The organism is Pseudomonas sp. 2848 (assembly GCF_003253945.1).
Lineage (GTDB): Bacteria > Pseudomonadota > Gammaproteobacteria > Pseudomonadales > Pseudomonadaceae > Aquipseudomonas.
This window is the reverse complement of the sequence record NZ_QKZD01000003.1, coordinates 113,348-170,451: the sequence shown is the minus strand read 5'-3', so window position 1 is coordinate 170,451 and position 57,104 is coordinate 113,348. Positions and strand designations below refer to the sequence as shown.

General features: G+C 63.4%; 54 protein-coding genes (2 of these 54 running past the window's edge). 20 read left to right on the top strand and 34 right to left on the bottom strand.

The window, feature by feature from the left end; translation table 11 throughout:
• From DFS21_RS07950 to DFS21_RS07895, 12 genes are all read left to right on the top strand, one after another.
• A protein-coding gene (locus DFS21_RS07950; protein ID WP_111532101.1) for an ABC transporter substrate-binding protein crosses the window boundary here: on the top strand, window positions 1-675 show its 3' portion. It extends 918 nt beyond the left edge of the window; only the last 675 of its 1,593 coding nucleotides appear in the window; its start codon lies off the left edge, out of view; the stop codon is at window positions 673-675.
• A 157-nt stretch (window positions 676-832) separates the two neighbouring features.
• The gene (locus tag DFS21_RS07945) at window positions 833-2,215 is read left to right on the top strand and encodes an OprD family porin (protein ID WP_371918096.1); all 1,383 of its coding nucleotides are present in this window, start codon (window positions 833-835) and stop codon (window positions 2,213-2,215) included.
• Between the two features lie 72 nt (window positions 2,216-2,287).
• Window positions 2,288-3,883 carry an ABC transporter substrate-binding protein gene (locus tag DFS21_RS07940; protein WP_110699908.1) on the top strand — a complete coding sequence of 532 codons (1,596 nt, stop codon included), beginning with the start codon at window positions 2,288-2,290 and terminating at the stop codon, window positions 3,881-3,883.
• A 76-nt stretch (window positions 3,884-3,959) separates the two neighbouring features.
• Entirely contained in the window at window positions 3,960-4,970 is a 1,011-nt protein-coding gene (locus tag DFS21_RS07935; protein WP_028689623.1) for an ABC transporter permease subunit, read from the top strand.
• Between the two features lie 10 nt (window positions 4,971-4,980).
• Window positions 4,981-5,907: an ABC transporter permease subunit gene (locus DFS21_RS07930; RefSeq protein ID WP_046854276.1), complete on the top strand. Its 927-nt coding sequence runs from the start codon at window positions 4,981-4,983 to the stop codon at window positions 5,905-5,907.
• A gap of 10 nt (window positions 5,908-5,917) precedes the next feature.
• Complete coding sequence (locus tag DFS21_RS07925) at window positions 5,918-6,886, top strand: ABC transporter ATP-binding protein (RefSeq protein ID WP_110699910.1); 969 nt, start codon at window positions 5,918-5,920, stop codon at window positions 6,884-6,886.
• Window positions 6,886-7,854: a peptide ABC transporter ATP-binding protein gene (locus tag DFS21_RS07920; RefSeq protein ID WP_046854274.1), complete on the top strand. Its 969-nt coding sequence runs from the start codon at window positions 6,886-6,888 to the stop codon at window positions 7,852-7,854. The genes DFS21_RS07925 and DFS21_RS07920 overlap by 1 nt, the downstream gene beginning before the upstream one ends.
• 149 nt (window positions 7,855-8,003) lie before the next feature.
• A complete protein-coding gene (locus DFS21_RS07915) occupies window positions 8,004-9,614 on the top strand; it encodes a metallophosphoesterase (RefSeq protein WP_110699912.1) in 1,611 nt (536 codons plus the stop codon).
• Between the two features lie 328 nt (window positions 9,615-9,942).
• A complete protein-coding gene (locus DFS21_RS07910; RefSeq protein WP_110700085.1) occupies window positions 9,943-10,752 on the top strand; it encodes an AraC family transcriptional regulator in 810 nt (269 codons plus the stop codon).
• A 64-nt stretch (window positions 10,753-10,816) separates the two neighbouring features.
• The gene (locus tag DFS21_RS07905; RefSeq protein ID WP_110699914.1) at window positions 10,817-12,223 is read left to right on the top strand and encodes an FAD-binding oxidoreductase; all 1,407 of its coding nucleotides are present in this window, start codon (window positions 10,817-10,819) and stop codon (window positions 12,221-12,223) included.
• A 33-nt stretch (window positions 12,224-12,256) separates the two neighbouring features.
• Entirely contained in the window at window positions 12,257-12,598 is a 342-nt protein-coding gene (locus tag DFS21_RS07900) for a cupin domain-containing protein (protein WP_102684919.1), read from the top strand.
• Window positions 12,599-12,650: 52 nt separating this feature from the next.
• The gene (locus tag DFS21_RS07895) at window positions 12,651-13,730 is read left to right on the top strand and encodes a polyamine ABC transporter substrate-binding protein (RefSeq protein WP_111532100.1); all 1,080 of its coding nucleotides are present in this window, start codon (window positions 12,651-12,653) and stop codon (window positions 13,728-13,730) included.
• A 96-nt stretch (window positions 13,731-13,826) separates the two neighbouring features.
• Here DFS21_RS07895 and DFS21_RS07890 read toward each other — a convergent pair whose 3' ends face one another.
• The 3 genes from DFS21_RS07890 to DFS21_RS07880 form a co-directional block, all read right to left on the bottom strand.
• Window positions 13,827-15,410 (bottom strand): peptide chain release factor 3, encoded by a 1,584-nt coding sequence (locus DFS21_RS07890; protein ID WP_023629783.1) that lies wholly within the window; start codon window positions 15,408-15,410, stop codon window positions 13,827-13,829.
• 110 nt (window positions 15,411-15,520) lie between these two features.
• Complete coding sequence (locus tag DFS21_RS07885) at window positions 15,521-15,850, bottom strand: XRE family transcriptional regulator (RefSeq protein ID WP_102684922.1); 330 nt, start codon at window positions 15,848-15,850, stop codon at window positions 15,521-15,523.
• A gap of 3 nt (window positions 15,851-15,853) precedes the next feature.
• Window positions 15,854-16,309: a type II toxin-antitoxin system RelE/ParE family toxin gene (locus DFS21_RS07880; protein ID WP_256591271.1), complete on the bottom strand. Its 456-nt coding sequence runs from the start codon at window positions 16,307-16,309 to the stop codon at window positions 15,854-15,856.
• Between the two features lie 282 nt (window positions 16,310-16,591).
• On the opposite strand from DFS21_RS07880, the gene DFS21_RS07875 reads away from it, so the two are divergent.
• From DFS21_RS07875 to DFS21_RS07860, 4 genes are read left to right on the top strand one after another with little or no spacing between them, the layout of a single operon-like run.
• Window positions 16,592-17,305 (top strand): ABC transporter permease, encoded by a 714-nt coding sequence (locus DFS21_RS07875; protein WP_111532099.1) that lies wholly within the window; start codon window positions 16,592-16,594, stop codon window positions 17,303-17,305.
• Window positions 17,306-17,318: 13 nt separating this feature from the next.
• A complete protein-coding gene (locus DFS21_RS07870) occupies window positions 17,319-18,230 on the top strand; it encodes a glycine betaine ABC transporter substrate-binding protein (RefSeq protein ID WP_111532098.1) in 912 nt (303 codons plus the stop codon).
• Window positions 18,227-18,880 carry an ABC transporter permease gene (locus DFS21_RS07865; RefSeq protein ID WP_111532097.1) on the top strand — a complete coding sequence of 218 codons (654 nt, stop codon included), beginning with the start codon at window positions 18,227-18,229 and terminating at the stop codon, window positions 18,878-18,880. Before DFS21_RS07870 ends, DFS21_RS07865 begins: the two co-directional genes overlap by 4 nt.
• Complete coding sequence (locus DFS21_RS07860) at window positions 18,877-20,034, top strand: betaine/proline/choline family ABC transporter ATP-binding protein (RefSeq protein WP_111532096.1); 1,158 nt, start codon at window positions 18,877-18,879, stop codon at window positions 20,032-20,034. Before DFS21_RS07865 ends, DFS21_RS07860 begins: the two co-directional genes overlap by 4 nt.
• 72 nt (window positions 20,035-20,106) lie before the next feature.
• Here the strand turns inward: DFS21_RS07860 and DFS21_RS07855 are convergent, their stop codons facing one another.
• The 3 genes from DFS21_RS07855 to DFS21_RS07845 all read right to left on the bottom strand — a co-directional run bounded on the left by DFS21_RS07855 (window position 20,107) and on the right by DFS21_RS07845 (window position 24,101).
• Entirely contained in the window at window positions 20,107-22,524 is a 2,418-nt protein-coding gene (locus tag DFS21_RS07855; protein ID WP_110699929.1) for a TonB-dependent siderophore receptor, read from the bottom strand.
• A gap of 108 nt (window positions 22,525-22,632) precedes the next feature.
• Window positions 22,633-23,595, bottom strand: a complete 963-nt coding sequence (locus tag DFS21_RS07850; protein ID WP_111532095.1) for a FecR family protein — start codon at window positions 23,593-23,595, stop codon at window positions 22,633-22,635.
• A 17-nt stretch (window positions 23,596-23,612) separates the two neighbouring features.
• Entirely contained in the window at window positions 23,613-24,101 is a 489-nt protein-coding gene (locus tag DFS21_RS07845; protein WP_110699933.1) for a sigma-70 family RNA polymerase sigma factor, read from the bottom strand.
• 654 nt (window positions 24,102-24,755) lie between these two features.
• Between DFS21_RS07845 and DFS21_RS07840 the strand changes: the two genes are divergently transcribed.
• Window positions 24,756-25,919, top strand: coding sequence for a type III PLP-dependent enzyme (locus DFS21_RS07840; protein ID WP_102684931.1), 1,164 nt, complete (start codon window positions 24,756-24,758; stop codon window positions 25,917-25,919).
• A 120-nt stretch (window positions 25,920-26,039) separates the two neighbouring features.
• Here DFS21_RS07840 and DFS21_RS07835 read toward each other — a convergent pair whose 3' ends face one another.
• Window positions 26,040-26,789, bottom strand: coding sequence for a tetratricopeptide repeat protein (locus DFS21_RS07835; RefSeq protein WP_110699934.1), 750 nt, complete (start codon window positions 26,787-26,789; stop codon window positions 26,040-26,042).
• 3 nt (window positions 26,790-26,792) lie between these two features.
• Complete coding sequence (locus DFS21_RS07830; protein WP_110699936.1) at window positions 26,793-27,473, bottom strand: Fe2+-dependent dioxygenase; 681 nt, start codon at window positions 27,471-27,473, stop codon at window positions 26,793-26,795.
• 220 nt (window positions 27,474-27,693) lie between these two features.
• Here DFS21_RS07830 and DFS21_RS07825 point away from each other — a divergent pair, with 220 nt between their 5' ends.
• Window positions 27,694-29,973 (top strand): TonB-dependent siderophore receptor, encoded by a 2,280-nt coding sequence (locus DFS21_RS07825; protein ID WP_111532094.1) that lies wholly within the window; start codon window positions 27,694-27,696, stop codon window positions 29,971-29,973.
• A 102-nt stretch (window positions 29,974-30,075) separates the two neighbouring features.
• Window positions 30,076-32,631, top strand: a complete 2,556-nt coding sequence (locus DFS21_RS07820) for a sulfite reductase flavoprotein subunit alpha (protein WP_111532168.1) — start codon at window positions 30,076-30,078, stop codon at window positions 32,629-32,631.
• 143 nt (window positions 32,632-32,774) lie between these two features.
• Here the strand turns inward: DFS21_RS07820 and DFS21_RS07815 are convergent, their stop codons facing one another.
• The 21 genes from DFS21_RS07815 to trmJ all read right to left on the bottom strand — a co-directional run bounded on the left by DFS21_RS07815 (window position 32,775) and on the right by trmJ (window position 51,483).
• The gene (locus tag DFS21_RS07815) at window positions 32,775-33,566 is read right to left on the bottom strand and encodes an amidohydrolase (protein WP_046854260.1); all 792 of its coding nucleotides are present in this window, start codon (window positions 33,564-33,566) and stop codon (window positions 32,775-32,777) included.
• A complete protein-coding gene (locus DFS21_RS07810) occupies window positions 33,554-34,702 on the bottom strand; it encodes a pyridoxal phosphate-dependent aminotransferase (protein ID WP_110699943.1) in 1,149 nt (382 codons plus the stop codon). The genes DFS21_RS07815 and DFS21_RS07810 overlap by 13 nt, the downstream gene beginning before the upstream one ends.
• A gap of 200 nt (window positions 34,703-34,902) precedes the next feature.
• A complete protein-coding gene (gene der, locus DFS21_RS07805) occupies window positions 34,903-36,366 on the bottom strand; it encodes a ribosome biogenesis GTPase Der (RefSeq protein WP_102682071.1) in 1,464 nt (487 codons plus the stop codon).
• Window positions 36,367-36,483: 117 nt separating this feature from the next.
• Window positions 36,484-37,653: an outer membrane protein assembly factor BamB gene (bamB, locus tag DFS21_RS07800; RefSeq protein WP_094011722.1), complete on the bottom strand. Its 1,170-nt coding sequence runs from the start codon at window positions 37,651-37,653 to the stop codon at window positions 36,484-36,486.
• The gene (locus DFS21_RS07795; RefSeq protein WP_111532093.1) at window positions 37,628-38,269 is read right to left on the bottom strand and encodes a tetratricopeptide repeat protein; all 642 of its coding nucleotides are present in this window, start codon (window positions 38,267-38,269) and stop codon (window positions 37,628-37,630) included. Before DFS21_RS07795 ends, bamB begins: the two co-directional genes overlap by 26 nt.
• 38 nt (window positions 38,270-38,307) lie before the next feature.
• Window positions 38,308-39,597 carry a histidine--tRNA ligase gene (gene hisS, locus DFS21_RS07790; protein ID WP_111532092.1) on the bottom strand — a complete coding sequence of 430 codons (1,290 nt, stop codon included), beginning with the start codon at window positions 39,595-39,597 and terminating at the stop codon, window positions 38,308-38,310.
• A gap of 24 nt (window positions 39,598-39,621) precedes the next feature.
• Window positions 39,622-40,731 (bottom strand): flavodoxin-dependent (E)-4-hydroxy-3-methylbut-2-enyl-diphosphate synthase, encoded by a 1,110-nt coding sequence (ispG, locus tag DFS21_RS07785; protein WP_011532347.1) that lies wholly within the window; start codon window positions 40,729-40,731, stop codon window positions 39,622-39,624.
• Between the two features lie 3 nt (window positions 40,732-40,734).
• On the bottom strand, window positions 40,735-41,784 hold the full coding sequence (locus DFS21_RS07780; RefSeq protein WP_111532091.1) for a RodZ family helix-turn-helix domain-containing protein: 1,050 nt from the start codon (window positions 41,782-41,784) through the stop codon (window positions 40,735-40,737).
• Window positions 41,781-42,542, bottom strand: coding sequence for a type IV pilus biogenesis/stability protein PilW (pilW, locus tag DFS21_RS07775; protein WP_110699947.1), 762 nt, complete (start codon window positions 42,540-42,542; stop codon window positions 41,781-41,783). The genes DFS21_RS07780 and pilW overlap by 4 nt, the downstream gene beginning before the upstream one ends.
• Window positions 42,543-42,556: 14 nt before the next feature.
• Window positions 42,557-43,699, bottom strand: coding sequence for a 23S rRNA (adenine(2503)-C(2))-methyltransferase RlmN (gene rlmN / locus DFS21_RS07770; RefSeq protein WP_102682075.1), 1,143 nt, complete (start codon window positions 43,697-43,699; stop codon window positions 42,557-42,559).
• 28 nt (window positions 43,700-43,727) lie between these two features.
• Window positions 43,728-44,153 carry a nucleoside-diphosphate kinase gene (gene ndk / locus DFS21_RS07765; RefSeq protein ID WP_023630072.1) on the bottom strand — a complete coding sequence of 142 codons (426 nt, stop codon included), beginning with the start codon at window positions 44,151-44,153 and terminating at the stop codon, window positions 43,728-43,730.
• Between the two features lie 89 nt (window positions 44,154-44,242).
• On the bottom strand, window positions 44,243-44,443 hold the full coding sequence (gene iscX / locus DFS21_RS07760) for a Fe-S cluster assembly protein IscX (RefSeq protein ID WP_102682076.1): 201 nt from the start codon (window positions 44,441-44,443) through the stop codon (window positions 44,243-44,245).
• 10 nt (window positions 44,444-44,453) lie between these two features.
• Window positions 44,454-44,795, bottom strand: a complete 342-nt coding sequence (gene fdx, locus DFS21_RS07755) for an ISC system 2Fe-2S type ferredoxin (RefSeq protein WP_046854253.1) — start codon at window positions 44,793-44,795, stop codon at window positions 44,454-44,456.
• 3 nt (window positions 44,796-44,798) lie between these two features.
• Entirely contained in the window at window positions 44,799-46,661 is a 1,863-nt protein-coding gene (gene hscA, locus DFS21_RS07750) for a Fe-S protein assembly chaperone HscA (RefSeq protein ID WP_111532090.1), read from the bottom strand.
• A gap of 43 nt (window positions 46,662-46,704) precedes the next feature.
• Window positions 46,705-47,226: a co-chaperone HscB gene (hscB, locus tag DFS21_RS07745; RefSeq protein ID WP_102682078.1), complete on the bottom strand. Its 522-nt coding sequence runs from the start codon at window positions 47,224-47,226 to the stop codon at window positions 46,705-46,707.
• 8 nt (window positions 47,227-47,234) lie between these two features.
• Window positions 47,235-47,558: an iron-sulfur cluster assembly protein IscA gene (iscA, locus tag DFS21_RS07740; RefSeq protein ID WP_023630636.1), complete on the bottom strand. Its 324-nt coding sequence runs from the start codon at window positions 47,556-47,558 to the stop codon at window positions 47,235-47,237.
• A gap of 25 nt (window positions 47,559-47,583) precedes the next feature.
• A complete protein-coding gene (gene iscU, locus DFS21_RS07735; protein ID WP_023630637.1) occupies window positions 47,584-47,970 on the bottom strand; it encodes a Fe-S cluster assembly scaffold IscU in 387 nt (128 codons plus the stop codon).
• A 46-nt stretch (window positions 47,971-48,016) separates the two neighbouring features.
• Window positions 48,017-49,231 carry an IscS subfamily cysteine desulfurase gene (locus DFS21_RS07730; protein WP_023630638.1) on the bottom strand — a complete coding sequence of 405 codons (1,215 nt, stop codon included), beginning with the start codon at window positions 49,229-49,231 and terminating at the stop codon, window positions 48,017-48,019.
• Between the two features lie 44 nt (window positions 49,232-49,275).
• Window positions 49,276-49,767 (bottom strand): Fe-S cluster assembly transcriptional regulator IscR, encoded by a 492-nt coding sequence (gene iscR, locus DFS21_RS07725; RefSeq protein WP_023630639.1) that lies wholly within the window; start codon window positions 49,765-49,767, stop codon window positions 49,276-49,278.
• A 168-nt stretch (window positions 49,768-49,935) separates the two neighbouring features.
• Window positions 49,936-50,724, bottom strand: coding sequence for a serine O-acetyltransferase (cysE, locus tag DFS21_RS07720; protein WP_023630640.1), 789 nt, complete (start codon window positions 50,722-50,724; stop codon window positions 49,936-49,938).
• Window positions 50,725-50,727: 3 nt separating this feature from the next.
• Window positions 50,728-51,483, bottom strand: a complete 756-nt coding sequence (gene trmJ, locus DFS21_RS07715; RefSeq protein WP_111532089.1) for a tRNA (cytosine(32)/uridine(32)-2'-O)-methyltransferase TrmJ — start codon at window positions 51,481-51,483, stop codon at window positions 50,728-50,730.
• Between the two features lie 151 nt (window positions 51,484-51,634).
• On the opposite strand from trmJ, the gene suhB reads away from it, so the two are divergent.
• Window positions 51,635-52,453 (top strand): inositol-phosphate phosphatase, encoded by an 819-nt coding sequence (gene suhB / locus DFS21_RS07710; RefSeq protein WP_046854248.1) that lies wholly within the window; start codon window positions 51,635-51,637, stop codon window positions 52,451-52,453.
• Window positions 52,454-52,663: 210 nt separating this feature from the next.
• Here the strand turns inward: suhB and DFS21_RS07705 are convergent, their stop codons facing one another.
• The 5 genes from DFS21_RS07705 to tgt form a co-directional block, all read right to left on the bottom strand.
• Window positions 52,664-53,212, bottom strand: coding sequence for a glycine zipper 2TM domain-containing protein (locus tag DFS21_RS07705; protein ID WP_102682081.1), 549 nt, complete (start codon window positions 53,210-53,212; stop codon window positions 52,664-52,666).
• Between the two features lie 121 nt (window positions 53,213-53,333).
• A complete protein-coding gene (gene secF / locus DFS21_RS07700; RefSeq protein ID WP_102682082.1) occupies window positions 53,334-54,242 on the bottom strand; it encodes a protein translocase subunit SecF in 909 nt (302 codons plus the stop codon).
• 10 nt (window positions 54,243-54,252) lie between these two features.
• Entirely contained in the window at window positions 54,253-56,115 is a 1,863-nt protein-coding gene (gene secD / locus DFS21_RS07695) for a protein translocase subunit SecD (protein ID WP_110699954.1), read from the bottom strand.
• 64 nt (window positions 56,116-56,179) lie between these two features.
• The gene (gene yajC / locus DFS21_RS07690) at window positions 56,180-56,515 is read right to left on the bottom strand and encodes a preprotein translocase subunit YajC (protein WP_023629280.1); all 336 of its coding nucleotides are present in this window, start codon (window positions 56,513-56,515) and stop codon (window positions 56,180-56,182) included.
• A 42-nt stretch (window positions 56,516-56,557) separates the two neighbouring features.
• On the bottom strand, window positions 56,558-57,104 hold the final stretch of the coding sequence (tgt, locus tag DFS21_RS07685; protein ID WP_023629281.1) for a tRNA guanosine(34) transglycosylase Tgt. The gene runs 569 nt beyond the window's last position; 547 of the gene's 1,116 nt are visible here — the last part of the coding sequence; its start codon lies beyond the right edge, outside the window; its stop codon occupies window positions 56,558-56,560.

Below are 57,104 nucleotides of genomic sequence, written 5' to 3'. Positions count from 1 at the left end.
CAGGCCATGGACATGGCGGTGAACAAGCAGGCGATCATCCAGGCGGTCTACCAGGATGCCGGTCAGACCGCCGTCAACGCCATGCCGCCAACCCAGTGGTCCTACGACAAATCGATCAAGGACGCCCCCTTCGACCCGGAAAAAGCCAAGCAGCTGCTCAAGCAGGCCGGGGTCAAGGATGGCACCGAGATCACCCTGTGGGCCATGCCGGTACAGCGCCCCTACAACCCCAACGCCAAGTTGATGGCCGAAATGCTCCAGTCCGACTGGAGCAAGCTCGGTTTCAAGGTGCGCATCGTCAGCTACGAATGGGGTGAATACCTCAAGCGCATGAAGAACGGCGAGCATGACATCGCCCTGATCGGCTGGACCGGCGACAACGGTGACCCGGACAACTGGCTCGGCACCCTGTTCAGCTGCGACGCCATCGGCAGCAACAACTACTCCTTGTGGTGCGATTCGCAATACGACGCGCTGGTGAAAAAAGCCAAGCAGGTCACCGACCGCGACCAGCGCACCAGCCTCTACGAACAAGCCCAGCAACGTCTCAAGCAACAGGTGCCGATCACCCCGGTCGCGCACTCCACGGTCAACCAGCCGCTGAGCATCAGCGTGAAAGACTTCAAGGTCAGCCCCTTCGGACGCAACGTTTTCTCCGGCGTCAGCATCGATTGACCCTGCAACGCCCGGACGGGAGTGCGACCCACTCCCGCGCCAGCGTGCAGCCCGGATTTGCCTGGCAACCCCCAGGCAGACACTGCAGTACCGCGTCACCGTGACAAGCCCGGCTCACAAGGCCGGGTGATAACTAGAAAAATATCAGGGAGCTTTCATGTTGATTCGTACCACAACCACCGCACTGGCCTTGTCCGTCGGCGCCTTCTGCGCCCTCGCCCAGGCCGAACCCGCAAGCCAGGACTTCGTGCCGTTCGCGCTCAAGTCCAGCAGCGAACAGGCCGAAGCCAAAGGCTTCATCGATGGCCAGAGCCTGTCCGGCAGCACCCGCAACTGGTATGCCCGCGAACGCGCCACCCGCGCGCCGCTGTGGAAATACACCAAGGGCGACGGCACCCGCCACGACACCCACAGCCGTGACAACTGGGTGCAGGGCACCATCCTCAACTACAGCTCGGGCTTCACCGAAGGCACCGTCGGCTTTGCGGTGGAGGCCGCCGCCTACAATGCCATCGCCCTCGAGCAGGGCCGCGCCGCCGTGGCCGGCCCGAACAACCGTACCCTGACCCACAGCGACGGCGACCCGATCGGCCAGTGGAGCAAGATGGGCCTGGGCAACGTCAAGGCGCGCATCTCCAACACCACGCTGACCGTCGGTCGCCAGTCGGTCGACACGCCGATGATCGCCTACATCGGTAACCGGGCCTTGCCATCGAGCTTCCAGGGCGCGTTCCTGCACAGCGCCGAGTTCGAGAACCTGTCGTTCGACGTGGGTACCTTCGACCGCGTCTCGCCACGTACCGAGCAGAGCCTGAGCAAGTTCCGCAGCGAATACGGCGCCGCCGGGGTCGAGACCGACCGAGCCAGCACCGTCGGCATCAACTACCAGCCGCTCAAGAGCCTGACCACCAGCCTCTACGCGACCAAGGTCGACGACTTCTGGAACCAGTACTACTTCGGCGCCAACCACGTGCTGGGCGACAGCGCGGTGCTGAGCCTGACCACCGGTCTGAACTACTACAAGACCGTGGACGAAGGCAGCAAGAAGATGGGCGAGATCGACAACGACACCTACAGCCTGTCGTTCGGACTGACCCACCAGGCCCACACCCTCACCGCCTCCTGGCAGCAGGTCAACGGCAACGAGTACTTCGACTACCTGCATGAGACCAACGGCATCTACCTGGCCAACTCCCTGCTGTCGGACTTCAACGGCCCGAACGAGAAATCGCTGCAGATCAGCTATGTGCTGAACATGGCGCCCTATGGCGTGCCAGGCCTGAAGTTCAACGTCTACAACGCCCGCGGCTGGGATATCGACGGTACCCACTACAAGGGCACCGCCTATGACGTCCGGGGCCAGGACGGCGAGAACCACTACGAGTGGGGCATCGGCACCAGCTACGCGGTGCAGAGCGGCATGCTGAAGGACACCACCATCCGCGCCACCTATACCGCCCACCGTGCCAGCAAGGCGCAGAGCGACGGCAGTCTCGACGAGTTCCGTGTCGTCACCACCATTCCGTTCAACATCCTCTGACCGTTGGCGCCACGGCCCGCCTCCCCACGGGCCGTGGCGGCTACGCTGGAACTAGCACTGCAGGGAGGTTCCATGAAATCGCTACCGCTACGCGCTGCCCTGGCAGCCGTCATCCTGGGCGCCGCATCGAATCTGGCGGCCAAGCCGCTGGTGGTGTGCACCGAAGCCAGCCCGGAAGGCTTCGACATCGTCCAGTACACCACCGCCGTCACCGCCGACGCCACGGCCGAGGCCATCTTCAACCGCCTGGTCGACTTCAAGCCCGGCACCACCGAGATCCAGCCGGCCCTGGCCACCAGTTGGGACGTCAGCCCCGACGGCCTGGTCTACACCTTCCACCTGCGCGAAGGCGTCAAGTTCCACACCACCGACTACTTCAAGCCCACCCGCGACTTCAATGCCGATGACGTGCTGTGGAGCCTGAACCGCCAGCTGAAGAAAGACCATCCGTGGCACGACAAGACCAGCGTCGGCTACCCCTACTTCGAGAGCATGGCCTTCAAGGACCTGCTCAAGTCGGTCGAGAAGACCGACGATCACACCGTGGTGATCACCCTGACCCGCCCGGAAGCGCCTTTCCTGCGCGACCTGGCCATGGCCTTCACCTCGATCTACTCCGCCGAGTACGGCGACCAGCTGCTCAAGGCCGGCAAGACCGGCGACCTCAACAGCAAGCCGGTCGGCACCGGCCCGTTCGTGTTCCAGCGCTACAACAAGGACGCCAACGTTCGCTACAAGGCCAACCCGGACTACTTCCGTGGCAAGCCGCCCGCCGACGCGCTGATCTTCGCCATCGCCACCGACAGTAACGTGCGCCTGCAGAAACTGCGCGCCAACGAATGCCAGATCGCCTTGTATCCCAAGCCTGACGACGTGCCGGGGATCAAGACCGACCCGAAACTCAAGGTCGCCGAGATCGAGGCGCTGGTCACCGGCTACATCTCGATGAACACCCAGCACAAATACCTGAGCGATGTGCGCGTGCGCAAGGCGATCGACATGGCCTTCGACCGCCAGACCCACGTTGACCAGTTGTTCGGCAAGGGCAACGCCCTGGTTGGGGTCAACCCGTATCCACCGACCATGATCGGCTACAACACCGACAACAAGAACCCACCCCACGACCTGAACAAGGCCCGCGCCCTACTCAAGGAAGCCGGCGTGCCGGAGGGCACGGTGATCACCCTGTTCACCCGCAACGGCGGTGGCCCGACCAACCCCAACCCGCGCCTGTCCGCCGAAATGCTGCAGTCGGACCTGGCCAAGATCGGCATCAAGCTCGACATCCGCGTGATGGAATGGGCCGAGATGCTGCGTCGCGCCAAGAAGGGCGAGGCCGACCTGGTGTCGGCGGGCTGGGCCGGCGACAACGGCGACCCGGACAACTTCCTCACGCCGATGCTCAGCTGTGACGCGGTGAAAAGCGGCGAGAACTATGCGCGCTGGTGCAACCAGAAATTCCAGGACCTGATCACCCGCGCCCGCGAAGTGATCGACAACGACGAACGCGCCAGGCTCTATAACGAGGCCTTGGCGGTGTACGATGAAGACCAGCCGTGGATCAGCATGGCCCACCCGAAAATGTTCACCGCCATGCGCGAGAACGTCGAAGGCTATGTGATCAACCCACTGACCAACAACAACTTCGCCACCACCAAGGTGAAGTAGAACAACAACAGCCGCCGGACCTTGTGCAAGAGGCCCCGGCGGCGCGCCGTTTCCGGCTGATGAGGTACCCCTGACAATGTTGAGTTTTATTGCCCGACGCCTGGGTCTGCTGATTCCGACCTTCTTCGGTATCACCCTGCTGACCTTCGCGCTCATACGCCTGATCCCCGGCGACCCCGTCGAAGTGATGATGGGCGAACGCCGGGTCGACCCCGAAATGCATGCCCAGGCCATGGAGCGCCTGGGTCTGAACAAGCCGCTGCCGGCCCAGTACCTGGACTATGTCGGCAAGCTCGCCCAGGGCGATCTGGGCGAATCCCTGCGCACCCGTGAAAGCGTATGGAACGAATTCCTCACCCTGTTCCCGGCCACCCTGGAGCTGGCCATGGCCGCCCTGCTGTTCGCCGGAGTCATCGGCCTGCTGGCCGGGGTGATCGCCGCGCTCAAGCGCGGCTCGCTGTTCGACCACGGGGTGATGGGCATCTCCCTGGCCGGCTACTCGATGCCGATCTTCTGGTGGGGCCTGATCCTGATCATGTTCTTCTCGGTGAGCCTGGGCTGGACGCCGGTCTCCGGGCGCATCGACCTGCTCTATGACATCGAACCGAAAACCGGCTTCATGCTCATCGACACCCTGCTCAGCGACGAGGAAGGCGCGTTCAAGGATGCGGTTATGCACCTGATCCTGCCGGCCATCGTGCTGGGCACCATCCCGCTGGCGGTGATCGCCCGCATGACCCGCTCGTCGATGCTCGAAGTGCTGCGCGAGGACTACATCCGTACCGCCCGCGCCAAGGGCCTGTCGCCGTCACGGGTGGTGTTCATCCACGGCCTGCGCAACGCGCTGATTCCGGTGCTGACCGTGTTCGGCCTGCAGGTCGGCACACTGCTGGCCGGCGCCGTGCTCACCGAAACCATCTTTTCCTGGCCGGGCATCGGCAAATGGCTGATCGAGGCCATCGGTGCCCGTGACTACCCCGTGGTCCAGAACGGCATCCTGTTGATCGCCTGCCTGGTGATCCTGGTCAACTTCGTCGTGGATATCCTCTACGGCCTGGCCAACCCACGCATCCGTCATCAGCGCTGAGGACTACGCCATGACCAGCCCGATTCCAAAATCCGTCACCCCGCCCAGCGTGGTCGACCAAAGCTTGCTCTACCCCTCGCCGTACAAAGAATTCTGGCAGGCCTTCTCGCGCAACAAGGGCGCGGTGGCCGGCCTGGCGTTCATGTGCCTGGTGGTGTTCTGCGCCCTGTTCGCCCCCTGGGTGGCGCCGCACAACCCCAGCGAGCAATACCGCGACTTCCTGCTCACACCGCCGGTATGGCTCGAAGGCGGTACCTGGCAGTTCATCCTCGGTACCGACGAACTGGGCCGCGACCTGCTCTCGCGGCTGATCCAGGGCGCCCGGCTGTCGCTGCTGATCGGCCTGTCATCGGTGGTGATGTCGCTGATCCCGGGTATCCTGCTGGGCCTGCTGGCCGGTTTCTTCCCGCAGATCCTCGGCCCCTCGATCATGCGCCTGATGGACGTGATGCTGGCGCTGCCCTCGCTGCTGCTGGCCGTGGCCATCGTCGCCATCCTCGGCCCAGGCCTGATCAACACGGTGATCGCCATCGCCATCGTCTCGCTGCCGTCCTACGTGCGCCTGACCCGCGCCGCGGTGATGGGCGAACTGAACCGTGACTACGTCACCGCCGCGCGCCTGGCCGGTGCCGGGCTGCCGCGGCTGATGTTCGTCACCGTGCTGCCCAACTGCATGGCGCCGCTGATCGTGCAGGCCACCCTGAGCTTCTCCTCGGCGATCCTCGACGCTGCGGCCCTGGGCTTCCTCGGCCTCGGCGTGCAGCCGCCAACCCCCGAGTGGGGCACCATGCTGGCCTCGGCCCGCGACTACATCGAACGCGCCTGGTGGGTGGTGAGCCTGCCCGGCCTGACCATTTTGCTCAGTGTGCTGGCAATCAACCTGATGGGCGACGGCCTGCGCGACGCGCTGGACCCGAAACTCAAGAACGCCGCCTGAGGAGATCGCCATGTCACTGTTGCAGATCAACAACCTGAACGTGCGCTTCGGCGACGCCAATGCCGTGCCCGTGGTGGACGGCCTCGACCTGAGCGTGGATGCCGGCGAGATCCTCGCCATCGTCGGCGAGTCGGGCTCGGGCAAGTCGGTGACCATGATGGCCCTGATGGGGCTGATCGAAGCCCCCGGGCGCATCACCGCGGACGTGCTCGACTTCGCCGGCACCAGCATGCTCAAGCTCAGCGGCCGCCAGCGCCGCAAGGTGGTGGGCAAGGACATCGCCATGGTCTTCCAGGACCCGATGACCGCGCTCAACCCCAGCTATACCGTGGGCTACCAGATCGAGGAAGTGCTGCGCCAGCACCTGGGCCTCAAGGGCAAGGCAGCGCGTCAGCGCGCGCTGGAGCTGCTGAAGAAGGTCGAGATCCCGGCCGCCGAAAGCCGCCTCGACGCCTACCCGCACCAGCTGTCCGGAGGCATGAGCCAGCGCGTGGCCATCGCCATGGCCATCGCCGGCGAGCCAAAACTGCTGATCGCCGACGAACCGACCACCGCGCTGGACGTGACCATCCAGGCGCAGATCATGGAGCTGCTGGTCAACCTGCAGAAAGAGCGCAACATGGCGCTCATCCTGATCACCCACGACCTGGCCGTGGTCGCCGAAACCGCCAAGCGCGTGTGCGTGATGTACGCAGGGCAAGCGGTCGAAGTCGGCCAGGTGCCGGAGCTGTTCGACATCCCCGCCCACCCGTACAGCGAAGCGCTGCTGGCGGCCATTCCCGAGCACAGCATCGGCGCCGAACGCCTGGCCACCCTGCCCGGCATCGTCCCAGGGCGCTATGACCGCCCGCAGGGTTGCCTGCTGTCGCCACGCTGCCCCTACGTCCAGGAAAACTGCCGTCGGCAGCGCCCGGCCCTTGATCCCCAGGCCCACAGCCTGGTGCGTTGCTTCTATCCGCTGAACCAGGAGGTGGCGTGATGGCCGTCGTACTTTCCGCTCGTGAGCTGACCCGCCACTACGAAGTCTCCCGCGGCCTGTTCAAGGGTCATGCGCTGGTGCGGGCGCTCAACGGCGTGTCGTTCGAACTGGAGGCCGGCAAGACCCTGGCCGTGGTCGGTGAATCCGGCTGCGGCAAGTCGACCCTGGCGCGTGCCCTGACCCTGATCGAGGAGCCATCCTCCGGTTCGCTGCAGATCGCCGGCCACGAGGTCAAGGGCGCCAGCAAGGACCAGCGCAAACAGCTGCGGCGCGACGTGCAGATGGTGTTCCAGAGCCCCTACGCCTCGCTCAACCCGCGGCAGAAGATCGGCGACCAGTTGGCCGAACCGCTGTTGATCAACACCTCGCTGAGCAAGGCCGAACGCCGCGAGAAAGTGCAGAAGATGATGGAGCAGGTGGGCCTGCGCCCCGAGCACTACCAGCGTTATCCGCACATGTTCTCCGGCGGCCAGCGCCAGCGCATCGCCCTGGCCCGGGCGATGATGCTGCAACCCAAGGTGCTGGTGGCCGACGAACCCACCTCGGCGCTGGACGTGTCGATCCAGGCCCAGGTGCTGAACCTGTTCATGGACCTGCAGAAGGAATTCAACACCGCCTACGTGTTCATCTCCCACAACCTGGCGGTGGTCCGCCACGTGGCGGACCAGGTGCTGGTGATGTACCTCGGCCGGCCGGCGGAGATGGGGCCCAAGCAGGACATCTACGACAAGCCGCTGCACCCGTATACCCAGGCGCTGCTATCGGCCACCCCGGCGATCCACCCGGACCCGCTGAAGCCGAAGATCCGCATTGCCGGTGAATTGCCCAACCCGCTGAATCCGCCGGATGGATGTGCCTTCCACAAGCGCTGCCCGTATGCCACCGAGCGCTGCGCCAAAGAGGTGCCGGCACTGAGGCAAGTCAGTACACGGCAGGTAGCCTGTCACTACGCTGAACAGTTCCTATAGGAGCAAGCTGAATAAAAACCCGCCTAGGCGGGTTTTTTATCACAGACAGCCCTACAGCAAAACTGTCATTTCTATCAGTAGTCAATTGTCCCCTTCCCTGCAAATCTTTGGCACAGGTGCAATCCAGTAAGCCAAAACAGGGATATAAAATGAACAGTATCAACACCAACGGCGGTCTGTCAGCTTTCATTATCTCCTCTGACCCACAGTTCCCGAGGCGCTGGGTAGATGGCAAGGAAGAGTACAAAACAGACGCCGCCAGCAAAGCAGCTGCCCTTGAGGCCTTGCAAGCAAACTACAGCGACATGCAAGCTTATCGAGACGCTAACAAAGACAAACTCATCCCTGTGCTTGTAAACGGAGACATCACGGAGTATGGCGATAAAAAAAATGGTCCTGGTGATAGCTTTCTCACCGTGATGAGAGATGACGTTTTCCCCATTTTAGGCGACAAAGACAATGTCCTGATCGGCCTGGGCAATCACGGCTACGACAACAATATCAACGACACTGCAGACAATGGCGCAGCCGGTGGTATGTTGGAATGGTTTCCGAAGGCAAAACCGAAAACCTGGCTACCTGAAGATCAGAACGAAGGCGATAAAGAATCGGATGACAGCGACAACAATTTTGATTGGCGTCACAATTTTTACGATGGCTGGACCGGCGACATCTGGTATCCATTCAGTTCCTATTCTTATGCAGTAGAGAAAAAGGACCCCAGCGTAACCGGTACAACCTATCGCTTCATTCAGCTGAACAATTATCCAGAGTATGCAAGACACTTTGAAACCGGCAGCTTTGTCGGTGACGAGCACATCTACAACGTCACCCCTTCCACCGCATGGCTTGCTCAACAGTTGAAGCGCGCAGGTGAAAAAAATCAGATTGTGATTGTATCCATGCACCAGAATCGCATGAGCGGCGCCATCAGAACGCTGCTGGAATCAGCCAATGTCACGCTGGTTTGTGTCGGCCATACCCATGGCATTTCAAGCCGAATAGGAGGAACTGCAAATCTACCCATTGTGAATAGCGGCGCCAGTTTTAAAGGCACCTACCTAATTGCCGAAGCCGAGGGAGATTCCCTGAACATCTTCGCAGTGTCTGACAATGATCATGGCAGTAAGAAATCGATTGGATCGGTGCCACTTAAAGTTGCCAATAGCAATGTCCCCCAAGACGATGTAGGACGCTACGTGGTTTTCGAAAGAGATGACGATGGTTATATCGATGGGATCGCAGCCTACGTATCACTTGCCAAATCTGACGTTTACTACCTGAACAAAGATAGCTATTTCAACGACCTTGTTGAAAGCTGCACTATCAATAGAGCCGATGAAGGTACGGAGATCACGGTATACGATCACCCTGGAGACAAGGACATGGATGGTGGAGATTTTGGTCATTACGATGATGACTACGCCGTTATCACGATCAAAAAAGCACTTACACAACCAATCAAAATCACCACATTCGAAGAAGACTATGAAGATGAGTTCATCTCACTCAAGGCACACTACGTAAACGGGCTGGATCATAAAATCTCTCGCGTTAGCGTCAAGCTCAAAAGCGCGGAGGTGGATAGTTTGCCTCTCAGAGAGGCAAAACTATCACGTGATGAATCGAAGCACCAGCTCGTACAGAAAGTTTTGCAAGGCGACCTTCAACTTATCGAGGTTGCTGCGATACTGGATATCGGCCTGATCACAATGCGTCGCATGGTCGATAAAGCCCGCAGGGAGCGCAAAACCGGCTGAATCCATACCTTGAACAAACCGACTCCTGCAAGATATGAGACCGTCTGCAGGAGCCGGCCATTTCAAAAATGGCTTTCTCTCAGTGCATGAAGAACCAGATCAGGATGATCACCGGAATCGGCACGCCAATCATCCACAGTAGTATCGAGCGCATGACCTTTCTCCTTTTTCGAGGGCAACAAGATCCTTGCAGCGCACATGCCAGCTGTATCAAAAAATTACACTCATGTGAATCAATAGGTTGGCGCTCAGGCGACTTGATCAAACCATGCAAAATGCAGGATCCACGCCCTTGCGCCTGGGTTTTCTGCAATGCACTATCAAGCCCATGATCGCCACTCCCCTTCCCGACGGCCCTGGGCAGAACACGCTCACCGCCACCACCGTCATGCGCTACCACCTGTGCTGGAAGCATCGCGACCTGGACGGGGTAATGGCCTTGTACCACCCGGATATCCAGTACCACGACTTCTTCCAGAACCGCGTGCTCGGTTTCGACGAGCTGCGCGACTACGTGCGCGCCAGCCTGCCCCATGAGGCCGGTGAAGACATCGTCCACAACGACCGCATCCGCGTAGATGGCTGCACCGCATTCATCCAGTACCAGGTCACCGTGCAGGGTGGCGACGGGCTGGTGGCGTTCCAGTCCAGCGAGGCGATCACGGTGCTGGACGGGCTGATCTGGCGGGTCAACGAGTACGCAACGCTGGTCCATGGCAACAGCAAGGGTCTGCGCTCCAGCGGGCCACGCCCAGCCACCAGTCGGCTCGGCCTGTCTCCCCGCCAGCTGTCGACCATGGCCCAGGACCTGGAGCATTATTTCCAGGCCCAGCGCCCGTACCTGGACCCCGAGCTGGACCTGCAGCGGGTCGCCGACGAAAGCGGCTACAGCCGCAACCAGATTTCCTACCTGCTCAACCAGGTGCTTGGCCAGAGCTTCTACCGCTACGTCAACCAGGCACGCCTGCAACACCTGATGAGCAGCCTGGACAATAGCTGCGTCGCGGCGCCCGTCGATGACCTGGCGTTCAACGCCGGCTTCAATTCGCTGTCGGCGTTCTACAAGTGCTTTCGCGAACATACCGGCCTGTCGCCCAAGGCTTACCTCAAGCAAATTTCCCTGCGTGCACGCACGTAAGACAGCCCACGCCACGCTTCACTAGGATCGCCACAGACCCTCAGTGGATGTGGAGCACGACCCGATGCAACCTTTGCGCACGATCAGCCTGTGGATGGACCAGCTCGACGAGCCGTTGTGCGCGCGCCCGGCCCTGCGCCAGGACCTGGACCTCGACGTGTGCATCATCGGTGCCGGCTATACGGGGCTGTGGACGGCCTACTACCTCAGGCGCCAGGCGCCGCAGCTGAACATCGCGGTGATCGAGGCCAACATCGCCGGCTTCGGCGCCTCCGGACGCAATGGCGGCTGGCTGATGGGCAACCTGCTGGGCGAGGACCGCCTGCTGGCCACGCTCTCGCCGCAGCAACGGCGTGAAAGCATCGACCTGCTGCACGGCATCCCCGACGAAGTCCACGACGTGCTCCTGCGCGAAGGCATCGCCTGCGACTACCGCAAAGGCGGAGTGCTCTACTGCGCCGCCCGCTACCCGGAACAGGAACGCAGCCTGCGCGCCTGGCTCGACGACCTCTACCGCCAGGGCATGAATGAAGACGATTACCGCTGGCTGCGCCCCGAACAACTGGATGCCCAGCTGAAGGTAAGCAACCCCTACGGCGCCCTCTACAGCCCGCACGTCGCCACGATTCAACCGGCCAGGCTGGTGCGTGGCCTGGCACGGACGGTCGAGGCCATGGGCGTGCCGATCTACGAGAACACGCCAGCCATAGACTGGCAGACCGGCGAAGTGCGCACCCCGTTGGCACGTATCCGCAGCCACTGGGTGGTGCCGGCCGTGGAAGGCTACGCCGCCAGCCTGCCACCGCTCGGGCGGCACCAACTGCCGGTACAGAGCCTGCTGGTGGCCACCGAGCCGCTGCCGGAGTCGATCTGGGAGCAGATCGGCCTGGGCCAGGGCCAGGCCTTCAGCGAAAACAGCCGCCAGGTCACCTATGGCCAGCGCAGCGCTGACAACCGCCTGGTGTTCGGTGCCCGCGGCGGCTACCGCTTCGGTGGACGCCTGCGCGAGGACTTCACCCTGACCACCGACGAGGTGGAGCTGCGCCGCTACCTGTTCGGCGAACTGTTCCCACAGCTCAAGCACGTACGCATCACCCACTCCTGGGGCGGCAACCTCGGCATGGCCCGGCGTTTCCGCCCACACATGCTCTGCGACCGCCAGCGCGGTATCGCCCTGGCCGGCGGCTATGGCGGCGAGGGTGTCGGCGCCACCAACCTCGGTGGACGCACCCTGGCCGCGCTGATCCTCGGCCAACACAACGAACTGACCGCGCAGCCCTGGGTGCACGACAACCGCCCGCTGTCGAGCCTGGCCAGCTGGCCACCCGAGCCGTGCCGCTGGCTGGGCTACAACGCGATCATCCAGAGTTTCGTCCACGAGGACCGGACCCTCGCCAACCCGGCCAGCGCCCCCTGGCGGCGGCGCCTGGCCAGTGGGTTGGCCGATTTCATGGAAGGCTTCATGCACTGACTTCCCCTCACCACCACACAGGATCCACCGGTCATGAGCATCACCCAGTTCAAACACACCGACAGCGTCATCCTGGACAGCAGCACTCCAGTCGCCGTGCCCCTTGGCGAGCCGGTCGCAGTCACCTCGGTCACCTGCGTCGAGCGCAGCGACGGCGTCGAGACCGGCATCTGGGAATGCACCCCGGGGCGCTGGCGGCGGCAGATCGTGCAGCAGGAGTTCTGCCATTTCATCAAGGGCCGCTGCACCTTCACTCCCGACGGTGGCGAGCCCCTGGTCATAGAAGCCGGAGACGCCCTGATGCTACCGGCCAACAGCCTCGGCACCTGGGATATCCAGGAGACCGTGCGCAAGACCTACGTCCTCATTTTCTGATCCGCTGATCGCCTGCCTTCGATAACAACAGACAAAGCAAGGTAACCCCGACATGCGCACCCTCCTTCTCGCTCCCCTGATGCTGGCCGCCGGCATGGCCAGTGCCGCCGACTCGGTGAAGATCTACAACTGGTCGAGCTACATCGCCCCGGACACGCTGAAGCACTTCCAGCAAACCACCGGTATCAATCCCACCTACGACGTGTTCGACAGCAACGAGACCCTCGACGGCAAGCTGATGACCGGCAACTCCGGCTACGACGTGGTGTTCCCCTCCAACCACTTCATGGCCCGGCAGATCCAGGGCAAAGCCCTGAAGCGGCTGGACAAGTCGCAGCTGCCCAACTGGAAGAACCTCAACCCGGTGTTGCTCAAGGCCCTGGAGGTCAACGACCCGGGCAACCAGTACGGCTTCCCATACCTGTGGGGCAGCACCGGCATCGGCTACAACATCGACAAGGTCAAGGCGGTGCTCGGCGACAATGCGCCCATCGACTCTTGGGACCTGTTCTTCAAGCCCGAATACCTCGCCAAGCTCAAAAGTTGCGGCGTGGCGGTGCTGGACAACGGCCCCGAGCTGCTGCCGATCGCCCTGCACTACCTGGGCCTGCCCCACCACAGCCAGAACCCGGCGGACTACGACAAGGCCAAGGCGTTGCTGATGCAGGTGCGCCCGTATATCAGCTACTTCCATTCCTCGAAGTACACCGGCGACCTGGCCAATGGCGACGTGTGCCTGGTGGTGGGTTTCTCGGGCGACGTACTGCAGGCGAAGAACCGTGCCGAGGAGGCGAAGAACGGGGTGAAGGTGGGCTACTCGATCCCGAAGGAAGGCGCGCCGATGTGGTTCGACATGGTGGCCATGCCGGCCGATGCCCCCGACGAGAAGGCTGGCTATGCCTACATGAACTACCTGTTGCAGCCGGAGGTGATGGCCAACATCAGCAACTTCGTGCAGTACGCCAATGGCAACCAGCAGGCGGATGCGCTGGTGGACCCGGTGCTGAAGAGCAACACGATGATCTACCCGAGTGACGACGTGATGGGCAAGTTGTACGCGCTGGAAGCGATGCCGGCGAAGATTGACCGCATCAGAACGCGGATCTGGACCAGCATAAAAGCCGGCAACTGACATTCGTCAGTTACACGCTTGAAGCTGCAAGCGACAAGAAAAAGGCGGGCCTTTCCAGGCCCGCCTCTTCTTGAAGCTCGCAGCTTGCAGCTGCTCTTAGTGGTGCTCGCGAGTCGCGCGGAATTTCACATCCGGCCAGCGCTCTTCCATCAGCGCCAGGTTGACCCGGGTCGGGGCCAGGTAGGTCAGGTGACCACCGCCGTCGATGGCCAGGTTCTCCACGGCCTTGTTCTGGAATTCCTCGAGCTTCTTCTTGTCGTCGCAGCTGATCCAGCGCGCCGACCAGACGGTGATCGGCTCATAGGCGCACTCGACCTTGTACTCTTCCTTCAGGCGGCTGGCGACCACGTCGAACTGCAGCACACCGACCGCGCCGAGGATGATGTCGTTGCTGCGCTCGGGGAAGAACACCTGGGTCGCGCCCTCTTCGGCCAGCTGCTGCAGGCCCTGGCGCAGCTGCTTGGATTTCAGCGGGTCCTTCAGGCGCACGCGGCGGAACAGCTCCGGGGCGAAGTGCGGGATGCCGGTGAAGCCCAGCGCCTCGCCTTCGGTGAAGGTGTCGCCGATCTGGATGGTGCCATGGTTGTGCAGGCCGATGATGTCGCCGGCATAGGCCTCCTCCAGCTGCTCGCGCTCGGAGGAGAAGAAGGTCAGGGCATCGCCGATGCGCACGTCCTTGCCGGTGCGCACGTGGCGCATCTTCATGCCCTTTTCGTACTTGCCCGAGCAGATACGCATGAAGGCGATACGGTCACGGTGTTTCGGGTCCATGTTCGCCTGGATCTTGAACACGAAGCCGGTGAATTTCTCTTCCACCGGTTCCACGGTGCGCTCGTGGGCGACCCGGGCCAGCGGGCGCGGCGCCCAGTCGACAACCGCGTCGAGCACATGGTCGACACCGAAGTTGCCCAATGCGGTACCGAAGAACACCGGGGTCAGCTGGCCATTGATGAACGCGTCCTGGTCGAACTCGTGGCAGGCGCCCTGCACCAGCTCGAGTTGTTCGAGGAAGCGGTCGTACTCATCACCCAGGTGGGCGCGGGCTTCATCGGAGTCGAGCTTCTCGATGATTTTCGCTTCGGTGCGCTCGTGGCCATGCCCCGGGGTGTAGACGATGATGTAGTCGCCGGCCAGGTGATACACGCCCTTGAAGTCGCGGTAGCAACCGATCGGCCAGGTGATCGGCGCGGCCTTGATCTTCAGCACCGCCTCGATTTCGTCGAGCAGTTCGATCGGGTCGCGGATGTCCCGGTCGAGTTTGTTGATGAAGCTGACGATCGGCGTATCGCGCAGGCGGCACACGTCCATCAGGGCAATGGTGCGCGGCTCGACGCCTTTACCGCCGTCGAGCACCATCAGCGCCGAGTCCACCGCGGTCAGGGTGCGATAGGTGTCTTCCGAGAAGTCTTCGTGGCCGGGGGTGTCGAGCAGGTTGATCATATGCTCGCGGTAGGGGAACTGCATCACCGAGGTGGTGATGGAGATGCCGCGCTGCTTCTCCATTTCCATCCAGTCGGAGGTGGCGTGGCGGTCGGACTTGCGCGACTTCACGGTACCGGCGACGGCAATGGCCTTGCCCATCAGCAGGAGCTTCTCGGTGATGGTGGTCTTACCGGCGTCGGGGTGGGAAATGATTGCGAAAGTGCGGCGCTTCGCGACTTCGGCGGCCTGGTTGGTCATGGGAAATCGCCTGACTGGGGATTCAAAAAGGGGCGATATCATACCTGAAGTCGGGCGTCAGGCCAAAACAAGCCCCAACGGTTCGACCCAATTCGCCCCTGCCGCATTGGTTAACCATCAACAAGCGAATCGCCGGCAAGCCCCTCGATGGTTATAGGAGCTCGGCCAGGCAGATGAACGACCAGCTCCAGTCTTCCCCCCATGGCTTCCAGATAGTCACGCAACGTAGAGATCAACATATCGCTACGGTTCTCGAACCTGGAAACATTGCCCTGACGAACGTCGAGGCGCTCGGCCATGCTTTCCTGGGTGATCTCGAGTTGTTTACGCAAGGCCTGAAGCGTCATTTCCTCACGAATCAGTTCGCGACCACGCTCCTCGATTCTTGCCCTGCGCTCAGGCGTCAGCTCGTTCATCACGTCTTCAAGCGTCTTGTACATTTCTCAACCTCTGGACAAATGTCGATCAAACCGTTCATCGGCACGGGTAATCAGGCTTCCATAAAATCTACGCTCATTGATACCAGCCTTGTCCCCCGCAACGAGCAACAACGCAGAGCGCGAACGATCGAAAGCGAATGCGACTCGCCATACACCGCCATCTGCGTTGAACCTCAACTCTTTCATGTTCGAATGCCTCGAGCCTTTCAGCGTGTCCACATGCGGACGCCCCAATGCGGGGCCAAAATGCTTGAGCAGATGAAGCTGCGCCAGCAATTCATCCTGTACCACCTCGGTCAACACCTGTAGCTCGTAATTGAACTCCCGGCACATTCCAATAGACCACCCCATTAAAATACCTCCAAGGGAATATCCCCTCAAGCGCATACCAAGAATATTCGAGAAGAAATTCTGAACATCTGCAAGATGCCTCGATAGCAGGTACTTCAACGTCTCCACGTAATATTCACGCTTGATTTTCGCGTGAAATTTCCTAAACACCAGTGATTAACACTGGCCAAATGCCGCCCCAGATGGGAACCTTTACGTCCACGGAGACGTCCACTCCCCTGCAAGCCGCTTCGCTTCAGGGCTGGTTTCACCTGCTTCACGAGCCCGACGGGGTTCGGCTCATGGCCTGATGCCGCGCATCGGGCTGCTACTCGCGACCACGCTGCCCGCCGCCAGGAATGGCTGGCCGCACGGGGGTGTGATCGCCGACTATAAAAAAGGAGTCCGCCTGTGGCTGCACGCTACGGAAAAGGGCTGTTGGGATGGGCCGCCGTGCTCGTCATCCTGGCCCTGCTGATCCACTGGATCGGCATCGACACGATCGCCCGCTACCGCGACGATCTTGGGTTCTACCTGCAAGCGCACCTGGTCCTGGTGCTGGCTTCGATGGCGGCGGCGCTGGCCGTGGGCATCCCCGCCGGCATTGCTTTGAGTCGACCGCACCGGGTCGACAAGGCCGAGCGCTTCATGCAGTTGTTCAACGTTGGCAACACCATTCCTCCCCTGGCCGTTCTGGCCATCGCCCTGAGTATCCTGGGCATCGGCGCAGGTCCTGCGATCTTCGCACTGTTCCTCGCCTCCCTCCTGCCCATCGTGCGCAACACCTACGAGGGCCTGAAAAACGTCCCCGCCTCGCTCAAGGAAGCCGCCACCGGCATCGGCATGACCCCGCGCCAGCAACTCTGGCAGGTAGAGCTACCCAACGCCGTGCCGATCATCGTCGGCGGCGTGCGCGTGGCCCTGGCCTTGAACGTGGGCACCGCGCCCCTGGCGTTCCTGATCGGCGCCAACAGCCTGGGCAGCCTGATCTTCCCAGGCATCGCCCTGAACAACCAGCCGCAGCTGCTGCTCGGCGCCGCCTGTACGGCGTTGCTGGCCCTGGCGCTCGATGCGTTGGTGAGTTTCTCCAGCAAGCGCTGGCTGGAACGTGGCCTGGCCCAATAACAAGAGGCAAAGCATGAAGAAAACAATCGCCTTGTTCCTGGGCGCGGCCCTGCTTTGCGCAGGCATTGCCCAGGCCGCGGAAAAACCACAGATCCGCATCGGCGCCCGGGTGTTCACCGAACAGACCGTGCTTGCCGAAATCACCGCCCAGCACCTGCGCGCCAACGGCTTCGAGGTGCGGGTGACCACCGGCCTGGGCAGCAATATCGCCCGCCAGGCCCAGGAAACCGGCCAACTCGACCTGATGTGGGAATACACCGGCGTATCGCTGGTCTCGTACAACCATATCGACGAGCGCATGCCCGACGCCGCAGCCACCTATGCGCGAGTGAAAGAACTCGACGCGAAGAAGGGCCTGGTCTGGCTGGCGCCGTCGAAGTTCAGCAACACCTACGCCCTGGGCCTGCCAAAGGCCGTCGCCGCGGCCTACCCGCAGATCAACTCGATCAGCGACCTCAACCAGGTGCTGCATGACGAAGCCGACCGCAATCACCTGGTGGCGCTGGACACCGAGTTCGCCAACCGCCCGGATGGCCTGGTCGGCCTGCGCGAGCTGTACGAGCTGCCGCTGGACCGGCGCAACATCCGCCAGATGGACGGTGGCCTGGTGTACACCGCCATGCGCAACAACCAGGTGTTCGCCGGCCTGGTCTACACCACCGACGGGCGCCTTAACGCGTTCGACCTCAAGCTGCTGGAAGACGACAAGCACTACTTCCCCGACTACACCGCCGCCCCGGTGCTGCGCCAGGCCGTGCTCGACGCACATCCTCAGCTGGCCACCCTGCTCAAGCCGCTGGCCGAACAGCTGGACGACGAGACCATGCGCCAGCTCAACGCCAAGGTCGATGTCGAGCACCAGAGCCCGACGGTGGTGGCCGCCGCGTTCCTGCGTGAGCACCCACTCAGCGAGGTACAGCCATGAACCTGCTCGACACCTTCGTCCACCTCGACTGGGCACAGGTCCTGCAACTGACCTGGCAGCACATCATGCTGGTCGGCATCGCGGTGGGCCTGGCGATCCTTGTCGGCGTGCCGCTGGGCATCCTGATGACCCGCTTCCCGGTGTTCGCCGGCCCGCTGCAGGCCAGCGCCACCGTGCTGCTGACCATCCCCTCGATCGCCCTGTTCGGCTTGCTGCTGCCGTTCTACTCGAAGTTCGGCCAGGGCCTGGGGCCACTGCCGGCGATCACTGCAGTGTTCCTTTATTCACTGCTGCCGATCCTGCGCAACACCTACCTGGCGCTGACCAACGTCGAGCCCGGTATCCGTGAAGCCGCACGCGGCATCGGCATGACCTTCGGCCAGCGCCTGCGCATGGTCGAGTTGCCCATCGCCGTGCCGGTGATCCTCGCCGGCGTGCGCACCGCCGTGGTGATGAACATCGGCGTGATGACCATCGCCGCGACCATCGGTGCCGGCGGTCTGGGCGTGCTCATCCTCACCTCCATCAGCCGCAGCGACATGTCGATGCTGATGGTCGGCGCTGTGCTGGTCAGCCTGCTGGCGATCATCGCCGACCTGATCCTGCAAGCCCTGCAACGTGCCCTGACTCCAGAAGGACTGCGCTCATGATCGAACTGAAGAACCTCAGCAAGACCTTCAACGTCAACGGCAAGGACGTCAAAGCCGTCGACGCGGTAAGCCTCACCGTCAACGAAGGCGAAATCTGCGTGTTCCTCGGCCCCTCCGGCTGCGGCAAGAGCACCACGCTGAAGATGATCAACCGCCTGATCACACCGACCTCAGGGCAAGTGTTCATCAATGGCGAGGACACCACCGGCCTGGACGAGGTGACCCTGCGCCGGCACATCGGCTACGTGATCCAGCAGATCGGCCTGTTCCCCAACATGACCATCGAGGAGAACATCACCGTGGTGCCGCGCCTGCTCGGCTGGGACAAGCAGAAATGCCATGACCGCGCCCGCGAACTGATGCACATGATCAAGCTCGAGCCCAAGCAGTACCTGCAACGCTACCCGCGCGAACTGTCCGGCGGCCAGCAGCAACGCATCGGCGTGATCCGCGCCCTGGCCGCCGAGGCCCCGGTGCTGCTGATGGACGAACCGTTCGGCGCGGTCGACCCAATCAACCGCGAGATGATCCAGAACGAGTTCTTCGAGATGCAGCGGGCCCTGAACAAGACGGTGATCATGGTCAGCCATGACATCGACGAGGCCATCAAGCTGGGCGACAAGATCGCCATCTTCCGCGCCGGCAAGCTGTTGCAACTGGATCACCCGGACACCCTGCTGGCACACCCGGTGGACGATTTCGTCAGCAACTTCGTCGGCCAGGACAGCACCCTGAAACGCCTGCTGCTGGTACGCGCCGAAGATGCGGCGGACAACGCGCCGTCGCTGAGCCCGGAAACACCGGTGAGCGAGGCGCTGGAGCTGCTGGATGAGCACGACCGCCGTTATGCAGTGGTGACAGACGCCGCGAACAAGGCGCTGGGCTATGTGCGCCGCCGCGACATGCACCGCCAGCAAGGAACCTGCGGCGACTTCCTGCGTCCGTTCAATGCCACCGCGGCGCACGACGAGCACCTGCGCATCCTGCTGTCGCGCATGTACGAGTTCAACCGGGCGTGGTTGCCGGTGCTGGATGCCGAACAGGTGTTCCTGGGAGAGGTGACACAGGAGTCGATTGCGGCGTACCTGAGTTCTGGGCGCTCGCGCGGGGCGAAGACCTCGATCGTGTCGCCGGCGCAGGCAGTGATTTCCTGAGCCGGCCTCATCGCGGATGAATCCGCTCCTACAGGTAGGAGCGGATTCATCCGCGATTAAGGCGACGCGCTATCAGAACCCTACACTGGCCTGCACATAGAACGTGCGCGGCTCACCCACATAGATCCCCGCGTTGTTGTCGCTTGAGCGGGTGAAATACTGCTTGTCGAACAGGTTCTTCACCCCGGCGGCCAGCTTCAGGTTCGACAGCTGCGGCCCGAACGCATAGCCACCCCGGGCATGCCAGGTGACGTAGCCCGGAATGTCGCCATACTGCCCGTCGGCGCTCGGCTGGGTGATGTAGTTGCCGTTGAAGCTGCCATCGGCGTTCATCCCGGTACCCGGCGCGCGCTGCTTCGACTGGGCGTAGGCATCCAGGTTCCAGGTCCAGCGGTTGACCTCGTAGCGCACGCCGGCGGTGGCCACCTGGCGCGAATAGAACGGCAGGTCACGCCCCTTGAAACCAGGGATCTCGCCCTCGTAGGTGGCACGGGTGTAGGTGTAGCCAGCATTCACCGACAGCCCCTGCAGGCGTGGGTCCAGGCCGGACAGGTCGTAGCGCGCCGAGGCCTCGATGCCCTGGTGCTTGGTCGCCCCCAGGTTGGTCCAGCCGACATCGTTGCTGATGTACTGCAGCTCATCGTCGAAGTCGATGTAGAAGGCTGTCAGCTCACCGGCCCAGTTGCCGTTGTCATAGCGCGTACCAATTTCGTAGGTCTTGGCCTTCTCCGGCTCCAGGCCGTTTGCCGTGCTGTCGCCGACGCCGCCCTGGCCCAGCTGGAAGTACTGCAGGCTGCCGAACGAGGTCTCGTAGTTGGCGAACAGCTTCCACGCATCGGACAGGTGGTACATCACGCTCAGCGCTGGCAGCGGTTCGTTGCTGGTGATGCTGCGGTTCTTCTCCGGCACTGGGCGATAGTTGGCGTCCATCACCGGGCGGTCGCGCCAGTCGGTGTTGATGTGCTCGAAGCGGATGCCCGGGGTGATGGTCCAGTTGCCGACGTCTATCTTGTCGTCGATGTAGTAGGCGCTGGCCTCGGTGCCACCGCTGCGGTCCTGGAACACATGGCCGTCGGAGGTCGGGGTCACGGTCGGCACGTTGTCGACCAGCGCCAGGCGGGTGGACTGCTCGCGCATCGCTTCCTTCAGATAGCGATAGCCGACGCTGACTTCCTGGGTGGTCGGGCCGACGAAGAAGATCCGCGACAGGCGTGGCTCGATGGCGAAGGTGTGGTAGTTGCGCGGGTACGACGACAGGGTCTTCTGGTCGCGGGCGGCGATGGCGCTGCCACGGAAGCTGTCGGTGTAGTAGGTCAGCACCTCGAACTGGGTGGCGTCGTCGATCTGCCGCTGCCACTTGAACGACACGTCCTTGCGCCGGCCGCTGAAGTAGTCGTAGTCGCGCACCGACTGGTAGGGGTTGTGATCGTACTGCGCCTGGGTCAGGCCACCCGGCATGTCGGCGCGGCCGTCGTAGTAGTGGAAATTGAGCCAGAACTCGTCGACATCGGTCGGTGCCCAGTGGGTCTTGAGCATCACGTCGTCGATATCGTTGTCGTTGTTGCTTTCGCGATAGCCATCGCCATTCACGCCGGTATACAGCAACGCCACGCCCATGCCGTTGTCGGCAGTGCCGCCGACGAAGGCCGACTCGGTGTGCTTCCAGCCGCCATCGCGCGAAGTCTCGAGGGTGGTGGACAGCTCGCCGCTGGCCTTCTCGGGGATCGCCCGAGTGACGAAGTTGATCACCCCACCGACGTTCTGCGGGCCATAGCGCACGGAGCCTGCACCACGGACCACGTCGATGCTGTCGAGGTTGCCCGAGGAGATCGGCGCCATCGACAGCTGTGGCTGGCCGTAGGGGGCGAAGGCCGCCGGAATGCCATCGATCAGCACGGTCGAACGCGGCGACAGGCGCGACGTCAGGCCACGCACGCCGACATTCAGCGACAGGTCGCTGCCACCGGTGCCGTTGGAATCCTGCACCTGCACGCCCGGGATACCGCGCAGGGCGTCACGCACGTTCATCGTGCCCTTCTCCACCATCGCTTCGCGGCGCACCACGGTGCGCGCGCCAGGGTGGTTCTGCACCACGCTCTGGTCGGCGTCGCCCAGCCAGTCCCCGACCACCTTGATATCGGTGGGCGCCAGCTCCAGGCTGCCGGTGGTCAGGGTACCGGCGGCCTGGGCCGGCTTGACCACCACGGTGTCCGCGGACTGCTCGAAGGTCAGCCCGCTACCTTGCAGCAGTTGCTGCAGGGCCTGCTCCGGCGCCAGGTTGCCGGACACCGCCGGGGCCTGCTTGCCGTCCACCAGCTCGGGGCTGAAGAACAGTTGCAGGTTGGTCTGCTGGCCCAACTGCTTGAGTGCGCCCGCCAATGGCTGGGCCTGGATCTGGATGGTATCGGCGTAGCTGTTGCCGGCGGCGGCGCTGACCGCCAGGGCCAGCGCCAGGCGGCGCAGCTGGAGAAGGGGATTATTGTTGTTCACGTCTTCGATGGGTCCTGAGAGTCGGGATAAACGCCAACCGCATGCAAATGGAAATGCTTGGCAGTTGCAGCTGGCGGGGAAGACGAACGAACGGAAAAAAACCTGAATCTATTTCAGAACAATTTCGCTGGAGCCGTCCGCAAGGGTCTTCACCCGCACCGGCAGGATGCTCGGCAAGGCCCGCAACAGGGCGTCCGGGTCGTCAGTGCTGAAGGTGCTCGACAGGCGTAGCGCGGCGGCCTTGCCTGGCGCCACATGCAGTGGCCGGGCACGGTAGCGCGAGACTTCCGCCACGACATCGCTAAGCGGCGCGTTGTCGAATACCAGCTTGCCCTGGCGCCAGGCTGTCACCGCGTTGGCATCGATGGCATAGGGCGCGGCGACCTTGCCCTGCGCATCGATATGCGAACCCTGGCCGGCAGTGAGCAGCGCCAGCGACTCGGCCGCGCCCTGTACCTTGACCGAACCCTGCTCCACCGCCACGCGGGTGCTGTTCGGATCCTGGCGTACATCGAAGCGGGTGCCGGTGACGGTGACATCGCCCTGGGCAGTGCTCACCACGAAGGGGCGGTCACTGTCGTGCGCGACGATGAACATCGCCTCGCCCGCGCCCAGGCGCACATGGCGCTGCCCCGCAGAGAACATCACCTGCACCTGGGTGGCACTGTTGAGTTCCAGCCGTGAGCCGTCCGGCAGTTCGACCTGACGCCGCTCGCCCAGGGCCGTAGTCAACGTGTCCTGATGGTTGAGCTGCTGATACTGCCAACCTGTCCAGCCCAGCCCCAGCGCGACCACCGCCACGCCGGCCGCCAAAGCCTGGCGCAGTAGACGGCGGCGCGGAAGCTGGCGCACCGGCTCGGGCTGGCACAGCGCCTCGAGGCGTTGCCGCGGAATGAAGTCGGCGGCGCGCCACAGTTGCGCCAGGCGCTCGTACTCTTGCCGATTTGAGGGGTGCTGCGCCAACCACGCCTGCAATGCCGCGTGCACGGCTTTGTCGTGCGGCGCGTCCTGAGCGCGGGCGAACCAGCAGGCCGCCTGCTCGCCCACGGGATCGGGCACGTGCTGTTTCATCGAAGGGGTCTCCTGACTCATCTGGCCGACACATCCAGGTGCTCACGCAGATGTCGGAGCGTGCGGATCATATACTTTTCGACCATGTTCTTGGTCAAACCCATGCGCTCGGCGATCTCGGCCTGGGTCAGGCCTTCGAGCTTCTGCCAGACGAACACCCTGCGGCAATTCAGCGGCAGCTCGGCCAGCGCCCGCTCGACGCTGTCGGCCAGTTCCAGGGCATGTACATACGCTTCCGGATCGTCCCCTGCGGCCATGTCCCCTGCGAAGGCCTCAAGCTCCAAGGCCTGACGCCGGTCCTCGCGGCGAAAGCCGTCGACGGCGATGTTGCGGGCGGTCTGGTGCAGATAGGCGCGTGGCTGTTCGACCTGCTCGCGCGGGTTTTCCAGCACCCGCACAAAGGCGTCGTGGGTGAGGTCCTCGGCCTGCTGTCGACTGCGCAGTTTGCGCGTCCAGGTGCCGATCAGCTCTTGGTAATGGTCGAGGAAGCCTTTGGGTCCGGACACGGTCGGGGTCGTCAGGGAGGCAGATGAGGTCGCGAATAGTAATGTTTCTCATCAAGGACGGCAATCGACATGTCCCCTGCACGACCAATGGCCACGACGGGCTCTGCGTAACAAAAAATTTATGGCCAATTTCGCGGTAAAGACCGGGCTGAGCACGTGGCCATAAATTTGAACACTCAGTGTCCATTCGCAGCCCTGTCTCAGCCCCCGACAAACGGTCACACACGGTTTCCTCCGCCCTTTCGCAGCGAAACCAGAGCCATCATGCAAAGAATGAAGCTGTCAGCCGATCGCGGCCAGATCGCCACCTATTCCACAATTTTTTACGCTGATGGCCTTTTCAGGAACCTACCGGGCGCCCATCAGTCGGTTATCACAGCGGCAGCTCCGCGACAGGCGACGAGTACCCCGGGATTGCCTGTTGATATTGCCGTTTTCACGTCCTAAAGTGCGCGCCGAACGTCCATGCTGGAAACGATCCATCCGGCTCAAGTACTGACGACGAGACAGCAAGGTCATCCGCCTTTTCCAAGCACGGCTGACCTTTTTGCTTTCGGCGACATGCCTTGGGAAGTAGGCGAACCAAAGTGGGGATACGGAGGACGTTCAGTTGCTGCCACTTATCTTTTCAGTTTGCCCATGGAGCCCCTGAGCATGTCGATCCAGGTCGAAGACTACTTTGCGCGTGACACCTTCCAGAAAATGAAGGCGTTCGCCGACAAGCAGGAAACCCCGTTCGTTCTCATCGATACCCAGATGATCAGCCAGGCCTATGACGACCTGCGCGCCGGGTTCGAATTCGCCAAGGTCTACTACGCGGTCAAGGCCAACCCGGCGGTCGAGATCATCGACCTGCTGAAGGAAAAGGGCTCGAGCTTCGACATCGCCTCGATCTATGAACTGGACAAGGTGCTCGGCCGCGGCGTCAGCGCCGACCGTATCAGCTACGGCAACACCATCAAGAAGTCCAAGGACATCCGCTACTTCTACGAGAAAGGCGTGCGCCTGTACGCCACCGACTCCGAGGCCGACCTGCGCAACATCGCCAAGGCCGCGCCGGGCTCGAAAGTCTATGTGCGTATTCTCACCGAAGGCTCCACCACTGCCGACTGGCCACTGTCGCGCAAATTCGGCTGCCAGACCGACATGGCCATGGACCTGCTGATCCTCGCCCGCGACCTGGGCCTGGTGCCCTACGGCATCTCCTTCCACGTCGGCTCGCAACAGCGCGACATCAGCGTGTGGGACGCAGCCATTGCCAAGGTCAAGGTGATCTTCGAGCGCCTCAAGGAAGAAGACGGCATCGAGCTGAAGCTGATCAACATGGGCGGCGGCTTCCCGGCCAACTACATCACCCGCACCAACAGCCTCGAGACCTACGCCGAAGAGATCATCCGCTTCCTCAAGGAAGACTTCGGTGACGACCTGCCGGAAATCATCCTGGAGCCTGGCCGTTCGCTGATCGCCAACGCCGGCATCCTGGTCAGTGAAGTTGTGCTGGTGGCGCGCAAGTCTCGTACTGCCGTCGAGCGCTGGATCTACACCGACGTGGGCAAGTTCTCCGGCCTGATCGAAACCATGGACGAAGCCATCAAGTTCCCGATCTGGACCGAAAAGAAAGGCGAAACCGAAGAAGTCGTCATCGCCGGCCCGACCTGCGACAGCGCCGACATCATGTACGAAAACTACAAGTACGGCCTGCCGCTGAACCTGGCCATCGGTGACCGCCTGTACTGGCTGTCGACCGGTGCCTACACCACCAGCTACAGCGCGGTGGAGTTCAACGGCTTCCCGCCGCTGAAAGCCTACTACCTGTAATGCACAACGGGGCCGCAAGGCCCCGTTTTCAATTCTATCGCGGGGCAAGCCCGCTCCCACACCCGTGGTGAATAACCGTGGGAGCGGGCTTGCCCCGCGATATGACCGGAACAGACATACTCAAGTACCACGCCGTTCGATCTCCTCGGCATAACGCGCCGCAAAGGCCATCAATGCTGGCCCCGCCCCCTGCAACGTCACCAGCGCACTGCGCAGGAAATTCAGGTTGCCTTCGACCCTGGCCCGGTCCAGCCACGGCCCGGCCTCGGCGATCTGCCCCCGCTCGACCAGCACCAGCGCCAGGCTGAACATCCCGCGGAAATCCCCCGCCTCGGCCGAACGGCGATACCAGCGCATGGCCCGCACCGGGCTCGCAGCGGTGGCAATGCCCTGCTCCAGATACCGCCCATACAGGTTCATCGACTTGGCATGCCCCAGCTGCGCGGCTTTCTCGTAGCACATCAACGCCTGGGACTGGTTGGCCGCCACCCCACGACCGGTGGCCAGCAGATTGGCCAGGTTGTACATCCCCCAGTCCAGCCCGGCGTCGGCCGCCCGGGCATAGTGAATGGCCGCCTGGGCGAGATCCACCTCGCCACCCCAGCCATGCTCGAGGCAACGGCCAAGCATGTTGTGGGCCATGGCACTGCCACCCTGGGCGGCAATGGCGAACCAACGCCGGGCCACGTTGGCATCCTCTTCGATACCGCGCCCATCGAGCAGGATCTGCCCAAGCAACAGCTGCGCCTCGACCGCCCCTTGCCCCGCCGCCGTGAGGATCGCCTGCGCGGCCTGTCCCGGGCTGTGCTCGAGCATCGCCTTGAGCCCGGCCACATCCACCACTTCCTCACGACGCAATTGATAAGACACGGCTCAGACCTCGGCCCAGCGGCGCAGCAGGTTGTGGTAGGTGCCCGTCAGTTGCAGCAGCGACGGGTGCTCGGGCACATCGGCGCCGAGCTGGCGAATTGCATTGTCCATCTCGAACAGCAAGGTGCGCTGGCTGTCCTCGCGCACCAGGCTCTGGGTCCAGAAGAACGCCGCATAGCGCGCCCCGCGGGTGACCGGGTTGACCTTGTGCAGGCTGGTGCCGGGGTACAGCACCAGGTCGCCGGCGGCCAGCTTGACCTGGCGCACGCCATAGGTGTCCTGGATCACCAGCTCGCCGCCGTCATAGCTGTCAGGGTCGCTGAGAAACAGCGTCGAGGACAGGTCGGTACGCACGCGCTCCGGGCTGCCCTTGGGCTGGCGCAGGGCATTGTCGATATGGAAATCGAAACTGCCGCCCTCGCGATAGCAGTTGATCAGTGGCGGGAACACCTTGTGCGGCAGCGCCGCCGACATGAACAACGGGTTGCGCCACAGCCGCTCGATCAACGCATTGCCGATCTCCTTGGCCAGCGCATGCCCCTCAGGCAACTGCAGGTTGTGCTTGGCCTTGGCCGACTGGTAACCGGCGGTAATCTTGCCGTCTGCCCAATCGGCCTGCTCCAGGGCCTGGCGGATGCGCAGAATTTCGTCAGCCTCGAACAGGCCTGGGATGTGAAGCAGCATGGCGACGGCACCGAGAGCGATAGGGGCGTCAATGATATTGATTACCTTTTACCTACCACAAGTCCCTTTCTCCAGAGCGCGACGGATGAGACCGTAAAAACCGTAAGGCAAAATTGTAAAGAATGTAAATTCCTGGCGAATGGTAACGCTTCTCAATTGTTCCTTACATTCGCTTACATTAACATCCGCGGCCTTCATACCTTGGGGAAGGTCTACAACAATGCGTCACGTGCCATCTGCTGTGAGTTCACCACGACTGCTCGCCTCTGCCATCGGCATGGCGATCACCGCCACCTCGGCCTATGCCGCCGACCCGGCCGCCAGCAACGCCATCACCCTCGACGCCACCAGCGTCAATGGCAAGGCCGAACAGGCAAGCACCGAGTACAAGGTCGACAAGGCCTCGTCGCAGAAGTACACCGCACCATTGGTGGACACGCCGCGCTCGATCACGGTGATTCCCCAGCAGGTGATCAAGGACACCAACGCCATGTCCCTGCAGGACGCCCTGCGCACGGTACCCGGGATCACCTTCGGCGCCGGCGAAGGCGGCAACCCGCAAGGCGATCGCCCATTCATCCGTGGCTTCGACGCCCAGGGCGACACCTACCTGGACGGCGTGCGCGACACCGGCGCCCAGACCCGCGAAATCTTCGCCATCGAGTCTGTCGAAGTGGCCAAGGGACCGAACTCGGCCATTGGTGGTCGCGGTGCGGCCGGTGGCACCATCAACCTGGTGAGCAAGCGCGCGCACCTGGGCAACTCGCTGGACGGCGCCTGGACCTGGGGCAGCGACCAGACCCAGCGTTACACCTTCGATGGCAACTACCAGTTCAGCGACAGCGTCGCCGGGCGCCTGAACCTGATGACCCACGAGAGCAACGTCGCCGGCCGCGACAAGGTCAACTACGACCGCTGGGGCATCGCCCCGTCGCTAGCGTTCGGCCTGGGCACGCCGACCCGCGTCAACCTCGACTACTACCACCTGGAAAGCGACGACCTGCCGGACTCCGGCATCCCCTACAGCGTGCCATTGGCAGGCAGCGGAGCCCGTACCTCTGCCCATCCGGACAAACCGGTGGACGGCGGTGACAGCGACAACTTCTACGGCCTGACCGGCCGCGACTTCCGCAAGACCCGTGTCGATATCGCGACCTTCGCCATCGAGCACGACCTGTCCGACACACTGACCATCAAGAACACCCTGCGCCACGGCAACAGCATGCAGGACTACGTGCTGACCCAGCCTGACGACAGCGCCGGCAACGTCAACAACAACGGCGTCTGGCGTCGCGCCAACACCCGTGTGGGCAACACCGCCACCACCACCAACCAGACCGACCTGTTCGGCGAGTTCTACCTGGGCGGCCTGAAAAACAGCTTCTCCACCGGCATCGAGTTCACCAAGGAAGAGTCCGACCGCCAGAGCTACACCGTCACCCCCAACAGCAAGCTCACCTGCACCGGGCCGGGCAGCGGCGGCAGTTGCACCTCGCTGGACAACCCGAACCCGGACGATGCCTGGGTCGGCACCGTCGCGCGCAACTACGCCGGCACCAAGACCAGCAGCAAGACCCGCGCACTCTATGTCTTCGACACCCTGGAGCTGACCCCGCAGTGGCTGCTCAACATGGGCCTGCGCTATGACCACTTCGACACCGACTACCGTGGCTACAATGCCGACGGCAGTACCGCAGTGAGCACCAAAGGCGTACCCGCCAAGGGCCAGGACACCAGCGAATTCATCACCGGCCAGCTGGGCCTGGTGTGGAAGCCGGCCGACAACGGCAGCATCTATGTGTCCTACGCCACCTCGGCCACACCGCCTGGCGCCATGCTCGGCGAGGGCACCGAAGGCAACCCGCTGGGCAACACCACCGACCGCTCCGGCAACCTGCTCAACAGTGACATGGAGCCGGAAGAAACCACCAACTACGAAATCGGCACCAAGTGGGACCTGCTCGACCAGCGCCTGTCCCTGGCAGCGGCGCTGTTCCGCACCGAGAAGGAAAACGCCCGGGTGCAGGTCAACACCAACACCTACGAGAACGTCGGTGAAACCCGTGTGCAAGGCATCGAGCTGTCGGCCAGCGGCAAGCTGACCGACAAGTGGCAGGTGTTCGCCGGCTACACCTACATGCAGGCCCGCCAGATCGACGGTGGCCCGCTGGGCAAGGCGAACGACGGCAACCAGCTGCCCAACACGCCGAACAACAGCGCCAGCCTGTGGACCACCTACCAGCTGACGCCGAAGTTGACGGTCGGTGGCGGCGCCTTCTATGTCGACGACGTCTACGGCAGCGTGGCCAACACCACCATGGTCGACAGCTACGTGCGCTACGACGCCATGGCGGCCTACAAGCTGACCAAGAACATCGACCTGCAGTTGAACGTGCAGAACCTCACCAACGAGGTCTACTACGACAAGGCCTACTCCACCCACTTCGCCAACCAGGCGGCGGGACGCACGGCATTGCTGACCACCAGCGTCCACTTCTAAAAGCCGCACCCCAGGCCCCGTTCAATCGATTGAACGGGGCTTTTGCGTATCAAGGCATAATGCACGCCGCGCAATTGCTGGCGGCAAGACAAGGTGATCGATGTGGTGAAGAAGACGCTGTTCCAATTGCACTGGTTCTTTGGCATCAGCGCCGGCCTGGTGCTGGCGCTGATGGGCATCACCGGCGCGATCTGGTCGTTCCAGGAAGAACTGCTGCGCGCGTTCAACGCCGAGGTGCTCAAGGTCGAGGTACGCCAGGAAGGCGTGCTGCCGCCGGCCGAGCTGGTACGTCGGGTCGAGGCCGCGCAAGGCGACCAGGTCTCCATGCTCTGGGTCGATACCCGCGACGGCAACGCCGCGCGGATCTTCTTCACCCCGGCGCCCGGCGAGCGCCGTGGCGCGCTGCGCTACGCCGATCCGTACACCGGCGAGCTCAAGGGTGAAGTCGCAGGCCTTGGCTTCTTCAACCTCATGCTCAACCTGCACCGGTTCCTGGCCATGGGCGACACCGGCCGGCAGATCACCGGCGCCTGCACCCTGATGCTGATCTTCTTCTGCCTCTCGGGGCTGTACCTGCGCTGGCCGCGCAAGGCCCTGAACTGGCGGACCTGGCTGACCCTCGACTGGGCCAGGAAAGGCCGTGCCTTCAACTGGGACCTGCATGCGGTGTTCGGCACCTGGTGCCTGCTGTTCTACCTGCTGTTCGCCCTGACCGGGCTGTTCTGGTCCTACGAGTGGTACCGCGAAGGCCTCAACCGCCTGCTGGCCGACCAGCCCGCGGCGGGCGAGCAGAAACGCGGCGAAGGCCGTGGCGGTCGTCATGGTCCGCCCAAAGTGGACAAGAACGCCCCGCCACGGGTGGTGGACTATGACGCCATCTGGGCCAACCTCAAGGCAGCCGCAGGCCCGGACCTGGCCACCTACAACCTGCGCCTGCCGCCGGCCGGCGGCCAGCCCGCGACGCTGTTCTACCTGCTGCAAGGCGCCGAGCACGAGCGGGCCTTCAACACCCTCACCCTCGACCCGGCCAGCGGCCAGGTCAAGCGTCACGAACGCTATGCCGACAAGTCGTTCAAAGCGCAACTGCTGCAAAGCGTCTATGCCCTGCACGTCGGCGAATACTTCGGTCTGCCGGGGCGCATCATCGTCACCCTCGCCAGCCTGACCATGCCACTGTTCTTTGTCACCGGCTGGCTGCTGTACCTCGACCGTCGGCGCAAGAAACGCCAGGTACGCGCCGCTCGTGGCGCAGTGGCCGACAGGGGCAACGCTGGCGACAGCTGGCTGATCGGCTTCGCCAGCCAGAGCGGTTTCGCCGAACAACTGGCCTGGCAGAGCGCCGGCCAGCTGCAAGCCGCCGGCTTGCCGGTGCAGGTACGCCCGCTGGCCGAGCTGGGCGAAGCCCAATTGCGCCAGGCCAGCCGCGCCCTGTTCGTGGTCAGCACTTTCGGCGACGGCGAAGCCCCGGACAGCGCCCGCGGCTTCGAGCGCAAGGTGCTCGGCCAACCTTGGGCACTCGAGCATCTGGACTACGCCCTGCTGGCCCTGGGTGACCGCCAGTATCCGCACTTTTGCGGCTTCGCCCGCCGCCTCCAGGCCTGGCTTGGCGAGCGTGGCGCCACCTGCGCCTTCAGCCCGGTGGAAGTGAACAATGCCGACCCCGCCGCGCTTCAATTGTGGCAACAGGAACTGACGCAACTGACCGGCGCCCGTCCGATCGCCGCCTGGCAGCCGCCGAGCTTCGGCAACTGGCATCTGCTGCGCCGTGAACTGCTCAACCCGGGCAGCCAGGGCGCCCCGGTCTACCTGCTGGGGCTGCAGGCGCAAATGCCCGCGACCTGGGAAGCCGGCGACCTGATCGAGATCGTGCCGCGCAATGGCAAGCCCCGTGTCGATGCCTTCCTGGCAGGCCTGGGCCTGGACCCTCGTTGCCCGGTGCAGCTCGACGGTCTGCAGGAAAACCTGGCGCAGGCCCTGGCCAGCCGCCAGTTGCCGGTCGGCCGCGAACACCTGGTGGGGCTGCATGCACAGGCGCTGGTCGATGCCCTGATCCCGCTGGCCGCCCGCGAGTACTCGATTGCATCCATCGCCAGCGACGGCGCGCTGGAGCTGATCGTGCGCCAGGAGCGCCACGCCGATGGCAGCCTGGGCCTGGGTTCCGGCTGGCTGACCGAGTATCTGCCAATCGATGGCAGCGTCAGCGCACGCCTGCGTCGCAACAGCGGCTTCCACCTGCCCGGCGGATCGCCCCCCCTGGTACTGATCGGCAACGGCACCGGCCTGGCCGGCCTGCGCAGCCTGCTCAAGGCGCGCATCGCGGCAGGCGAGCAACGCAACTGGCTGCTGTTCGGTGAGCGCAACCGGGCGCACGACCTGCTGTGCGGTGAGGAACTGCAAGGCTGGGTGGCAAGCGGCGACCTGCAACGGCTGGACCTGGCTTTCTCACGGGACCAGGCAGAGAAGATCTATGTGCAGGACGTGCTGTTGCAACAGGCTGCCGAGTTCAAGCGCTGGGTCGATGACGGCGCCTGTGTGTACGTCTGCGGCAGTTTGCAAGGGATGGCGGCCGGGGTGGATGCGGCGTTGCAGGGAATCCTGGGCGAGGAGCGGGTGCAGCGGCTGATCGAGGATGGGCGCTATCGCCGGGATGTGTACTGATCAGACAGTCAGGTCAGCAATGCCGGCCTCATCGCCGGCAAGCCGGCTCCCACTCCGACCGCGCCGCCCTCAAGCCAAGCGCCGTCCCTGTGGGAGCTGCGGTTCGCCGCCGCGACTTGCCAGCGATGAGGCCCGCGCAGCAATCAATGCAATTCGAAGGTATCGGCATCCATGTTGGCCGGGAACCGCGCCCGATACGCGGCCAGCTCAGCCGCCCGCAGCACCACGGTAAATACCCCGTCGGCCTCGCCCGCGCTGAGCAGGCTCTCACCTTGGAAGTCCAGCACCTGGCTGTCGCCGGAGTAGGCGAAGCCCTTGCCATCGGTGCCGACCCGGTTCACCGCTGCCACGAAGCACAGGTTCTCGATGCCCCGTGCCGGCAGCAGCCGGTTCCAGTGCAGGCGCCGCGCCGCCGGCCAGTTGGCGGTGTACAGCAGCAGGTCGGTGTCCTGCGCATCGCGGCTCCACACCGGGAAACGCAGGTCGTAGCAGATCAGCGGGCGAATCCGCCAGCCCTTGAGCTCGAACTGCACCTGGCGCTCGCCCGGAGTGTAGTGCTTGTGCTCGCCGGCCATGCGGAACAGGTGGCGCTTGTCGTAATGCAGGATCTCGCCATCGGGCCGCGCCCACAGCAACCGGTTGCGATGGCTGCCGTCGGCGGCCTGGATGATCACGCTGCCAGTGATCACGGCGTTGGCTTTCTTCGCCTGGGCCTTGAGCCATTTGTAGGTAGGACCGTTTTCCGGCTCGGCCAGGCTTTCGGACTCCATCGAAAAGCCGGTGGTGAACATTTCCGGCAGGACCACCAGGTCCACCTCGCCGGCCTGGGTGATCAGCTCCTCGAAGTGCGCGTAGTTCGCCTCGCGGTCGTGCCAGGCCAGGGTGGTCTGCACCAAGGCGATTTTAAGGTTCGGCAGTTGGCTCAGATCGCGCATAGTCTTTCCGCTGCCTGGCGCAGCGTCTCCTCGCGTTTGGCAAAGCACAGGCGTACCAGGCGTTGCTCGGGGATGGGTTGCTGGTAGAACACCGACACCGGAATGCTGGCCACGCCATGCTCCTGGGTCAGCCACAGAGCCATGTCGACGTCGTTCAGGTCGGGGCGGATCTGCGAGTAGTCCACCAGTTGGAAATAGGTGCCTGGGGTGCGGGTGAAGCTGAAGCGCGAGCCTTGCAGCAGGTCGCAGAACAGGTCGCGCTTGGCCTGGTAGAAGCCCGGCAGTTCGTCGATATGCTCAGGGTGCTCGGCCATGAAGTCGGCCAGGGCGCACTGCAAGGGCGTGACGCCACAGAAGTTGACGTACTGGTGCACCTTGCGCAATTCGGCGCTGAGCGCCGGTGGCGCGACCACGTAGCCGGTTTTCCAGCCGGTGACGTGATAGGTCTTGCCAAACGAGCTGATGACGAAGGCTTTGCTGTACAGCTGCGCGTGGGCCAGCACGCTGGCGTGGCGCACGCCGTCGTAAATCAGGTGCTCGTAGACTTCGTCGCTGACCAGGTAGATATCGCGGTCGCCGATCAACGCAGCCAACTGGTCCAGGTCGTCGCGGCTGATCAAGGCGCCGCTTGGGTTGTGCGGCGAATTGAGGATGACCATGCGCGTGCGCGGGCTCAGGGCGTCGCTGAACTTCTGCCAGTCGATGCTGAAGCTGCCGTCGCGCAGCGGCACATGCACGCAGCGGCCACCGGCCAGCTCCACCGACGGCTCGTAGCTGTCGTAGCTGGGGTCGAAGACGATCACCTCGTCACCGGGATGTATCACCGCCTGGATGGCGCAGAAGATCGCCTCTGTGGCGCCCGGGGTGATGGTCACTTCCTGGTCGGCATCCACTGCCACGCCATACAGCCGGGCGATCTTGGCTGCAACCTGCTGGCGCAGGGCTGGCAGGCCGGTCATCGGCGAATACTGGTTATGCCCGGCTGCCACATGGCGGCCAACGGCATCGAGCAAGGCCTGGGGGCCGTTGAAGTCAGGGAAGCCCTGGGACAGGTTGAGCGCACCGGTCTGCATGGCCAGTTGCGACATGGTGGTAAAGATGGTCGTGCCGACGTTCGGCAGTTTGCTGCGGATCATGGAGCCCTCTTTCCTGGGGTTTGTCCGGCACGGGGGTGGATCCGAGCATAGCGGAACGAGCGGTCAGGAAAAAGGTTGAAACAATAGGGGGATTGCGGTGGATCAAAGGGCCCTATCGCCGGCAAGCCGGCTCCCACAGGTATTGTGGCTTGTGCATACGCTGTGGGAGCCGGCCTGCCGGCGATGAAGCCAGCACGGAATCAGCGCTTGTCGCGGCGCTTCTTCTCGGCCTTCTTGTGGTGCGACATCAGGCGGCGCTTCTTGTTGACCTGGCGATCGGTGAGGGTGTTCTTGTTGCCCTCGTACGGGTTCTCACCGCCCTTGTACTCGATGCGGATCGGCGTGCCGACCAGCTTGAGCACGCGGCGGTAGGTGTTCTCCAGGTAACGGGAGTAGGACTTGGGCACCTTCTCGGTCTGGTTGCCGTGGATCACGATCAGCGGCGGGTTGGCGCCACCGAGGTGGGCATAGCGCAGCTTGATGCGGCGGCCGTTGACCAGCGGCGGTTGGTGCTCGCTGATGGCGTCTTCGAGGATCTGCGTCAGGCGGCTGGTCGGCCAGCGGGTAACCGCCGACTTGAACGCGGCCTGCACCGACTTGTACAGGTGGCCAACGCCGGTGCCGTGCAAGGCGGAGATGAAGTGGATGTCGCAGAAGTCTACGAAGAACAGCCGGCGCTCAAGCTCGGTTTTCACATAGTCGCGCTCGCCCGGCTCCATGCCGTCCCACTTGTTCAGTGCAATGACGATCGCCCGGCCAGCGTCGAGGGCGAAGCCCAGCAGGTTGAGGTCGTGGTCGACCACGCCTTCGCGGGCGTCCATGACGAAGATCACCACGTTGGCGTCCTTGATCGCCTGCAGGGTCTTCACCACCGAGAACTTTTCGACTTCCTCGTGGATCTTGCCGCGCTTGCGCACGCCGGCGGTGTCGATGAAGGTGTACTTCTCGCCATCGCGCTCGAACGGGATGTAGATACTGTCGCGGGTGGTGCCAGGTTCGTCGTACACCACCACACGCTCTTCACCGAGCATGCGGTTGACCAGCGTCGACTTGCCCACGTTCGGGCGGCCGATGATGGCGATCTTGATACCGTCCTTTTCGCTCGGGCCGGGAATGCGCACGGCCTCTTCGCCTTCGGCGACGTCCTGGTCGAGGGCTTCTTCTTCGGCGTCACGCGGAATGTGGCCGAGCACCGACTCCATCAGGGCGTTGATACCACGGCCCTGGGAGCCGGCCACCGGGATGGCGTTGCCCATGCCCAGCGGCGAGAACTCGGCGCGGGCGATGTCGGGGTCGATGTTGTCGATCTTGTTCGCCACCAGCACCGCCGACTTGTTCCGCTTGCGCAGGTGGTCGGCGATCATCTGGTCGGCGGCGGTCATGCCAGCACGGGCGTCGACCAGGAACAAGACGTAGTCGGCTTCCTCGATGGCCATCAGCGACTGCTCGGCCATCTTCTCGTCCATGCCTACTTCGTCGCCGGTGATACCACCGGTGTCGATCAGGATGAACGAGCGACCCTGCCAGCTGGCATCACCATACTGGCGGTCACGGGTCAGGCCCGACAGGTCACCGACGATGGCATCGCGGGTCTTGGTCAGGCGGTTGAACATGGTGGATTTGCCGACGTTGGGGCGGCCCACCAGGGCGATTACGGGAACCATGCGGCTCTCCACTCTTGAATTCTTGAAAATGCAAAGGCCGCTGCAAGGCAGCGGCCGGAGTTCGGGCGGCGTTTCCTACGCCGCAACCTGAGCCCGCGAACGGGCTCAAGCATAGCTTCAGCGGATAGTCAGTGCCTCGAGCTTGCCGCTGTTGCCAAAGACGTAGATGGTGTCGCCGACCACGAGTGGGCGGGCACGCAGGCCATCGCTGTCGATACGCTCACGGCCGACGAAACGGCCATCGACCTGGCTGAGCAGGTGCAGGTAACCCTCGAAATCACCGACAGCCACATAGCTGGAGAACACTTCCGGCGCCGACAGCTGACGGCGGGCCATGGAGTCGTTGCTCCACAGCGAACTGGAAGAACGCTCGTCGACGCTCTGCACGGTGCCCGACGCTTCGCTCACGTAGACGTTGCCGAAGCCCTGGGCGACACCCACGTAGCTGGAGGCATCGCGCTGCCACAGCACGCGGCCGCTTTCCAGGTCCAGGCCGGCGACGCGGCCCTGGTAGGTGCTGACGTACAGGGTGCCACCGGACAGCAGCAGGCCGCCGTCGATGTCCACCACGCGGTCCAGCTCGGAACGGCCCTGCGGAACGGCCACGCGGCTTTCCCACACTGGCACGCCGTTGCTGATGTCGACCGCCACCACCTTGCCGGTTGAGAGGCCGGCAACGGCCAGGCGGTTGGTCACCACCGGCGCGCCGGTACCGCGCAGGGTCAGCACGGCCGGGCTGTTCTCGTAGATCCAGCGACGGTCGCCCGTGGCGGCGTCGAAGCCGACCAGGCGGTCGTCCTGGGTCTGCACCACCACCACGTCGCCGTTGTTGGCGGGCGGTGCCAGCACTTCACTGGAGACGCGGGAGCGCCAGCGCTCCTCGCCGGTGCTGGAGTCCAGGGCAATGACCTCGCCCTTGAGGGTACCCAGCATGACCAGGCCATAGCCCACGCCCACGGCGCCGGAAACCGGCAGCTCGAGGTCCTTCTTCCACACCACGTCACCGGTGATGCGGTTCAGCGCGAAGACCTCGCCGTTGACATCGGAAGCGTAGATGCGGTCGTTCTCGATGGCTGGCACCAGGGTGTTGTAGGTCTCACCCTGGCCGTCACCGATCGAACGGCTCCACTGCTTCTTCAGCACCACTTCCTCGGTGAACTTGGTCAGCTCGGCCGGGGGCAGTTCCTTCTTGCTGTTGCTGCTGCAACCCGCCGCCAGGACGGCGAGGGTGAGCACTGCTGCTTGTTTCCAACCCTTCACTTCAGGCGTCCCCTTTGGCCAGGTCATCCAGCTTCAGTTGCAGGCCACCGATCGCGGCGTCGTCGGACAGCGCGGCCTTGGCTTTTTCGTAGGCGCCGTGCGCGTCGTCGGCGCGGCCCAGCTGCACCAGCAGGTCGCCCTTGAGTTCTTCACGGCTGGCCAGGAAGGCCTTGTCGGTGTCGCCATCGAGTAGCTTGAGGGCGTCCTCGGCCTTGTCCTGGGCCGCGAGCACGCGGGCCAGGCGCTGGCGCGAAATCTCGCTCAGGGTGGCGTCGGCCGGCTTGTCCATCACGCTTTTGAGTTCGCTCGCCGCGTCGTCCAGCTTGCCGCTCTCTACCGCCACCTTGGCGACGAACAGGCTGCCGTACTGGGCGTAGGCGGTGCCGCCGTACTCGCTCTTGAGCTTGCCGGAAAGCTCCGCCACCTTGCTCGCGTCTGGCTTGCCATCTGGCGTCAGCGAGGTTTCCAGCAGGGCCTGATACAACGCCGAAGCGCCTTGCGACTGGTTGGCCTGATACTTGTGCCAGGTCTGCCAGCCCATCACCACCACACCGGCCAGCAGGGCGCCGGTCAGCAGTGGCTTGCCGTTGCGGTTCCACCAGTCCTTGGCCGCTGCCAGGCCTTCATCATCGGTACTCGACACCCCAATACTCCTATTCGCCTATTCGTTGTCGGACCGCGTCACGCCTGGGCGATCGCGGTTTCCAGGTGCGCAGCAAGCGCATCCCAGGCAATGTTCTGTTGTTCGCCCTGGCCGCGCAGGGGCTTCACGCCAATCTCTTGCTTGGCCAGCTCGTCGTCGCCGAGGATCAGGGCGAACAGCGCGCCGCTCTTGTCGGCCTTCTTGAACTGGCTCTTGAAGCTGCCGCCACCGGCGTTGACCGCCAGGCGCAGGTTTGGCTGGAGGTCGCGCAGGCTTTCGCTCAGGCGCAGGCCGGCCAACTCCGCCTGTTCGCCAAAGGCACACAGGTAGACGTCGATGGTACGGCTGATCGACTCGGGCACCTTGCCCAGGGTCTCCAGCAGCAGGATCAGACGCTCGATGCCCATGGCAAAACCGACGCCCGGGGTGGGCTTGCCGCCCATCTGCTCGACCAGGCCGTCATAACGGCCACCGGCGCAGACGGTGCCCTGGGCGCCGAGCTTGTCGGTGACCCACTCGAACACGGTCTTGCTGTAGTAGTCCAGGCCGCGGACCAGCTTGGTGTTGATCACGAACGGAATGCCGGCGACGTCCAGGCGGGCCTTCAGGCCCTCGAAGTGCACGCGGGACTCTTCGTCCAGGTAGTCTTCGAGCTTCGGTGCGCCAACCAGTACCGCCTGGGTGTTCTGGTCCTTGCTGTCGAGGATGCGCAGCGGGTTGCTCTTCAAGCGGCGCTGGCTGTCTTCATCCAGTTGTTCGAGGCGGGCCGACAGGTACTCGACCAGCGCATCGCGGTAACGCGCGCGGGCTGCGCTGGTGCCCAGGCTGTTGAGCTGCAGCTCGACCGCATCCTGGATACCCAGCAAGCCCCACAGACGCCAGGTCAGCATGATGAGTTCGGCGTCGACGTCCGGGCCGTCGAGGTTGAACACCTCCACGCCGATCTGGTGGAACTGGCGGTAGCGGCCCTTCTGCGGCCGCTCGTGGCGGAACATCTGGCCGATGTACCAGAGCTTCTGCACCTGGCCGTTGCCGGTAATGCCGTGCTCGAGCACGGCACGCACGCAGGCGGCGGTGCCTTCGGGGCGCAGGGTAAGCGAGTCGCCGTTGCGGTCCTCGAAGGTGTACATCTCCTTCTCGACGATATCGGTGACTTCACCGATCGAGCGCTTGAACAGCTCGGTGAACTCGACGATCGGCGTGCGGATCTGGCTGTAGCCGTAGCTGTCCAGCAAGCCGGCCACGGTGCCCTCGAAGTAGCGCCACAGCGGCGACTGGTCGGGCAGGATGTCGTTCATGCCACGGATGGCTTGCAGCGATTTGCTCACGAATAGTCCTTACGAATCTGTGTCTCAGCCGCGGGCGATCAGCGCCGCGTCGGCCTCGGCCTTCTCGGCCGCTTTCTGGCGGATGAGCTTTTCCAGCTCGTCGACCAGGTTGTCGTTGTTCAGCTTCTGCGATGGCTTGCCGTCGATATACACCAGGTTCGGCGTGCCGCCGGTCAGGCCCACGTGCGACTCCTTGGCCTCACCCGGGCCGTTGACCACGCAACCGATCACCGCCACGTCCAGCGGCACCAGCAGGTCCTCCAGGCGCCCTTCCAGTTCGTTCATGGTCTTGACCACATCGAAGTTCTGCCGCGAGCAGCTCGGGCAGGCGATGAAGTTGATGCCACGGGAACGCAGGTGCAGCGACTTGAGGATGTCGTAGCCGACCTTCACTTCCTCGACCGGATCGGCGGCCAGGGAAATGCGGATGGTGTCACCAATGCCTTCGGCCAGCAGCATACCTAGGCCGACGGCGGATTTCACCGTCCCCGAGCGCAGGCCGCCGGCTTCGGTGATGCCTAAGTGCAGCGGCTGGATGATCTGTTTGGCCAGCAGGCGGTAGGCTTCGACGGCCATGAACACGTCGGAGGCCTTGACGCTGACCTTGAAGTCCTGGAAATCCAGGCGGTCAAGGTGCTCGACGTGACGCAGGGCCGATTCGACCAACGCCGCCGGGGTCGGCTCGCCGTACTTCTTCTGCAGGTCCTTTTCCAGGGAGCCGGCGTTGACGCCGATGCGGATCGGGATACCACGGTCGCGGGCGGCATCGACCACGGCGCGCACACGGTCTTCACGGCCGATGTTGCCCGGGTTGATGCGCAGGCAGTCGACGCCCAGTTCGGCCACGCGCAGGGCGATCTTGTAGTCGAAGTGGATATCGGCGACCAGCGGTACGCTGACCAGTTTCTTGATTTTGCCGAACGCCTCGGCGGCGTCCATGTCCGGTACCGAGACACGGACGATGTCCACGCCGGCATCGACCAGGCGCTGGATCTGCGCCACGGTGGCGGCGACATCGTTGGTGTCGGTGTTGGTCATGCTCTGCACCGCGATGGGCGCATCACCACCCACCGGCACATTGCCGACCCAGATCTTGCGGGATTCGCGACGTTTGATCGGAGATTCGCCGTGCATGACTTACTGTCCCAACTTCAGGCGAGCGGTTTCGCCACTGGTGAACGGGGCGACATCGACCGCCTGGCCGTTGTAGCTCACCTGGGCGCCGCGGGCGAAGCCCAGGCGCACCGCGAACGGTGGCTTGCCGGTCAGTTCCAGGCTGTCGCCCTTGCGCTTGATGGCGCTGAATAGCACCTTGCCGTTGCCGTCGGTGACCTGGGTCCAGCAATCGGCGGTGAATTGGATATGAACCTTGGCGCTCCCGGCCGGGGCCGGCGTGGCTTCAGCGGGCGCAGCCGGTGCGACCGCAGCGGTGGCCGCGACGGCTGTGGTTGGCGCGGCGGCGGCAGGCGCGGCGGGGGTGACCACGGCAGGCGCGGCTGGCGCGACAACCGGTGCCACAGGCGCGGCGGCAGTCGGCGCGGTGCTGGTGGCTGGCGTTGCAGGTGCCACGGAGGCGACTGGCGCCTGGGCCTCGGCGACCGGTGTCTGCTCGGCGCTGTTCGGTTCCAGCGGCAGGGCCTGGCCTTCGGCCTGCTGGCCCTCGCTCACGGCCTGGTCTTCCGGCTCGTCCAGCGGGTGAATCTGCGTGGTGCCGTCGGCGCTCTCGACCTCGACGTGCTCCAGGGCGATCTTGGCCAGGTCCTTGCCGCGCAGGTTGCTCTGGTCCTGCCACCAGAAGAAACCGCCGCCGACCACGGCGACCAGCAGCAACAGGCTGACCACGCGCAGGATGTTGTGCGACAGGCGCACCGGCTCTTCGATACGGCCGAGCGCGTGCACCTCACTGCCTTTGGCATGGGTCCCGGTGATCTGGTCGAAGGCCTCGACCAGGGGCGCCTGGTCCATGTCCATCAGCTTGGCGTAGGCGCGGATGTAGCCACGGGCGAAGGTATGCCCGGGCAGCTTGTCGAAGGCGCCGTTTTCCAGGTTGTTCAGCGAAGATACCGTGAGGTTGAGCTTGCGAGCGACCTCGGCCTGGCTCCATTCGCGTTTTTCGCGGGCCTGGCGCAAGACGTCACCGGGGTTCTGGCGAGTCGCTGCTGCTACTTCAGTGTGCGCGGCTTTCATCGTTGCTCCGACAGGTATTGCTGATATTCCGGCGTACCGGGATAAAGTCGTTGTAATTGCTGGCCCAAGCGGGCAGCGGTGCCCTGCTCGTCAAGGGCAAGTGCCAGGCGATGGCCCAGCAGCAGGCTGCGGGCATTCTGGTCGCTCAGCTGGCTGAATCGATCGTAGTAATTCCGGGCCGGCACATAATGCCTGTTTTCGTAGGACAACTCAGCCATTTCGAGCAAAGCCTTCGGTTGCCGCTGATTCAGCCGAAGGGCCTTTTCCAGGTACTCGCGGGCCTGATCGCCCTGCCCCCGCTTCAAGGCGGTGAGCCCGAGGTTCTCGTAGACGCGCGAACGCTCAGGATACAGGGTATCGGCGGCGGCCTGGAGGAACATCGCGTGGGCTTTGTCGAAACGGCCCTGAGCATATAGGAAACTGCCGTAGTTGTTACGGATTCGCGTGTCATCCGGGCGGATGGCCAGGGCTTTGTCGAAATGTTCGCCGGCCAGGGCGGGCTCATCCTCGGCCTGGAACACCAGGGCGAGCGCGGCATGGGCATCGGCGTCGCGGGCGTCGAGGGCCAGGGCCTTGGCCAGAGGGGCCTTGGCGCGTTCGGTCAAACCTTGTTGCAAATAACCCAAGCCCAACTGTACATAGGCCTGCCCCGCCGCCTCGCGCCCCTGGCGGTTGGCCAGGGGGTCGCCCGCGCCTCCGGACACGCAGCCGGCCAGCAGCGAAAGCGTCAGGATCGACAGCGCGATGCGCAGGCTCATGGGGCAGATGCTCGTCAGGGGCGCGCGGCGCTGTCTTGCGGCTCGTCGGCGGCCAACTGGCGCACCGCGATGTAGCGCTCGCTGCGGCGAGTGCGGTCGTTGACCTGGCCCACCAGCTGACCGCACGCGGCGTCGATGTCGTCACCGCGGGTAGTGCGCGTGGTCACGTTGAAGCCGCCGTGGTGCAACAGGTCCTGGAAGCGGCGGATGGCATTGTTGCTCGGCCGCTCATAGCCGGAATGCGGGAACGGGTTGAACGGGATCAGGTTGATCTTGCACGGCACATCGCGCAGCAGTTCGATCATCTGCGCGGCGTGCTCGGGCTGGTCGTTGACGTCCTTGAGCAGGGTGTACTCGATGGTGAGCACGCGCTTGCCGCCGAGGGTGGACATATAGCCCATGCACGACTCCAGCAGCATCTTCAGCGGGTACTTCTTGTTGATCGGCACCAGCTTGTTGCGCAGCTCGTCGTTCGGCGCGTGCAGCGACAGGGCCAGGGACACATCGATGTGCTTGGCCAGCTCGTCGATCATCGGCACCACGCCCGAGGTGGACAGGGTGACGCGCCGCTTGGAAATGCCATAGCCCAGATCTTCCATCATGATCTTCATGGCCGCGATGACATTATCGAAATTCAGCAAGGGCTCGCCCATGCCCATCATGACCACGTTGGTAATCGCGCGGTCGATCTTGGCCGGGACGGTCCCGAAGGATTTGTTCGCAAGCCACACCTGGCCGATCACTTCGGCGGCGGTGAGGTTGCTGTTGAAGCCTTGCTTGCCGGTGGAGCAGAAACTGCAGTCCAGGGCGCAGCCGGCTTGCGACGACACGCACAGCGTGCCGCGATCGTCGGTGGGGATGTAGACGGTCTCGACGCAGCTGCCGGAGGCAACGCGGATCACCCACTTGCGGGTGCCGTCGGCGGAAATGTCTTCGCTGACCACTTCCGGGCCCCGAATTTCGGCAACGGCCTCGAGCTTTTCGCGCAAGACCTTGCCGACGTTCGTCATGGCGGCGAAATCATCGACGCCAAAATGGTGAATCCATTTCATCACCTGACCGGCACGGAAGCGCTTCTCCCCGATTGAGTCGAAGAACTGTTCCATTTCCGCCAGGGTAAGCCCCAGCAGGTTGATCTTGTCAGTCGATGTCGTCATGGATTCACCCTCACTCGTAAGCCTTCGCTTAGCGAGTGGTTACCTCGGTAGCAGCGAAGAAGTAAGCGATTTCGCGAGCGGCAGCGGCTTCGGAGTCCGAACCGTGAACAGCGTTGGCGTCGATCGACTCGGCGAAGTCAGCACGGATGGTGCCGGCAGCAGCTTCTTTAGGGTTGGTGGCGCCCATCAGCTCACGGTTGGCCAGAATGGCGTTTTCGCCTTCCAGAACCTGCACAACAACAGGGCCCGAAGTCATGAAGGCAACCAGGTCACCGAAGAAGCCGCGCTCTTTGTGCTCAGCGTAGAAGCCTTCGGCTTCGGCTTTGGACAGCTGCTTCATTTTCGAAGCGACGACGCGCAGGCCGGCTTTCTCGAAGCGAGTGGTGATCTCGCCGATGACGTTCTTGGCAACGGCGTCAGGCTTGATGATGGAGAAAGTACGTTGAACAGCCATGGAAAACTCCAGAATATTGAGTGTTGCGAAAAATTAAACCCGCGAATTATACGCGGGTTCCAGGGGATTGCCTAACCTGCAGCGTGCGCTCAGTCGGCTTCTTCGATCCAGGCCGCCTGGATGGCCTCGAGAACCTTCTCACCGCAACGCGACGGATCGTCATCGAATTCAGGCAGCGCCATCACCCAGGCGCGCAGATCGACGAAATTCACGTAATGAGGATCGACCTCAGGCTTGCTTTCCGCAAGCTGGATGGCGATCTCAAGTACATCAACCCATTTCAGACTCATGTACAAAACCTCAGTGCGGCGCTTCTGCGGCGTGGTTGAGCGAGTATTTGGGGATCTCGATGGTGAGGTCCTCATCGCCGACGACCACCTGGCAACCCAGGCGCGATTGCGCCTCCAGGCCCCAGGCCTTGTCCAGCATGTCTTCCTCCAGCTCATCGGCCTCCTCAAGGGAGTCGAAGCCCTTGCGGATGATGCAATGGCAGGTGGTGCAGGCCTTGACGCCGCCGCAGGCGCTTTCCATCTCGATGTGATGGTCGTGGGCCAGCTCCAGGATATTGGTCCCGGACGGCACTTCCACGGTCAGCCCTTCGGGGCAGAACTTCTCATGCGGCAGGAATGTCACCAGCGGCATCGATTACTCCTCGATCTCATTCAGGTTGCGCCCGGCCAGTGCGGCTTTGACCGTCGAATCAAGGCGACGGGCGGCAAATGCATCGGTCACCTGCGACAGACGCTTGGTCTGTTGCTCGATGGCAGCGCCATCGGTGCCGCTCAGCAAATCACGTAGTTCCTGCATCTGGAATTCGATCGCTTCGCGCTCGTCGCTGCTGAGCAAGCGTTCGCCATCGGCGTCCAGGGCGCCCTGCACCGCTTCGAGCAGGCGCTCGGCGTCGACCTGGTGCTCGCGCAACTGGCGCGCGTGCTTGTCGGAGCCGGCATGCTCGAACGAGTCCTTGAGCATGCGGGCGATCTCGCCGTCGGTCAGGCCATACGATGGCTTGACCTGGATGCTCGATTCCACGCCCGAACCCAGCTCGCGGGCCGCGACGCTGAGCAGGCCGTCGGCGTCGACCTGGAAGGTCACACGGATCTTCGCCGCACCGGCCACCATCGCCGGGATGCCGCGCAGCTCGAAGCGTGCCAGCGAGCGGCAATCGCTGATCAGCTCGCGCTCACCCTGCAGCACGTGGATCATCATGGCCGACTGGCCATCCTTGTAGGTGGTGAACTCCTGGGCGCGGGCCACCGGGATGGTGGTGTTGCGCGGGATCACCTTCTCCATCAGCCCGCCCATGGTCTCGAGGCCGAGCGACAGCGGGATGACGTCCAGCAGCAACAGCTCGCCGCCTTCGCGACGGTTGCCAGCCAGGGTGTCGGCCTGGATCGCGGCACCGATGGCCACCACCTGGTCCGGGTCGATCGAGGTCAGCGGGGTACGGCCAAACAGTGCGCCGACCGCCTCGCGCACACGTGGCACGCGGGTCGAACCGCCGACCATGACCACCGCGCCGACTTCTTCGAGCTCGACGCCGCTGTCACGCACGGCACGACGGCAGGCCTTGAGGCTGCGGGCGACCAATGGCTCGATCATGGCGTCGAAAGCCACCCGGCTCAGCTCGCCCTGCCAGGCGCCGTGGCTGACCCCGACCACGTCGGCGTCGGTCAGGGCTTCCTTGGCCGCGCAGGCAGCCTGCAGCAGCTGGCGCTGGGTGGCCGGGTCGAGGTCGGAGGAAAGCCCCGCCTGCTCGATGATCCAGCCGGCAATGGCGTGGTCGAAATCATCGCCGCCCAGGGCAGTATCGCCACCGGTGGCCAGCACTTCGAAGACACCGCCGGTCAGGCGCAGGATGGAAATATCGAAGGTACCGCCGCCCAGGTCGTAGATCGCCACCAGCCCTTCGGCATTCTGGTCCAGGCCATAGGCCACGGCCGCCGCAGTGGGCTCGTTGAGCAGGCGCAGGACGTTGAGGCCGGCCAGCTTGGCGGCATCCTTGGTCGCCTGGCGCTGGGCATCGTCGAAGTATGCCGGCACGGTGATCACCGCGCCCACCAGCTCGCCACCGAGAGTGTCCTCGGCGCGCTGGCGCAACACCTTGAGGATATCGGCCGACACTTCCACCGGGCTCTTCGGGCCCTGGACGGTGTCGATGAACGGCATGTGCGACTCGCCACCGACGAAACGGTACGGCAGTTGCTCGCCCAGCTGCTTGACGTCGGCCAGGCCGCGCCCCATCAGGCGCTTGACCGACAGAATGGTGTTCAACGGGTCGCTGGAGGCGGCATCGCGGGCAGCCTGGCCCACTTCATTGCGGCCTTCGAGATAACGCACGGCCGAGGGCAGGATCACCTGGCCCTGGTCATCGGGCAGCGGCTCGCTGCGCCCGCTGCGCACGGCGGCGACGAGAGAATTGGTGGTGCCCAGGTCAATGCCCACCGCCAGGCGGCGCTGGTGCGGTTGAGGGCTCTGACCGGGTTCGGCGATCTGCAGTAGGGCCATGCTTATCTGAGTACCTTAGGCGTCATCACGGGCGACGCCGGGGTTAATCGTCGAGGCGCTCTTCGAGTTGGCGCACTTCTTGGGCGAGCTTGTCGAGGAACTGCATGCGGCGCATCAGGCGTTCGGCCTTGTCGCGCTGGGCTGCATCGTCCCAACAGTCGGCGAAGTCATTGTTCAGTGCGTCCTGGGCCCCCTTGAGGCGCTTCTTGAACACACCAACACCGTCAAGATCGGCTTCGTCCTGCAACTCTTCGAGCTCTTCGCGCCACTGCATCTGCTGCAGCAGGAAGTCCGGGTCATGCACCGTGACTTCCTGAGGCACTTCGTGGCCACCGATGGCCAGCAGGTAACGGGCGCGACGCGGCGCGCTGCGCAAGGTCTGGTAGGCGTCGTTCAATGCTGCGGACTTTTCCAGGGCGACACGCTGCTCACGCTCGGAAGCGTCGGCGAAGCGGTCAGGGTGGACCTCACGGGCCAGTTCGCGATAGCGAACGGCCAGTTGGTCGAGGTCCAGGCGGAAAGCCGGTTGCAGGTCGAACAGGGCGAAATGGCAAAGAGTACCCACAGCCAGCCTCAAACGTTGAAGCTTTCGCCGCAGCCACACTCACCGCGCACGTTGGGGTTGTTGAACTTGAAACCTTCGTTCAACCCTTCCTTGACGAAGTCCAGCTCGGTGCCATCGAGGTACACCAGGCTTTTCGGGTCGATGATGACCTTCACGCCATGGTTCTCGAACACCTGGTCTTCGGCGGCGAGCTCGTCGACGAACTCCAGCACGTAGGCCAGGCCCGAGCAGCCGGTGGTGCGCACGCCCAGGCGAATGCCCTCACCCTTGCCGCGCCCGTCGAGGGAGCGGCGAATGTGGTTGGCGGCGGCTTCTGTCATGCTGATAGCCATCGGAACTCCTTACCTCGCAGTCGACTTAGACCAAGCCTTTCTTCTGCTTGTAATCGCGAACAGCGGCCTTGATGGCATCTTCGGCGAGCACGGAGCAGTGGATCTTGACCGGCGGCAATGCCAGCTCTTCAGCCAGCTGGGTGTTCTTGATGGTCTCGGCCTCGTCCAGGGTCTTGCCCTTCATCCACTCGGTGGCGAGGGAGCTGGAGGCGATGGCCGAACCGCAACCGTAGGTCTTGAACTTGGCGTCTTCGATGACGCCCTGCTCGTTGACCTTGATCTGCAGGCGCATCACGTCACCGCAGGCCGGGGCGCCGACCATGCCGGTACCGACATCCGGATCGTCGGCGTTCATCTTGCCGACGTTGCGCGGGTTTTCGTAGTGGTCGATGACCTTTTCACTGTATGCCATGGTGCAATTCCTTCCTCATCAGGGAGCCGCTCTTGCCGGCGACTGCTTAGTGGGCGGCCCACTCGATCTTGGAGATGTCGACGCCGTCTTTGTACATGTCCCACAGCGGCGACAATTCGCGCAGCTTGTTGACGGCCTCGCAGACTTTCTGCGCGGCGTAGTCGACTTCTTCCTCGGTGGTGAAGCGACCGAAGGAGAAGCGGATCGAGCTGTGCGCCAGCTCGTCGTTGCGGCCCAGGGCGCGCAGGACGTAGGACGGCTCGAGCGAAGCGGAGGTGCAGGCCGAACCGGACGAAACAGCGATGTCCTTGAGCGACATCAGCAGCGACTCGCCTTCGACGTAGTTGAAGCTCAGGTTCAGGTTGTGCGGCACGCGCTGGGTCTGGCTGCCGTTGACGTACAGCTCTTCGAGGTCCGAGACCTGCTTGAAGAAGCGGTCACTCAGGGCCTTGATGCGCACGTTTTCAGCGGCCATTTCCTGCTTGGCAATGGCGAAGGCTTCGCCCATGCCGACGATCTGATGGGTCGGCAGGGTGCCCGAACGCATGCCGCGCTCATGGCCACCGCCGTGAATGATGGCTTCCAGGCGCACGCGCGGCTTGCGGCTGACGTACAGCGCGCCGATGCCTTTGGGGCCGTAGACCTTGTGCGCGGAGAACGACATCAGGTCGACCTTGAGCTTTTGCACGTCGATCTCGACCTTGCCGGCCGACTGCGCGGCGTCGACATGAAACAGTACACCGCGCGAACGGGTCAGTTCGCCGATGGCGGCGATGTCGTTGATCGAGCCGACTTCGTTGTTCACGTGCATCAGCGAGACCAGGATGGTGTCGTCGCGCAGGACGGCTTCGACCATCGCCGGGGTGACGATGCCGTCTTCACCCGGCTCGAGGTAGGTGACCTCGAAACCTTCACGCTCAAGCTGGCGAGCAGTATCCAGGACCGCCTTGTGCTCGATCTTGGAGGTGATGATGTGTTTGCCCTTGGTCTGATAGAAGTGCGCCACGCCTTTGAGGGCGAGGTTGTCGGACTCGGTGGCACCGCTGGTCCAGACGATCTCGCGCGGATCGGCGTTGATCAGCTCGGCGACCTGGCGGCGGCCGTTCTCGACTGCTTCCTCGGCTTTCCAGCCGAACACGTGGGAGCGCGAGGCCGGGTTACCGAAGTTCCCGTCAACCAGCAGGCACTCGGCCATCTTCTGGGCGACACGGGGATCGACCGGCGTGGTCGCGGAGTAATCGAGGTAGATCGGCAACTTCATTGAGTATCTCCTATCAGGCGGTGGCGTCGCTCGTCGCTGCAATTTCAGTCGACGGCGGACGTCTCAATCTTGTCCAGCTGGGCGGTTCGGCCTGCGACACGGCGCAGGTCCTGGCGCTGGGCGACTTCCTGCACCTCGCGGCGCATGACGAGGTCGGCCAGGCTGATGCCACTGAGGAATTCATGGATCTGCTGGCTCAGGTCACACCACAGGTGGTGAGTCAGGCAGGTATCACCGGCGTGGCAATCCCCCAGGCCCTGGCAACGGGTGGCATCGACCGATTCGTTGACCGCGTCGATGACCTGGGCCACCTGGATGGTTTCCATGCCTCGCGACAGCTGGTAGCCGCCGCCTGGGCCGCGAACGCTGGATACCAGGCTGCTGCGGCGCAGCTTGGCGAACAGCTGTTCCAGATAAGAGAGGGAAATGCCCTGGCGCTCGGAAATATCGGCCAAAGACACCGGCCCCTGCTGCGCGTGCAACGCCAGGTCAAGCATGGCGGTCACGGCGTATCGGCCTTTGGTAGTCAGTCGCATGGCGTATGGGTACCACGGGAGTTACAGGATGTGTGCGAGTATGCGATTCCCGAGCATTTAAGTCAACTATAAGACCTAGTGCTTTAGTCGGGTATGCATGCGGGAGGCGGCCGCGAGTGTAGCAGACAAGGGGCGCGAGCACACGCCCCTTGTATCGGGCCGGCGCAATCAATGCGACCGAGTGTCGCCCTGCTTCAGCTCGACGCAGGCCTCGGCGAAGTCGTCGTCGGGCAGTGCCGGCAGCTCCTTGGCGCAGTAGTCACTGCCCATCCGGGTCAGCGCGCCACACATGCCCTCCAGGCGCTCGTCGACGGCCTGCAGGTGGTCGAGCATCTGGCCGATGGCGCGCGCCACCGGGTCCGGCATGTCGCCACTGACGCCATAGGCGTCGAAGCCGATCTTCTCGGCCATGGCCTTGCGCTTGGCCTCGACGGCGTCATCCTCGGTCTTGACGATGATCCGCCCCGGGATGCCTACCGCCGTGGCGCCGGCCGGCACCGCCTTGGTAACCACCGCGTTGGAGCCGATCTTGGCCCCGGCGCCCACGGTAAACGGGCCCAGCACCTTGGCCCCGGCACCGACCACGACGCCGTTTTCCAGGGTCGGGTGACGCTTGCCCTTGTTCCAGCTGGTGCCACCGAGGGTGACACCCTGGTAGAGGGTCACGTCGTCGCCGATCTCGGCGGTTTCGCCAATGACGATGCCCATGCCATGGTCGATGAAGAAGCGCCGGCCGATGGTCGCGCCCGGGTGGATTTCGATACCGGTCAGCCAGCGGCCGAAGTTCGACACCAGGCGCGCCAGCCACTTGAAATCGCGCTTCCACAGGGCATTGCCCAGGCGGTGCAGCCAGATGGCGTGCATGCCCGGGTAGCAGGTCAACACCTCGAAGGCATTGCGCGCGGCGGGGTCACGATGGAAAACACTTTGAATATCTTCACGCAGACGCTCGAACATCGTTCAGTCCTTCCGTTTATGCGGCTCGCCCCGGACAACTTTCTGGGTCTCGGTGAGGATGCCGCGCAAAATGCTCATTTCCGTACGCTCGACCGAGCTGCGCCCATACAGCCGACGCATGCGCGGCATCAGGTGCTTGGGCTTGGCAGGGTCGAGGAAGCCGATGTCCACCAGGGTTTTTTCCAGGTGGTCATAAAACAGCTCCATTTCGTCCATGGTCGCCAGTTCATTGGCGTCCGCCTTCTCGACCTTGGGCGCCGCGTCCGGCACCGCCAACGAGGCCATGCGCACCTCGTAGGCGAGCACCTGGACCGCGGCGGCCAGATTCAGCGAGCTGAAGTCGGGATTGGAGGGAATGTGCACGTGGAAGTGACATCGCTGCAGTTCTTCGTTGGTCAGGCCGGCGTGTTCGCGACCGAACACCAGGGCGATTTCCTCACCGCCCAGGGCGTGCTCCACCGCCTTGGTGCCGCACTCACGCGGGCCGATCAGCGGCCAGGGAATGCTGCGCTCGCGGGCGCTGGTGCCCATGACCAGGCTGCAGCCGACCAGCGCCTGCTCGAGACTTTCGACCACCTGGGCGCCGGCCAGCACGTCGTCGGCACCCGAGGCGCGCGCCGAGGCATCGGCGGCCGGGAATTCTTTCGGCTGCACCAGCACCAGGCGCGACAAGCCCATGTTCTTCATGGCACGCGCAGCGCCGCCGATGTTGCCGGGGTGGCTGGTATTGACCAGGACAACACGAATATTTTGCAGCAAGGTGTCGTGCTCTCGGATGCAGAAAAAGGAGGGTTCGATCTTACAGAACCGACCAGCGTAACGCCATGAAAGCAAATGTGACACTTCTGTCGTCAAAGATTTCTGCTAGAATGGCCGGCTTTCCTCTTTAACATCTCCAGGTGACCTTCCCATGCAGCCTATGCTGAATATCGCCCTGCGCGCCGCTCGCAGCGCCAGTGAACTGATTTTCCGCTCCATCGAACGCCTGGACAGCATCAAAGTCGACGAAAAGCAGGCCAAGGACTACGTGTCCGAGGTTGATCGCGCCGCCGAGAAGGTCATCGTCGAAGCCCTGCGCAAGGCCTACCCGAACCACTCCATCCAGGGCGAAGAAACTGGCCTGCACGCCGGCACTGGCGAGGAAGGCAAGGACTATCTGTGGATCATCGACCCACTGGACGGCACCACCAACTTCCTGCGTGGCGTGCCGCACTTCGCTGTCAGCATCGCCTGCAAATACCGCGGCCGCCTCGAGCACGCCGTGATCGTCGATCCGGTTCGCCAGGAAGAATTCACCGCCAGCCGTGGCCGTGGCGCCCAGATCAATGGCCGTCGCCTGCGCGTCAGCTCGCGCACCAGCCTGGAAGGCGCCCTGCTGGGTACCGGTTTCCCGTTCCGTGACAGCCAGATGGCCGACCTGGACAACTACCTGGGCATGTTCCGCGCCCTGACCGGCCAGACCGCCGGCATCCGCCGCGCCGGTTCCGCCAGCCTGGACCTGGCCTATGTCGCCGCCGGCCGCTTCGACGCCTTCTGGGAGTCGGGCCTGTCCGAGTGGGACATGGCCGCAGGCGTGCTGCTGATCCAGGAAGCGGGCGGCCTGGTCAGCGACTTCAACGGTGGCCACGAATTCCTCGAGAAAGGCCACATCGTCGCGGGCAACATCAAGTGCTTCAAGGCCGTGCTGACTGCCATCCAGCCGCACCTGCCGGAACACATGAAGCGCTAAGCGCCGATTGCGAGCACAAAAAAAGCACCTCTCGAGGTGCTTTTTTTGTGCCGCCGTTTTTAGGAAATCACCAGCGTGGGAGCGGGCTTGACCCGCGATCACCGGCAAAGCCGGTGCCATACACCGCATCGCGGGGCAAGCCCGCTCCCACGCTGTTCCTGCTAAATCATCACGGTGCGAACAGTTCCATGAGATGAATCCGCAAAAGGCTCACTGCCCCGGCTGGTTCTGACTCAGGATCAGCTTGCCGTTCTTGTCCAGCGGGATGGTCGAGCCCGGCTCATGATCCATCTTCACCTTGCCGACCTGATCACCGATGGAATAGGTCACGTTGTAGCCCACGACCTTGTCGCTGATGTCATTGACCGTGTTGCAACGGGTTTGCGTGGTGGTGTAGGTGTCACGCTCTTGCATGCCCTCCTGCACCTTGTTGCCGGCATAGCCGCCGCCGACCGCACCGGCCACGGTGGCAATCTTCTTGCCGGTACCGCCGCCGATCTGGTTACCCAACAGGCCACCAGCGATGGCGCCGACCACCGTACCGGCGATCTGGTGCTGGTCCTTGACCGGCGCCTGACGCGTCACGGTGACGTCCTTGCAGACCTCGCGCGGCGTCTTCACCTGCTGCTTGATCGGCTGCACGTCAGTGACCTGGGCGTACTCAGGCCCCTTGTTCACCAAGCTGTAGGTCGCCACAGCACCTCCGGCAGTCACACCGACAGCACCCAGAACCGCACCCACCAGCATTGATTTGTTCACGTGAACCTCCTGATCGTACCCGCGGGCATAGGGCCCGCCTTCTCCCAGCCTTGGAGCAAAAAAAAAGGCGCGAGTTCAACACTCGCGCCTCTCTTTACGCCAGACGGCGTGGGGCGAAGCCTTACGGGCGCTCGTCCACACCCTCGGCCTTGACCGGCGGGATCAGGTCTTCGCTGCTCAGGTTCAGCCAGATCAGCACCACGTTGGCGATGTAGATCGACGAGTAGGTACCCGCCATGACGCCGATGAACAACGCCAGGGAGAAGCCGAACAGGTTGTCACCGCCGAAGAACAGCAGCGCGGCAATGGCCAGCAAGGTCGACACCGAGGTGGCGACGGTCCGCAGCAGGGTCTGGGTAGTCGAGATGTTGATGTTCTCGATCAGCGAGGCCTTGCGCAGCACGCGGAAGTTCTCGCGCACCCGGTCGAACACCACGATGGTGTCGTTGAGCGAATAGCCGATGATCGCCAGCACCGCCGCCAGCACCGTCAGGTCGAAGGTGATCTGGAAGAACGACAGGATGCCCAGGGTGACCACCACGTCGTGGATCAGCGAGATGATCGCGCCGACCGCGAACTTCCACTGGAACCGGAACGCCAGGTAGATGAGGATGCCGCCCAGGGCCAGGAGCATGCCGAGGCCGCCCTGGTCACGCAGCTCCTCGCCCACCTGAGGGCCGACGAACTCGACGCGCTTGACCGTGGCCGGGTTATCGCCACCGATCTTCTGCAGCGCCTCGGCCACGCGGTTGCCCAACTGTGGATCATCGCCCGGCATGCGCACCAGCAGGTCGGTGGTGGCGCCGAAGCTCTGCACCACGGCATCGTGGAAGCCGGAGCCAACCAGCTCGGTACGCACCTTCTCCAGGTCTGCCGGACGCTCATAGGTGAGCTCGATCAGCGTGCCGCCGGTGAAGTCCAGGCCGAAGTTCAGGCCCTTGTGCCACCAGCTGAACAGCGCCAGCACGGTGAGGAGCACGGTGATGGCGAACGCGACATTGCGCACGCCCATGAAGTTGATGGTTTTCATCGCAGCTCCCTCAAACCCACAGCTTCTTGATGTCACGCCCGCCACAGGTCAGGTTGACCAGTGCGCGGGTCACCATGACGGCGGTGAACATCGAGGTGAAAATCCCGAGGGACATGGTGACCGCGAAGCCCTTGACCGGACCAGTACCCATGGCGAACAGGATGCCGCCGACCAGCAAGGTGGTCAGGTTGGCGTCGACGATCGCCGAGTAGGCGCGGTTGAAACCTTCGTGGATGGCGCGCTGCACCGACATGCCGGCGGCGATCTCTTCGCGGATCCGCGAGAAGATCAGCACGTTGGCGTCCACCGCCATACCCATGGTCAACACGATACCGGCGATACCCGGCAGGGTCAGCGTGGCCCCCAGCAGCGACATCAGCGCCAACAGCAGGACCATGTTGCCCGCCAAGGCGATGGTCGCCAGCACGCCGAAGGCGCGATAGATGGCGATGATGAACAGCGAGACGAACAGCATGCCCCACAGGGATGCGTCAATACCCTTGGTGATGTTGTCGGCACCCAGGCTCGGGCCGATGGTGCGCTCTTCGGCGAAGTACATCGGCGCGGCCAGACCACCGGCCCGCAGCAGCAGGGCCAGTTCGGAGGACTCGCCCTGGCCATTCAGCCCGGTGATGCGGAACTGGCTGCCCAGCGGCGACTGGATGGTCGCCAGGCTGATGATCTTCTTCTCTTCCTGGAAGGTCTGCACCGCGACTTCTTTCTCGACGCCGTCGACCACCTGTTTCTGGTAGCGGGTCACCGGCTTCTGCTCGATGAAGATCACCGCCATGCTGCGGCCGACGTTGCTGCGCGTGGCGCGGCTCATCAGCTCGCCGCCATGGCCGTCGAGGCGAATGTTCACCTGCGGGCGACCGTGCTCGTCGAAGCTGGCCTGGGCGTCGGTGACCTGGTCACCGGTGATGATCAGGCCGCGCTCGACCGGAGCGGAGCGGCCGCCTTCGCGGAACTCGAACACCTCGGTGGTGGCCTTGGACGCGCCTGGCTCGGCGCCGAAGCGGAACTCCAGGTTGGCGGTCTTGCCGAGGATACGCTTGGCTTCGGCGGTGTCCTGCACGCCCGGCAGCTCGACCACGATGCGGTTGGCACCCTGGCGCTGCACCAGCGGCTCGGCCACGCCCAGCTCGTTCACACGGTTGCGGACGGTGGTCAGGTTCTGCTTGATGGAGTATTCGCGGATCTCGGCGACCTTGGCCTGGGTCAGCGCCAGGCGCAACACGGCGAGCTCGTTGCGCTCGGTGGTGGTCAGGTCGAAATCACTGAAATTCTTGCGGATCAGGCTGCGGGCCTGTTCGCGGGTAGCATCGTCGGCGAAGCCCAGCATGATCCCGCCGTCCTGCTGCGGCAGGCTGCGGTAGCGGACGCGCTCTTTGCGCAGCAAGGTCTTGACCTCGCCTTCGTAGACTTTCATGCGCGCGGTCATGGCCTTGTCCATGTCCACTTCCAGCAGGAAGTGCACACCACCGGACAGGTCCAGGCCGAGCTTCATCGGGCTGGCACCCAGGTTGCGCAGCCACTGCGGCGTGGTCTGGGCCAGGTTCAGGGCCACGACATAGTCGTCACCGAGAGCCTTGCGCGCCACATCCTTGGCCGGCAGCTGGTCTTCCTGGTTGGTCAGGCGCACCAGGGCACTGCCCTTCTCGCCCAGGCTGCCGCCTTTGACGGTGATGCCGGCATCGGTCAGCGCCTTGGTGACGCGATCGAGATCGGCCTGGCTGACATGCAGGGCGGAACTGGCGCCGCTGATCTGCACCGCCGGATCATCCGGGTAGAGGTTGGGTGCGGAATAAATGAAGCCGACCGCCAGTACCACCACGATCAGCAGGTATTTCCACAAAGGGTATTTGTTCAGCATCACGCCGCCCGTTCAAGACGCGGGGCGCTTTGCGCGCCCCGACTGGAAAAATGAAACCGGTAACTCAGATAGCCTTGAGCGTACCTTTTGGCAGGGTCGCGGCAATGGCGCCCTTCTGGAACTTCAGCTCGACATTGTCGGACACTTCCAGGACCACGAAGTCGTCGGCAACCTTGACGATCTTGCCGGCGATGCCACCGTTGGTGACAACTTCGTCACCTTTTTGCAGGTTGCTCAGCAGGTTCTTCTGCTCTTTGGCACGCTTGGCCTGCGGGCGCCAGATCATCAGGTAGAAGATGACCAGGAAGCCGACCAGGAAGATCCACTCGAAGCCGGTACCGGCTGGGCCGGCGGCGGGGGCTGCTGCGTCCGCGTAGGCGGCGGGGATAAAGAAGCTCATTGGGCTCTCCTAATGGAATTTTCTAATAATGATTGCGAACAGTCAGTCCAAAGGCGGAACGGGAAGCCCGCGCTTGGCGTAGAAGGCGTCGACAAAGGCGGCCAATTTACCCTGTTGAATAGCCTCGCGTAAACCGGCCATCAAGCGCTGGTAATGGCGCAAGTTGTGGATGGTATTCAGCATGCTGCTCAACATTTCGCCGCACTTGTCCAGGTGGTGCAGGTAGGCGCGGGAGAAGTTGGTGCAGGTGTAGCAATCGCAGGTCGGATCCAGCGGCGATTCATCGTGGCGATGGAACGCGTTGCGGATCTTGATCACCCCGGTATCGACGAACAGATGGCCGTTGCGCGCGTTGCGCGTGGGCATCACGCAGTCGAACATGTCGACGCCGCGGCGCACACCCTCTACAAGATCTTCCGGCTTGCCTACCCCCATAAGGTAACGAGGTTTGTCAGCCGGCATCTGCGCGGGCAGGTAGTCCAGCACCTTGATCATCTCGTGCTTGGGTTCGCCCACCGACAGGCCGCCGATGGCCAGGCCATCGAAGTCGATGTTGACCAGCGCTTCCAGCGAGCGCATGCGCAAGTCC

What these genes read in the sequence shown, in the direction of transcription:
- cysE (WP_023630640.1), bottom strand. Translation starts at nt 50,724, where the DNA reads ATGTTCGAGCGTCTGCGTGAAGATATTCAAAGTGTTTTCCATCGTGAC.
- DFS21_RS07825 (WP_111532094.1), top strand. Translation starts at nt 27,694, where the DNA reads ATGCGTCACGTGCCATCTGCTGTGAGTTCACCACGACTGCTCGCCTCT.
- DFS21_RS07910 (WP_110700085.1), top strand. Translation starts at nt 9,943, where the DNA reads ATGATCGCCACTCCCCTTCCCGACGGCCCTGGGCAGAACACGCTCACC.
- iscU (WP_023630637.1), bottom strand. Translation starts at nt 47,970, where the DNA reads ATGGCATACAGTGAAAAGGTCATCGACCACTACGAAAACCCGCGCAAC.
- secF (WP_102682082.1), bottom strand. Translation starts at nt 54,242, where the DNA reads ATGAAAACCATCAACTTCATGGGCGTGCGCAATGTCGCGTTCGCCATC.
- ndk (WP_023630072.1), bottom strand. Translation starts at nt 44,153, where the DNA reads ATGGCTGTTCAACGTACTTTCTCCATCATCAAGCCTGACGCCGTTGCC.
- secD (WP_110699954.1), bottom strand. Translation starts at nt 56,115, where the DNA reads ATGCTGAACAAATACCCTTTGTGGAAATACCTGCTGATCGTGGTGGTA.
- DFS21_RS07940 (WP_110699908.1), top strand. Translation starts at nt 2,288, where the DNA reads ATGAAATCGCTACCGCTACGCGCTGCCCTGGCAGCCGTCATCCTGGGC.
- pilW (WP_110699947.1), bottom strand. Translation starts at nt 42,542, where the DNA reads ATGAGCCTGCGCATCGCGCTGTCGATCCTGACGCTTTCGCTGCTGGCC.
- DFS21_RS07810 (WP_110699943.1), bottom strand. Translation starts at nt 34,702, where the DNA reads ATGATCCGCAGCAAACTGCCGAACGTCGGCACGACCATCTTTACCACC.
- DFS21_RS07780 (WP_111532091.1), bottom strand. Translation starts at nt 41,784, where the DNA reads ATGAAAGCCGCGCACACTGAAGTAGCAGCAGCGACTCGCCAGAACCCC.
- rlmN (WP_102682075.1), bottom strand. Translation starts at nt 43,699, where the DNA reads ATGACGACATCGACTGACAAGATCAACCTGCTGGGGCTTACCCTGGCG.
- DFS21_RS07830 (WP_110699936.1), bottom strand. Translation starts at nt 27,473, where the DNA reads ATGCTGCTTCACATCCCAGGCCTGTTCGAGGCTGACGAAATTCTGCGC.
- DFS21_RS07895 (WP_111532100.1), top strand. Translation starts at nt 12,651, where the DNA reads ATGCGCACCCTCCTTCTCGCTCCCCTGATGCTGGCCGCCGGCATGGCC.
- DFS21_RS07945 (WP_371918096.1), top strand. Translation starts at nt 833, where the DNA reads ATGTTGATTCGTACCACAACCACCGCACTGGCCTTGTCCGTCGGCGCC.
- DFS21_RS07815 (WP_046854260.1), bottom strand. Translation starts at nt 33,566, where the DNA reads ATGCGCGATCTGAGCCAACTGCCGAACCTTAAAATCGCCTTGGTGCAG.
- bamB (WP_094011722.1), bottom strand. Translation starts at nt 37,653, where the DNA reads ATGACCTGGCCAAAGGGGACGCCTGAAGTGAAGGGTTGGAAACAAGCA.
- DFS21_RS07935 (WP_028689623.1), top strand. Translation starts at nt 3,960, where the DNA reads ATGTTGAGTTTTATTGCCCGACGCCTGGGTCTGCTGATTCCGACCTTC.
- DFS21_RS07730 (WP_023630638.1), bottom strand. Translation starts at nt 49,231, where the DNA reads ATGAAGTTGCCGATCTACCTCGATTACTCCGCGACCACGCCGGTCGAT.
- DFS21_RS07930 (WP_046854276.1), top strand. Translation starts at nt 4,981, where the DNA reads ATGACCAGCCCGATTCCAAAATCCGTCACCCCGCCCAGCGTGGTCGAC.
- ispG (WP_011532347.1), bottom strand. Translation starts at nt 40,731, where the DNA reads ATGCACGGCGAATCTCCGATCAAACGTCGCGAATCCCGCAAGATCTGG.
- DFS21_RS07905 (WP_110699914.1), top strand. Translation starts at nt 10,817, where the DNA reads ATGCAACCTTTGCGCACGATCAGCCTGTGGATGGACCAGCTCGACGAG.
- DFS21_RS07900 (WP_102684919.1), top strand. Translation starts at nt 12,257, where the DNA reads ATGAGCATCACCCAGTTCAAACACACCGACAGCGTCATCCTGGACAGC.
- iscR (WP_023630639.1), bottom strand. Translation starts at nt 49,767, where the DNA reads ATGCGACTGACTACCAAAGGCCGATACGCCGTGACCGCCATGCTTGAC.
- DFS21_RS07870 (WP_111532098.1), top strand. Translation starts at nt 17,319, where the DNA reads ATGAAGAAAACAATCGCCTTGTTCCTGGGCGCGGCCCTGCTTTGCGCA.
- suhB (WP_046854248.1), top strand. Translation starts at nt 51,635, where the DNA reads ATGCAGCCTATGCTGAATATCGCCCTGCGCGCCGCTCGCAGCGCCAGT.
- DFS21_RS07865 (WP_111532097.1), top strand. Translation starts at nt 18,227, where the DNA reads ATGAACCTGCTCGACACCTTCGTCCACCTCGACTGGGCACAGGTCCTG.
- DFS21_RS07920 (WP_046854274.1), top strand. Translation starts at nt 6,886, where the DNA reads ATGGCCGTCGTACTTTCCGCTCGTGAGCTGACCCGCCACTACGAAGTC.
- DFS21_RS07915 (WP_110699912.1), top strand. Translation starts at nt 8,004, where the DNA reads ATGAACAGTATCAACACCAACGGCGGTCTGTCAGCTTTCATTATCTCC.
- DFS21_RS07885 (WP_102684922.1), bottom strand. Translation starts at nt 15,850, where the DNA reads ATGTACAAGACGCTTGAAGACGTGATGAACGAGCTGACGCCTGAGCGC.
- iscA (WP_023630636.1), bottom strand. Translation starts at nt 47,558, where the DNA reads ATGGCTATCAGCATGACAGAAGCCGCCGCCAACCACATTCGCCGCTCC.
- iscX (WP_102682076.1), bottom strand. Translation starts at nt 44,443, where the DNA reads ATGAGTCTGAAATGGGTTGATGTACTTGAGATCGCCATCCAGCTTGCG.
- der (WP_102682071.1), bottom strand. Translation starts at nt 36,366, where the DNA reads ATGGTTCCCGTAATCGCCCTGGTGGGCCGCCCCAACGTCGGCAAATCC.
- DFS21_RS07860 (WP_111532096.1), top strand. Translation starts at nt 18,877, where the DNA reads ATGATCGAACTGAAGAACCTCAGCAAGACCTTCAACGTCAACGGCAAG.
- DFS21_RS07890 (WP_023629783.1), bottom strand. Translation starts at nt 15,410, where the DNA reads ATGACCAACCAGGCCGCCGAAGTCGCGAAGCGCCGCACTTTCGCAATC.
- DFS21_RS07840 (WP_102684931.1), top strand. Translation starts at nt 24,756, where the DNA reads ATGTCGATCCAGGTCGAAGACTACTTTGCGCGTGACACCTTCCAGAAA.
- hscA (WP_111532090.1), bottom strand. Translation starts at nt 46,661, where the DNA reads ATGGCCCTACTGCAGATCGCCGAACCCGGTCAGAGCCCTCAACCGCAC.
- fdx (WP_046854253.1), bottom strand. Translation starts at nt 44,795, where the DNA reads ATGCCGCTGGTGACATTCCTGCCGCATGAGAAGTTCTGCCCCGAAGGG.
- DFS21_RS07850 (WP_111532095.1), bottom strand. Translation starts at nt 23,595, where the DNA reads ATGAAACAGCACGTGCCCGATCCCGTGGGCGAGCAGGCGGCCTGCTGG.
- DFS21_RS07925 (WP_110699910.1), top strand. Translation starts at nt 5,918, where the DNA reads ATGTCACTGTTGCAGATCAACAACCTGAACGTGCGCTTCGGCGACGCC.
- yajC (WP_023629280.1), bottom strand. Translation starts at nt 56,515, where the DNA reads ATGAGCTTCTTTATCCCCGCCGCCTACGCGGACGCAGCAGCCCCCGCC.